The sequence below is a fragment of the Corynebacterium sp. ACRPE genome, from assembly GCF_022347435.1.
In the GTDB taxonomy this organism is placed as follows: domain Bacteria; phylum Actinomycetota; class Actinomycetes; order Mycobacteriales; family Mycobacteriaceae; genus Corynebacterium; species Corynebacterium tuberculostearicum_D.
Genome location: NZ_JAKRNA010000012.1, coordinates 1 through 56,593, shown reverse-complemented (window position 1 = coordinate 56,593; position 56,593 = coordinate 1). Strand labels below are relative to the sequence as shown.

Sequence of the window (56,593 nt, the reverse complement as noted above, 5' to 3'; positions counted from 1 at the left end):
GGCCGAGGGGGAGCTTTATTCCCAACTGCGCTCACACAACTCCGCCCCCTATGCCGCACACCTCGTCTTCGATGGTGTGGAGGTCTGCAGCGCCTCGCCCGAGCGCTTCCTCACCGTGCGCGGTCGTGAGGTAGAGGCCAAGCCGATTAAGGGCACTATCTCGGCCGACCAGGATCCCGCGCTACTGACCACGGACCCGAAAACACGGGCCGAAAATCTCATGATCGTCGACCTACTGCGCAATGATCTCTCCCGGGTATGCGAGCCCGGCAGCGTGCGCGTGCCCAAGTTGATGCAGGTAGAAAGCTATGTCACCGTCCATCAGTTGGTTTCCACTATTACTGGGCAGCTGCGCACCGGTGCCACCGCGGTCGATGCTCTCCGCGCCGCCTTCCCTCCCGGCTCTATGACGGGCGCACCGAAGCTGCGCACCTGCGAAATCATTGACCAGCTCGAAACAGGCCCACGTGGCGTCTACTCCGGCGTGGTGGGTTACCTGGGGTTTGATGGGCAATCCGATCTCAGCGTAGTCATCCGCACGGCCGTGCGCGCGGCCGGTGAGATCACCATCGGCGCCGGCGGGGCCATCGTCCTGGATTCAGATCCTGCGGCCGAGCTAGAAGAGCGCAATCTCAAGGCACAATCCGTGCTGGGGGCGTGGCAATGAGCACCTACCTCTGGCACGACGGCAGCTTTATTCCAAGCCAACCTCACCCCGGCCCCTTTGACGTTGCGGATTCTTGGCGGATGCTTGGCGACGCCCACTCAAACGCCCTCTTCCTACACCTCCAGCGCTTCGAGTCGATGGCCGGCCCACTTCCCGCCGGGTTCATCCCCGCGATGCTTCAACTTGTGGGCCCCGGCGATCTCTTTCCCCGTATCTCTCTCGCCGCCGGTCAGCTGCGCCTCGATATTCGCCCCGCGCCCCCTGCGCGCCGAACTACCCGGCTGACCTATGTGCAAGCCCCCGACCCGCGCACGCAACCTTTAGTCAAGGGCCCCGATTTCCCAGCGCTGGCACGCTACCGCACCGAATACCAAGCTGACGGCACCGATGACACCGCCATCGTGGATTCCTCCGGTGCCATGGTGGAGACCACCACCGGCGCGCTCGTCGCCTGGGACGAGGAAACGCTAATCCTTCCCACCGGTCAGGCGCTGCCCAGCATCACGCTGCGCCAAGTTGCCCGGCGCGCCTCGGACCTTGGAATTCACACCGAAACGCGCCCCATCACCCCAGAGCTCGCCGCCGAGTGCCCACTGTGGTTCCTCAACTCGCTCCACGGCATGAGCCCGGTTAGCGAACTACACGCCCCCACCGGCATCATCCATCCGCCGCACAGCCCGCATACCACCGCGTGGCAACAGTGGTGGTGGGATTCCTTCCACAAGGAAACGGGGCGCGACTAGCTCTCCTGCTTGGCTAGCTGGGCTGCCAACTGCGTTTGCACTGCATGTTGACCGTAACCAGTCATGGGTACTGACTCTCTAAGTCGACTGTCCTCTACAAACACCTAACCACCCAGTCAGTAAGGACGAGAGCGGCCCCGCCTACTATGTTCGATAGGTAGACGAGGCCGCCGGAGAAAAGACTCAAAATCTCAAGCTATTTGATTTGAATTAACTTTCAACTTTCGAGCTATCAAGGTGCAAAGGGTCGACATCACTAGTCCCGCACCAAATACCCAAACAAGGGCCGGCGAGAAGATCGCAGTTTGTCCATCATTCTTTAAACCGATTAACAGACCGACTGCAATGGCAATGATGCCGATGATCATTCCTGTCAACTGAACTTTCGCGGACTGTTTCGAGAGAATTAACGTGGTAATTGCGGAAACCGCAGATAGAATAATGACCACAGTGCCGATCCAACCGATTCTGACTGGGGCCATAAGAACGAGAGCCACCCCTAAGACGGCCGCCACCAATTCAGGCCAAAGCGGACGGAGTTTTCCACTTGCCATAGTTGCTCTCCTTTGCTTCTCTTATCCCGAAATCGTAGGGTTCCACTGGCTAGGATGAACTGCAGTCACAAAAGCAAAATAGGTTCCTGCAGTAGAAAGACAGCCTCCCCTACGCGGATCGGCAGCATTTGGATAAACGCTCTTGCAAATATGAACCATGTCCTTATTTAGTTGAATATTGCAGCCCACACGCTCACCGGGATCCTGATGGGCTCCGTAGCACATGTCGTGCTTTGCGCATGCGCCAGAGAAATCAGCATTGTCGCCAGGAGCGGGGAACTGATCAGGAGACTTCGTACAATAGTCATTCAGACTTCCCTTTGAAGGGTCATACACATAACCCGGTGGGGGTTCAACCCCTGCTCGGTTGAACATTACAATGTGCTTATCAGCAAGAGCCTTTTGAGTCTCGGTAGAGATAGTTACAGGTTCCTCTTGAAATTCGGCATCTAGATCAAGATTCTGAGATGCTGCCCACTCATCCAATTGCTTAGCAACCTCGGGAGGCAGTTCTTTTCCAACAGCATCATTAACCGCGTTCACCGTCTCATCAGTTTGTTCAGCCGCAACGGCGGACGGAACTGCAACAGAAATCGCACCTAGGGCAACGAGTGCAGCCGCGGCAACGCGCCCCCCCCTTCATCTTAAAATTGGGCATAAAATTAAACTCCTCAAGTCGAATGTGAAAGCCTTCGGCCCGCCTACCACCGATGCGTACAATCTTGCAGCGCAACGGTCAAAGCTGAACCTATAAAAATCAACATACTTGAAAGTACTTTGCATCAAGTAAAATGGCGGTAAAACCTTATTAACATTTTGGTTAATACTCAGCTCGCACTAAGACGAAGCAAAGCGTCTGATGAGCGCGGCTTTTGCGCTCTCACGCCTGTTTTGACAGTACCTAGCAATTCCTAATCAAGACTTGAATCTTGGTCGACGAATTTTGCTGCCACCTCGGCGCAATCCGGCCGGCCGCAGTGCTGGGTTTCTACGTGCTGGATGCAGTCATCACAGATGAGTACCTGCTGGCGGCAGGTATCTTCATTGATGCAATTGTGGAAGGTATTCGTGCCCTTGCCGCAGTGAACGCAGTGGCCCAGCTGGATGAAGCCGGGGTCTTGGAGTCCTTGGCCAAACTCGTGGTGCATGCGCTTGTCAAAGACATACATGGAGCCTTCCCACAGGCCATCATTGCCGTACTTTTCGCCGTAGCGCACGATGCCGCCATCGATCTGATAGACCTCTTTGAAGCCACGGTTCTTCATCAACGAGGACAGGATCTCGCAGCGAATGCCACCGGTGCAATAAGACACCACCGGCTTATCCTTCATCCAGTCATACTTGCCGGATTCGATTTCCTCGATGAAGTCATGCGTGGTTTTCACATCGGGCACGACGGCATTTTTAAACTTGCCAATCTCTGCTTCCATGGCATTGCGGCCGTCAAAGAAGACGACCTCCTCGCCACGCTCTTCTACCAGCTTATTTACCTCTTCGGGCTTGAGGTGCACGCCGCCGCCGACGACGCCGTTTTCATCCACCTTCAGCTCGCCCGGCGCGCCAAAGGCCACGATTTCATCGCGCACCTTGACCGAAAGGCGCGGGAAGTCATCCGCACCGCCCTCGGACCACTTGAACTGCATGCGCTTAAAGCCGGGGTATTCCTTGGTCTGGCGGACGTAGCGCTTGCAGGCTTCCATATCGCCGCCAACGGTGCCGTTGATGCCGTGCTCGGAAATGAGGATGCGCCCCTTGAGCCCCAGGGACTCGCACAGGGTGCGCTGCCACAGCATGATCGCGGTGGGATCTTCGATGGGGGTAAAGCAGTAATACAGGAGAACTTTGCCAATAGTCACGCCCCAATCTTAGGCCTGCAGCTGTGCAGTCCCCAATCTTTAGGTCTGACCTTGCGGTTACGGCCTGTAGTGACTAGTCGATTGCCATACTTCTACACTGCAATCCCTCACTATTAACAGTGAGGAGCTCACTTTTGTAAGTGAGGAGGATCAGTGTGAAAGTGAAAGAACGAACGATTGCAGTGAGAATTCTAGCGCTTCTGGTACAGCGCCTTCTTGCGGGCAAAGACGGGATCAGAGGTCACGAGCACGCCGAGGTTGCGGAAGATTCCCTCATCCACAGAACCCAGGATGGTGGTGGTGTGGACGTCGCAACCAGCAAGCTCCTTGATCTGCTCCAGCGCCTTGCGGGCGTTGTCATCCTTCGCCGCTGACACGGACAAGGCGATGAGCACCTCGTCGGTATGCAGGCGGGGATTCTTGGAACCCAAATGCTTGGTCTTGAGCGTTTGAATCGGCTCGATGGACTCTGGCGACAGCAGGTGGATATCGTCATCGATGCCCGCGAGGTGCTTCAGCGCGTTAAGCAGCATAGCTGCAGAACAACCCAGCAATGGCGAGGTGCGGCCGGTGATCATGGTGCCGTCGTGCAGCTGCATAGCAGAAGCGGGCTCACCGGTTTCTTCCGCACGCTGGCGCGCAGGCGCCACCACAGGGCGATCCTCAACCTTGATGCCAGCCTTAGCCATGATGACTGCGGCGCGCTCGGATTGCTCGGTGCCTAAGCCCGCACGCGCCTCTTCCACCTGTGCCTTGAAGTAACGGCGGATGATTTCTTGTTGGGCGGCGGCGCGGCACACGGCGTCATCAGTAATGCAGAAGCCGGCCATGTTCACGCCCATGTCCGTCGGAGACTGGTATGGGGTGGTGCCGGTGAGCTTTTCCAAAAGTGTGCGCAGCAGCGGGAATGCTTCCACATCGCGGTTGTAATTCACGGTAGATTCGCCGTGGGCGGACAGGTGGAAGTGGTCAATAATATTGGAATCGTTGAGGTCCACCGTGGCTGCCTCATAGGCCAAGTTCACGGGGTGTTCCAGGGGGAGATTCCAGATAGGGAAGGTTTCAAACTTGGCGTAGCCGGCATTATTGCCGCGCTGATGCTCGTGGTAGACCTGCGAGAGTGCGGTGGCCAGCTTGCCGGAGCCAGGGCCGGGCGCGGTGACCACGACGAGGTCGCGGGAGGTTTCCGCAAACTCATTGCGGCCAAAGCCCTCTTCGGACACGATAAGGTCCGTATTGGTGGGGTAGCCAGGGATAACGCGGTGGCGCGCCACCTTGAGGCCGAGGCGCTCGACCTTTTCGATGAAGGCCTCCGCTTGGGAATTGCCTTCCTCCAGCTGGGTCATGACGATGTTTTCCACCAAGAATCCGCGGCTGCGGAATACGTCCACCAGGCGCAGCAGGTCATCTTCGTATAGGATGCCCAGATCCGCGCGTACCTTCTGGCGGGAGATATCTTTCGCGTTGATGCAGATGAGGATCTCTACGTCCTCTTTGATGCGCTCCAGCATCGCGATTTTATTGTCTGGGGTGAAGCCGGGCAGCACGCGGGAGGCATGCATATCGTCAAAAAGCTTGCCGCCCATCTCTAGGTAGAGTTTGCCGCCAATTTCCTCGCGGCGGGCGTGAATGTGCTTCGACTGCAGCTCGATGTATTTCTCGCGGTCAAAGCCGATTTTTTGCGTCATGATTTGAAAGCCTTCCCCTGAGTTAAATCATTCCGCATTTCGAGTTTACGCTATTGTCACCTCCCAAATAAGTGGGCTGGTTAGCGGCAGGTTTGGCCGAAAGTTCTTCCCGGTTAGACTGAGTTCTATGCCTGAAGGTCACGTCATTCACCGCCTAGCTAATAAATTCAACGCCGATTTTCGCGGCATGCCGCTGCGCGTGACCAGTCCGCAGGGGCGCTTCGCGGCGGAGGCGGAGCTTCTCGATGGCGAGCGCATCGAGCTGGCAGAGACCTATGGCAAGCACCTTTTCGTGCACTTTAGCGCGCAGGATCCGCACCACATCCTCTATATTCACTTAGGCCTGATTGGCAAGCTGCGCTTCGAACCCCGCGAGGAAGTAGGCGGACAGATCCGGGTGCGCATTGATAATGGCGCCGAGGCCGCTAACCTGCGCGGACCGCAGTTTTGCCGCCTGCTCACGGAAGAAGAGTATCGCACCCAGCTGGCCAAGGTCGGCCAAGATCCGCTGCGCGCGGACGCCGATGTGGAGGCGCTCTGGGCCAAAGTGCATAAATCGCGCCGCAGCATCGGCTCCCTCATGATGGACCAGCACCTCTATGCCGGCGTGGGCAATATCTACCGCGCGGAAACCCTCTTTCGCCACGGCCTCTCCCCTTTCCTGCCTGGCCGTGAGGTTTCCCGTGAAACTTTTGACGCCACGTGGGCGGACCTGGTGGATTTGATGGAGTATGGGGTGGAGCACGGCCGCATCGATACCGTACGCCCCGAGCACTCGCCCGAGGCCATGGGCCGCGAACCTCGCAAGGATGACCACGGCGGGGAGGTCTACGTCTATCGCCGCGCCGGGTTGCCCTGCTATATCTGTGGCACTCCAGTAGCAGAAAAGGTCATGGAGGGGCGCAACCTATTTTGGTGCCCCACCTGCCAGCCGGCTCCTTAAAGGCCTATCCTGGCGGGCATGCGACATGCCTATAGCGTTGCTGCCGTCCGAGCAGCAGAGCACACTCTTCTAGCCCAGCAGAACCATGCCGATGAGCTCATGCGCCTAGCCGCACGCGGCGTGGCAGCCACGGCCACGGCCATGCTTGCCCCTGGGCAGCGCGTAACTATCCTCGCTGGTCCCGGAGGAAACGGGGGCGATGGCCTCTACGCTGGCGCTTTCCTGGCGGAAGAAGGCTATTCAGTAGCGGCTATCCTCGCGGCGGATGCCGCGCACGAGCCCGCGCTGCAGGCTTTTACCGGGGCCGGCGGCACCATAACTGAGCGTCTAGGAGAAGCCGACCTGCTTATCGACGCCGTCGCCGGCCTCGCCTCCACCCGCGGCCTATCCGGTGCCCCACTGCGGGCCTATACCGAGGCCAAGGAGCGTGGGGTGCCGGTATTAGCGGTGGACATTCCTTCAGGCATTAACGCCGATACCGGCGTGGCCGCAGCCGAAGCCGTAGAGGCAGACGTGACCATTAGCTTTGGCTGGGCTCGTGCCGGACATATTTTTGCCCCGGAATGCGGTGCGGTGGTGCTCTGCGATCTGCGCCTGCCCGGCGCCCCGCGCTCCTTTGCAGAAGAGCTTTCCGCTACCGCGGAGCCGGTGGGCTATATCGCCAATGAACCCACCATCCCGTTGCCCTACCAGTGGCCGACTGAGCCGGTGCTTTCGGGAGAACAAGGCCTGGTCACCGCCCCGAAGCCGGTCGGCTGCACTGGACCAATCCTGGATCCGACTCCGGGGGCGACAAGCACCAAGTACACCGGCGGGGTGACCGCGGTCTGTGCTGGCAGCAGCGCCTATCCCGGCGCGGGTATCCTCGCCGCCACGGGCGCGGTGCGCGCCACGCCGTCCATGGTTCGCGTCGTGGGCAATGACTCCGTGGTCACGAGCCTGCCGGAGGTAGTGCCTCATGCCAGTGCCCAAGAAAAAGTCCACGCCCAAGCCTGGGTCGTAGGCCCAGGGCGGGGCACCGGGCCGGAGGCGGCCGCAGAATTGCGTGCCGTGCTAAAACGCGGCCTGCCCACGATTATCGACGCCGATGCGCTGACCGTGCTTTCGACCTACGGGGATCTACGCGAGCTCGTACGCGATCACCCCTGCGCCGTCCTGACTCCACATGCCGGGGAATTTGAGCGGCTGTATAAGGCCACGCTCGGCCGCGAGCTCGATCTTTCGGAGGGGCTCGAAATACGCCTGCAGGAGCTTGCCTCTGCGCTCGACTGTTTTGTTCTGCACAAGGGCCGGATCACCACGGTCACGGGCCCCGGCCAGGACATTTACGGCATGAATGCTAGGCACTCCTACGCAGCCACCGCCGGATCCGGCGACGTGCTATCCGGCATCCTCGGCGCGACGCTCGCGCAATTGGATATCGTTGAAGTAAGTGCGGAGACGATCATTATGGAAATCCTGCACGCCGCGGCCATACACCAGCATGCTGCCGCCATTGCCGCCCATACCCCAGACGGCTTTGGGATTTGCTCCGCCTCCCAGATTGCCGCAGCCGTGCCGCAGGCAATCGCACGGCTGCTCGCCACGCAACGCTAGCTGAGCGCGGAAACCTTCTCCTGCTCGGCAACGTGGCCGTCCTTGACCTCTACCACGCGGTCAGCAAAGTTTAGCAAGGAACGATCATGGGTCACTAGCACGGTGGCGGTCTTCATCTCTTGGGTGACATCGCGCAAAAGGCGGATGATCTCCTGCGAGAGGTGGGAATCAAGCGCGGAGGTCGGCTCATCGGCCAAGAGCAGGTCTGGCTGCTCCATCAGCGCCCGGGCGATATTGACGCGTTGGCGCTGACCACCAGACATCTGGCCCATGCGGCGATTGCCCATGCCCGCTAGGCCCACAAACTCCAGCAGCTCATCGGCACGTTGCGGGCGCAACTTGCGGCCGGCGATGTGGTCCATAATAAGCAGCTGGTCGCGCACATTGAGCGAGGACAACAGGTTGGCCTGCTGGAAGATGATGGAGCGGGTGCCATCCACCTGCACGGAGCCGGAATCCGGGGTGATAAGCCCGGCGGCGACGGAAAGCAGCGTGGACTTTCCGGAACCGGATTCCCCCACGATGGCGGTCAGGGAATTGGATTCGGCGTTGAGGGAGGCATCGGCTAGCGCGGTAGTCGTTGTCTCGCCGTCCTGGTAGGTCACGGTAGCGTTGCGGATATCAAGAATGGTGGACATATTAAGCATTTCCTCCAAGAGCATCGAGTGGGTTGGCTTTAGCTACGCGGCGGGTAGCAATAAGGGCGCCGACCATGCCGAGGGCCCAGATGCCAACCGCGGGAACGGCGATGGTGCGCAGGGAAACATCGAACGGCACGGTGCCGGAAGCAAGCGCGCCAAGCACCCAACCAACGACGGCGCCCGCAATAGTGCCGGCGGCCAAGATGATGGCGGCTTGTGCCAGGGCATCGCGCAAGAGGTAACGCACGGTGGCGCCGAGCGCGCGCAGGATGGACAGGTCGCGGGTGCGCTGGATGGTCCATACGGTCAGGAAAGCGACGGTGACCAGCGCGGAGATGCCGTACAAGAAGCCCTGCATGGTAAGCAGCGAGCCGCGCTCAGACTGATAGGCCGCCAGGCCAGAGAAGGACTTGGAGACCTTCACGGAGCCTGGAACCTCGTATTTATACAGTGCTGCGGTGCCGATCACGCCTTCTGGCGCATGGCTAATCTGCTGCCAGGACTCGGTGGAGACCCACGCCACCTCGGAGTGGGAGTACATGGTCTCTGGGACGGTGCCCTCCACCGAAAAATCAGCGCCACCTAGGGTGACGGTATCGGCCGCGTCGATGGACTCTGGCAGGAGCACGCCCTGCTCCGGGATGGTCTTATCGCTACCCGGAACCTGGGTGCCGGCCGGCAGGCTGAGGACGGCAACGCCGCCGTGCCCCTCCAGCTTGGTCTGCGCTGCGCCGAGCGGAATGCCGTCGCTGGCGATATCGCCGGCGTGCATCTCGGATTCGCTGAAGGAGGGGTCCTCAGTGGAGAAGGAGATATATGGGTATTCCTTTTCCAGGGACTCCAACGCGGAAGTATTTTGCTTGGACAGGCCCTCCGTCAGGCCGGAAAGCATAACGAGTAGAAGGGTAATGAGCGCAACCGTGCCGCCGATAAGCGCGAAGCGGCCGCGCGCTGTGGTGATTTCTCTGATTGCTAGGAACATACTTCTATATTTGCTTTGCGCAGGTCAGAAGTAATCGGCCAGCTCGCTGAACCTCCAGTCAACCAAGTGGTTGATTCACTGTCCACCCCTGCGCGGATATCCTGGGTGGTTGTGTTTAAGGGACGAAAATTATGGGTTTATGGCCTGCACGCCATGTTCGCGTTTCTGCTGGTCTTCGGCGTGGCGCGCGCCTATGTGGATGGCCGGCTCGACGCCCGAGTGATCGGCTTAGCCATGGCCCTCGCCGTGGTCTACTCCGCACAACGTTGGCTGCCCACATGGTTATGGCTAGGTGGGCTATGCCTGTTGTGGCTGGGCCTGATGGTTCATGCGCAGGATTTCATGTGGTTGGAATTCCCGCTTATTTTTGTCTTTTTGCGCGCCTTGCCCACCGTGCCCGGGCTGGTCTCCATCGCCGTGCTGTGGGCAGCAGCGGCATTCATTCCCGCCTGGCTGCACCCCGAGGGCTGGTCCATCGCTGCAGCCGTGGGACCACTTATCGGTACCGCTTTCGCGGCTACGGTCTTTTTCATCCAGCGGCGCCTGCAGGCAGAGGCGGCGCACCACAGGGACATCGCCAAGCAGCTGCGCGAAACCCAAGCCGAGCTGGCCGCCAGCGAGCACCAAGCCGGCCGGCTAGAGGAGCGTGAGCGCCTCTCCCGGGAGATCCATGACACCGTCGCGCAAGGCCTCAGCTCTATCTTGCTGCTCTCCCGCGCGGCCCGCGGCACCGATGATCCAGCGACTAAAGAGGAGCAGCTGGCGGTTATCGAGGATGTCGCGAGCGAGAACCTGGCTGAGGCCCGACGCTTCGTCCGCGAGCTTGCCGGCCCGGATGAGCGGCTGGAAACCCAGCTCACTTCCCTGCTGTCCCAGATGCGCAGCCGTGTAAAAGCCTTGGGGAAAGAGACCACCTTTGAGCTGGTGGTTTCCGGCAGCGGCAAGGTGCCCGAATGCATCAAAGAGGTCATCGTGCGCGCCGCGCAAGAGGGCCTAAATAACGTCATCAAACACGCCCACGCCTCGCGCGCCGTGGTCACGCTCGGCCTTTTCGAGGATGCGGTGACCTTGGACGTCGTTGATAATGGATGCGGACTATCCGCCTCCCCTCGCCCCAGCGGCGGGGATCATGGTTTCGGGCTTACCGGCCTGCGCGACCGCGTGGAAGCTGTGGGCGGCACCATGAACCTGGAATCCGGCGAAGGCACTGCCCTAGCCGTCCGTATCCCGCTGAAGGAGAAAAGCAATGGTTAATGTCATGCTGATTGATGATCACCCAGTGGTCCGGGCCGGCCTGCGCGCCATCCTCAATACCTTCTCCGATGTCGAGGTAGTAATGGAAGGCGCCACCGGCGCGGATGTGGATAAGCTTTTTACTGATGATGCCCCGCAGGTAGACGCCGTGGTCTGCGATATTCAGATGCCCGGCATGGATGGCATCGCGGCCACCAAGCGGGTAGTGGAGGCCGGCGGCCCACCCGTGCTCATCCTGACCACCTATGACACGCAGGCCGATATCCTTGCCGCGGTGGAGGCCGGCGCGATGGGCTATCTGCTTAAAGATTCCCCCGAGCAGGCGCTGCACGAGGCCGTGCTCAATACCGCCGCGCACCGCCGCACCCTGGCACCGGAGGTAGTGGACCTCCTAGCCCAGCGCGTGGGCCGACCGCAGGAATCGCTGTCCACCCGCGAGCTAGAAATCCTCCGGGCGCTGTCCACCGGTTCCTCCAATAAGGAGCTGGCCAAGCAGCTTTTCATCTCTGAGGCCACGGTCAAAACCCACCTCATTCACATTTTTCAGAAGCTGGGCGTGGAAACTCGCACCGCCGCGGTGACCGTGGCGCGGGAGAGGAAGCTCATTTAATGCTGGACTGCATAGTCATTGGCGCCGGTCAGGCGGGTCTTGCGGTGGGCTATTACCTGCGCAAGAAGGGGCTGAATTTTGTCATTCTGGACGCCGAATCCGGCCCCGGCGCGGCCTGGCGCCACACCTGGCCTTCGCTTACGCTCTTTAGCAATTCCGCCTCCTCTAACCTGCCGGGATGGCCCATGCCCCACCACGAGGGCTTTCCGCCGGCCAGCCACGTTATTGATTATTTTGCGCGTTATGAGAAGCGCTATGAACTGCCCATCCGCCGGCCGGTCAGAGTGGATGCGGTAACCCATGATGGCGCGTGCTTCCACGTCTTTGCCGGTACAGAGCATCTGACCGCGCGCACGGTCGTGGCGGCCACGGGCACGTGGTCCGCGCCCTTTATCCCCTACTACCCCGGCGATTTTGGCGGACAGCAATGGCATTCGGCTTTCTACCCGGGCCCGGAGGACTTTGCAGGGTCCACCGTGGCGGTCGTGGGCGCGGCCAATTCCGGTGCCCAGATCGCGGCCGAGCTCCTGCTGTCCGGCGTGGAGACCACCTGGTATACCCGCAGCTCCCCGCGGTGGATGCCCGACGACGTTGACGGCCGCGTGCTCTTTCAGCGCAATCGCGCCCGCCTCAACGCCATGCTGCGCGGCGAACCAGACCCCGGCGCGGATTCCAACCTGGGCGATATTGTGATGGTTCCGCCGGTCCTACGCACACGGGATTCCGGACTTTTGCAGGCCACCCCCATGTTTTCTTCGCTTGAAGAAGTCACCGCAGACCACCTCATCTGGTGCACCGGTTTCCGGCCTGCCCTCCGGCCTATCCGCGGGCTCCTTGATGGCACCTCCCCCACCATCGACGGCCTCTTCCTCGTGGGTTACGGCACGTGGACCGGCCCCGGCTCCGCAACCATTACCGGGGTAAGCCCCTTTGCCAGGCAGACCGCGCACGACGTTGCGAATATATGTGACTAAAGCTATAGGTTAGTCTCAGCTAATTCGACTACACTGCCTTCACGCAGAGAGTGCGAAACGATTAGGGAAAGCTGGTTTATACATGTCTGCCTGGGATCTCTACGATGACCTCATCGATGCCATTCCCCGTGACATAATGGTCTCCCGCGCCGCCCAAGGCCCGCGGTGGACCCGGGTATACACCGAAAGCCCTAGCTGCGGCATGGCCATGACCATGTCAGCAACTTCTCGCCCGGCCCAGATGCGCGCCGAGTACTCCGGCGTTCCTTTACGCGCCATCGCCCAGCTGGCCAAGAGCTGGAATTTCTCGGAGGCTTCCTTCGGCATGGCCGCGCTAAATTCCTACTACGCCACACCTTCTGTGGCCGACGAGCATGGCTTTGCGCTTGCCGACGCCCCCTGGCCCCAAATCTTCGATCCCTTCCGCAACGCCGTCGCCGGGAAGAAGGTCGCGGTCATCGGCCACTTCCCTTTTGCGCCCAAGGCACTCAACCAGGCTGCGGATTTTTATATGCTAGAGCGCTCGCTCAATGAGGGCGACTATCCCGATTCCGCCGCCGAATACATCCTGCCCGAGTGCGATTATGTCTTTATTACCGGCTCTGCCTTTGTCAATAAAACCGCGCCCCGCCTGCTCGAGCTCTCCCGCGAGTCCTTCAATGTCGTATTGGGTCCGTCAACTCCCTTAGCCCCGGTACTGGTTGAAGACTACGGCGTATCGCAGGTCACCGGAATGGTCCCAACCTCTCCCCTGGCTATGTTCGAGGGCTTAAGTGGTACCGATGCCGGCACTACCATGTTTGACTGGGGCCACCGAGTGGAATTATCTGCCTAAGGCCGCGCCGCCAAAATCGCCTCGCATGCCGCTGCATAGATTTCTGCGAGCTCATCGATGGTTTTCTCCCGCACATAGGGAACGAGAATCACGTTGCGCGTAATCGCAACGCCAACCAGCATGGCGCCAATAAAGGGAATGCGTTCCCGCTTTTCTGGCGTATTGAAGACCGTCGCACTCAATTTAGATTGGGATACTAGCTCCAAGAATTGCTCGTCCATATAGTGCCGCAATACTCCGGAAGCATGGGAAGAGCCCACCCCGGCGCGCAATACCGCCTTCAACCTCGACCCCATGTCTTCTGCTTCCCAAAGCTGCAAGTACTGGGCGATGTAGCCTTTTAGGTCTGCTACATCTTCCAACCGCCCAGGGAGTTCTTGCAGGCTTGAGACAACTGCGTCAAAAAGGCCTTGCTTGTTTTTGAAGTAGTGCATCACCAGCGCAGGGTCTACCTCGGCCTCTGCTGCCACGCTGCGAATTGTGGTGGCCTCAAAGCCTACATCGCCAAAACGCGTACACGCTGCGGCCAGGATCTTTTCTCGAGTCTCCTCATTGCCGGGCCGTCGTCCTGCATGTTTGTTCTCCATGCTGGGTATTTTACCTTTACCCTCTCTAAGATTTTCAACACCTGTTGAATTTCAACGGTTGTTGAATTAGCATGTTCAACGTTCGTTGAATTGCGGTTGACGGACTACCCACACGAACCGAAAGCAGGTACCCCATGCGCAACGTAAAGAAGGCGCTAGTCGTCGGGGCTCTCGCCCCCTTAGCGCTAACACTCTTCCTTCTAGCCTTCCTGTGGCCGATGGCCACGATGGAACCCCGCGATATTTCCACCGCCGTGGTCGGTGAACCTCAGCAAGTTGCACAGATTCAAAAGGCTCTCGATGAAAAGAAGCCCGGCCTATTCAAGACGCAACCCGCCTCGGACCGGGCCGAAGCCGAACGGCTGGTTCAACAACGTGAGGTTTCAGGCGCAATCGTCCTTGGCCAAGAGCCCGAGGTTCTCTACTCCTCGGCAGCGGGATTGCCCCAGGCAAACATCATCAAAAACCTGTCACAGCCATTGAGCGAGATGGCAAATCACCAAGCCAAGGCCGCCGCTCAAGCTAGGGGTCTTCCTGAACACAAAGTTCCCTCCGTCGATGTCAAAGCAAGAGATTTAGCCCCCTTGGATAGCCGTGATCCACAAGGAGCGGGCATCAACTTCTCTATCCTGCCCGTAGCTTTCGGCGGCATGATCGGTGCGGCACTGATCTCCTTTGTATTGCAGAAAAACACTCAGCGTCTTCTCGCATTCGCTGTATACGCACCACTCGGAGGCCTCCTCGTTTCCTGGGTCTACAGCGGGGTATTCGATCTACTGCCGGCTGGCTTCTGGACTTCAGCGGGCGTGTTCACCCTTGGCATCGCCGCCTCCTCATCCTTCATTGTTGGACTCCGTGCCTTGTTCGGAACTCCAGGATTCGGGCTCGGCGCACTTGCCATAATGCTGATTGGCAACCCCCTAGCCGGAACGATGGCCCCCAAGGAGTTCATTGCCTCACCGTGGGGAGCCCTTGGCCAACTATTCCCCAATGCAGCCACCGCTTCCCTAACCCGCTCGGTAAATTACTTCCCGCTGGCTTCCATTAGCACTGAGGTGTGGACGCTCCTGGCTTGGATAGCGGTTGGTCTGTGCGCCCTGGCGGCGGGCATTGTTAAAGAACGCAAGCAATCACAGCACGAAAATCCCGCCGCAGAAGAGTCCACTCAGCCGCAACCAGCCTAAGGCCCACCGCTCGAGACCTAGTTTCTAGAGAACTACCCCGGCCATAACGGCAAGAAGTAATGCACCCAAGCTCAATGCCGCAAGCCATCCGATGACGCGTACGGTCCGCAGCTGTCCCTTGGCGCTGCTGCGGCTTACCAAGAACGCGCCCACAGACGCACCGAGGGTGTTGAAAACGAGGTCATCGACGTCGCTAAATCCCAACGAGAATACGTATTGGGTAATTTCGATACCCAGGCTGAGCGCCATCGCCAGAAGGATAGTTCCACCGCGGCCGAAGCGGACGCGCCGCGAATTCTGTCCCAGCACCACCAGACACGCCCCGAGCGGCATAAACAGCGCGATATTGCCAAAGGTATTGGTCCACGGACCCCACCACGGATGAGGGTTATTAAAGCCGTTGAACATTTGCAGATCGAGGCTGCGGCGAGCATGCGCACTGGCATCGATCACGCCGGGGATATCAATAAATGGCTTACCCACCGTAGCTACGGCGATTGCCATCAAAACGACCACGCAGGCGATACCGGCATTGCGCCACAGGGTGGGCCGAGCGGGCACGCCCGGCGCCCCAACCTGGCGCGAGATGCGGGTGGATGTCGTGGTCATCGTCATGTTGTTCAAGTTAACAAGCGAGCCTGAAAAATCGCCGTGAGATTCGCTGTTAAATCCCTGCATCACATTTAACGTACGATGGTGAGCATGAGCACGCTACTAGTAACTCGCAACGAAGATAAGTCCGTTACGACCTCCTTCGAAGAGGGAGAGTTCCTCGGCGAGGGCGACCTTACCGTTGATGTTTCTTATTCTTCCCTGAACTACAAGGACGCCATGGCTATCGCAGGTGACCGCGGCGTCATGCGCACCAGCCCGCTGGTTCCGGGCATCGACGTGGTCGGCACGGTTTCTGAATCTAGCGTCGAGCGCCTCCCAGTTGGCACCTTGGTAGCATCCTTCGGCGATGGCCTCGGTGAATTCCGCCACGGCGGCTACACCCCGAAGCAGCGCGTCAACTCCCAAGCAACCGTCGCCCTGCCCGCGGACTTCACCGCAGAGCAGGCGGCCGCCGTTGGCACCGCGGGCTACACTGCCGCACTGTGCGTTAATTCTCTGCGCGGGCTGCCCGATGGTCCGGTCCTGGTCACCGGCGCCACCGGTGGCGTGGGCTCCATCGCCGTGAACCTCCTTTCCAATGCCGGCTACGAGGTTCACGCGATGACCGGCCGCCCGGATGACTACTCCCAGTACCTCCACGAGCTAGGCGCCCACACCATTGTGGACCGCGCCGAGTTCGCCGAGGCCGGAAAGCCACTACAAAAGGCTAGCTATGCCGGTGCCGTCGACACCTCCGGCTCCCACGTCCTGGCCAATGTTTTGGCCCGTACCGTGTGGGGCGGCACCGTCGCTTCCACCGGTATGGCCGCCGGCCCAGACCTTCCCACCACCGTCTTGCCGTTCATTCTGCGCAACGTACACCTGGCCGGCGTTAACTCTGTCGACGCCCCGCTGCACTACCGCCAGAACGCATGGCAGCTGCTCGCGCGCAAGCTGGACTTGTCCATCCTCAAGTCCCTGACCAATACGATTCCACTGTCGGACGTTGTCGAGGAATCCAAGTCCCTCCTCGAGGGCACCCACCACGGACGCACCGTCCTCAAGATTTCCTAGGCCACTCCTGGATACTCTTGCTTGGCACCCGCCTTCTTGGCGGGTGCTTTTTGTATGCCCGTTCATAGGCACGGTCACCCCGCGACGCGCTAGCTTTCCGACGTCCTCTCTTGAACCACCCCGCGTAGCAACGTGCGGGAAATCCTGCCCAAGGTTTGTAGGTCTTCATCACTAAGGGTGCCCACCACGATTTCCTCGACTGCGGCGGTATGTCGCGCGATCGCTGCGTTGAAAGCGGCACTTCCCTTTTCCGTCACAGTGACTTCAACTGCACGGGTTCCTAGCTCCGGCGCCTCGCGCTTGGAAACCAATTTTCGGGACTCCATGCGCACTAACTGCCGATGCAGCCGCGACTTCTCCCACCGGAGCTCGGCCGCCAATTCATGTGGGCGTGTAGAAATTTGACGCCTGCGATTCAACACAGCCAAGACTGCGTAGTCCGCCTCGCTCAAACTCGAGCCACTCTGCAGCTCCCCAGCAAGCCGCGCGTGGAGCGCTTCCTGCATGGCAACAAAATCGCCCCACGCCGCACTCTGCTCCACACGCATCGCATTCCTCCTTTGGTTTTCCTTCTTTCACTAGTCTATACTGCAGAGTTGATCTAGCAACTTATTGGCCTGCGTTGAGTTGATACACCAACTCCCACTACTGCACGGCGATGTGCGTATAGGAAAACCACAGTTTCCCAAACCAATGCCTTTGGTCTCGAAAGCACTTATGTTTTGCTTTTGAATACCTATCTGCTGAAACCCACCATTGTTTGAGTAGATATGTTCTTGCCTTGAAAATTAAATGGTGAAGCAATTACCCGCGGCAAAGATGCGGCTGCGAACGCAATCACCGCTCCGGCGGAGAAGACCGCAGCGTTTAGAATGGCAAACATGGATAAGCTATTTAGCACGTGCGGTTTCGACTTCGCGGATATGGAAGAGCTCGTTGCGGAGCTACCTACCGACCACGACATGTGGGAGGCGCCCGGATTTGATCGAGTGCTGTTCCACGCCGACCCGTCCGGCATGGCGGTTACAGCCATGGAGTACGAAGGGGAGTGGGCCGCAGTTCCTTCGTACCGGGGTGGGGAAGAGGCGCCGGGCACGATTTATCGCGCAACGCCCTATATCGGCATTGTGGAAACGGGGGATTTACAGTTCGCGGCGTTGGCGGATGCGCCCTTCGCCCTGCCGGCAGGCAACCCAGTCGGCGGAGAAAAGCTCCGGGGACAGGTGCGGCCGGCGGCTGTGGCATTGAAATACGAGGTAGGGGAGCCGGAAGAGTTTACCTTGACTTCGCCTGCTACAGAGCGCTTCTACCGGAACTTCAAGCCCAGCATGCTTAACCCGCAGGTAGAGGTGTCGGGGACTATCGGGGGCGTCGCCAAGCACAGCAATGAGCTGGGCATGGGGGAGTTTTGGGTATGCGACCTCGACGGCCTCCCGCTCATTGTGAACGAGAAACTGGAGGTCGGCCAGGGGATCCGGGCGCACGGCATTGCACTGTGCGCCACGGAATTTTGGAACGAGTAACTACTTGACCACGAGGTTGACCATGCGGCCCGGAACGTAAATCTTCTTCACTACGTTCTTTCCGCTGGTCAGATCGGCGATCTTTGCGTCGGCGAGAGCAACGTCAAAGACCGCGTCCTGGTCCGCGTCCGCGGCAACGTTGATGCGGGCCTTGACCTTGCCATTGATCTGAACCGGCACCTCGATTTCATCGTCTACCAGGTACTTTTCCTCAAAAGTGGGGAAGGGCTGGTAGGTGATGGTCTCGTCATGGCCGAAGCGCTGCCACAGTTCCTCCGCGATATGCGGGGCAATGGGGGAGACCAACTGTGCGATCGGCTCCACGGCGGCGCGTGGGGCCTCGGTGCGGTAGGTCTTGGTCAGGTAGTTGACGTACTCGATGAGCTTCGCCACCACGGTATTAAGCCGCAGGTTCTCGTAATCATCGCGCACGCCTGCGATGGTGCGGTGGAGCTCCTTGAGGTCATCCTCGCTCAAGGCGGCGTCGGTAGTCGCCAGCTCGCCGGTGTTCTCGTTGACGGCCAGGCGCCACAGGCGCTGCAAGAAGCGCTGGGAGCCGACGACGTCCTTGGTAGCCCACGGGCGAGACGTATCCAGCGGACCCATGGACATCTCATAAACGCGCAGGGTATCGGCACCAAAGTCGCGGCAGATATCGTCCGGAGCAACGGCATTCTTAAGGGACTTACCCATCTTGCCGTACTCCTGATTGACCTCTTCGCCGTTGTAGTAGAACTTGCCGTCCTTTTCCTCTACTTCAGCGGCCGGCACGTACACGCCGCGGGAATCCGTGTAGGCATAGGCCTGGATATATCCCTGGTTGTACAGGCGGCGGTAGGGCTCTTGGGAGCTAACAAAGCCCAGGTCAAAGAGCACCTTATGCCAGAAGCGGGAGTAGAGCAGATGCAGCACGGCGTGCTCAACGCCGCCGACGTAGAGGTCCACGCCGCCCGGGTCCTGCGGGCCATGCTGTTCTGGACGCGGGCCGGTCCAATAGCGCTCGTTCTCGATATCGCAGAATGCCTCATCATTGCGGGGATCGATATAGCGCAGCTGGTACCAGGAAGAACCCGCCCACTGCGGCATAACGTTGGTATCGCGGAAATAGGTCTGTGGGCCGTCGCCCAAATCGAGTTCTACCTCGACCCAATCGCGCACCTTTGCCAGCGGTGGTTGTGGCTCGGAGTCCTTGTCCTCTGGATCAAAGGAAACGGGCTTATAATCTTCTACCTCTGGCAGCTCTACCGGCAACATGGATTCCGGCAGGGCGTGGGCAAAACCGTCCTTGTCGTAGACGATGGGGAAGGGCTCGCCCCAGTAACGCTGACGGGCGAAGAGCCAATCGCGCAGCTTGTACTGCACCTTTTCGCGGCCGGAGCCGTCCTTTTCCAGCCATTCGATGGCCGCAGCAATGGCCTCGGCCTTGTTCAGGCCGTTGAGATCTAGGCCCTTGTCATTGGAGGAATTGACCAGCGCGCCGTCCTCGGTCCAGGCTTCTTCCTCCACGTTTCCGCCGGAGACAACTTCCGTAATTGGTAGGCCGAAGGCCTGGGCAAACTCGTAGTCACGGGTGTCGTGCGCCGGAACTGCCATGATGGCGCCGGTGCCGTAGCCGGTCAGGACGTAGTCCGCGATGAAGATCGGGACCTTCTTGCCAGAGACCGGGTTGGTGGCATAAGTACCCAGGAAGACGCCGGTCTTTTCCTTGTTTTCCTGGCGCTCCAGGTCGGACTTGGCAGCAATATCGGTGCGGTAGGACTCCACGGCCTCCTTCGGATCATCGTGGCCATAGGTCCAACGCTCATCCACGTCATCGTCATAAGGGATGGGGGAGAGGAGGGCGTCGACAAGCTCATGCTCTGGGGCCAGCACCACGTACTCGGCACCGAAAAGGGTATCCGGGCGGGTGGTAAAGACCTCGATCTCGTAGCCCTCGGCAGGGAAGGAGACCTCTGCGCCGCGGGAACGGCCAATCCAATTGCGCTGCATGGACTTGACCTTGTCCGGCCAATCCAAAAGCTCCAGGTCATCCAGCAAGCGATCGGAGTAGGCGGTAATGCGCATCATCCACTGCGAGAGGTTCTTGCGGAAGACCGGGAAATTGCCGCGCTCGGACTTACCCTCAGCGGTGACCTCCTCGTTTGCCAGCACGGTACCCAGGCCCGGGCACCAATTCACCGTGGAATTAGACAGGTAGACCAAGCGGAATTCATCGATGGCCGCGGCCTTTTCCTCTTCGGTGAGGTCCTCGTAGTAGCGGCCGTCCTTAGTGGTGCGCTTATTGGCCTCTAGTTCCTTGATGAGCTCTGCAATCGGGCGCGCCTTCTGCTGCTCCTCATCGAACCAAGAGTTATAAATCTGCAGGAAGATCCACTGCGTCCACTTGAAGAACTCCGGATCGGTTGATTCCACGGAGCGGCGCGGATCATGGCCCAGGCCCAACATGCCCAGCTGGCGGCGCATGTTTTCAATATTCGCCTCGGTGGTGGTGCGCGGGTGGGTACCGGTCTGAATGGCGTACTGCTCGGCCGGCAGGCCGAAGGCGTCGTAGCCCAAGGTGTGCAGCACGTTCTTGCCCAGCATGCGGTTATAGCGGGCGTAAGTATCGGTGGCGATATATCCCAGTGGGTGTCCCACGTGCAGGCCCGCACCGGAAGGGTAGGGGAACATATCCTGCACGTTGAGCTTTTCCTTAGGCAGCTCGCCCGCATCGGTGGCGAGCTCGCCTACCGGGTTCGGGGCATTAAAGGTGCCATTGTCTTTCCAGTACTGCTGCCAGGTCTTCTCGATCTGGTTCGCCAGCTCCGGGGTATAGCGGTACGAAGTGGAATCGCTCTGGGTAGTCATAATCACACAGTGTAATAGCCGCATCCCGGAGCGGGGTAGTTCACTACGCTTTCCGCGTTCCGCAGGGCACGCACACCCAAAATCCCCGCCGTAATCGCCCCCGGTTTTCGCGTCATTTCCGCCGCTCGCAGCCAAAATGCAGATCTGCATGAAAATGTTCTAGGCTGGGGTAAATGAGCCAGGAGAAGTTTCGCAGCCAGCTATCATCTTTTGCAGACGCAGCGGTATTTCAGGGGATCCCGCACCTGCGCCTCTCCCCAGCTACCGACACTTTGGAGCTGTTCCTACCGGCCGTAACCGCAGGTTATGAGCCAGAAGATCCCCAGTGGACCGTGACCGCACAGCTGCTCGACGGCAGCGAGGACACCCGCAAGTTCTACTACGTGGAGGGCGAAGAGCCCGGCTTGTGGATCAGCATGCCGCGTGCCTTTAGCCACCTCAGCGTCTCCTTTGAGGAGCACACCGTGGAATTCGCCGGCGTGGCCAATGGCGGATTGCTGCTCGATTCCACCCATCGACCAGTGGATACCACCACGGCGGTGGCCAAGGGCTCTTATACCTTTATCGCCCCGGCCGGCACGGAGCTGGCCAAGGCCAAGGTCGGCGAGGCCCGTCCCCACGGCGCATGGGAGGGCTGGACCATCGCCCCGGTAGAGGTCAGCCAGTCTTTCACCGTGGAGGTTCCGCGCCAGGAACCCGCGACCATCAAGGTGTCCGGCAGCCCTGACTTTGCCTGGGACATGGCCGTCAAGACGCTACCCAATGCCCATGGCCTCGATGGCGAACTGGTCTATACCCAGTCCCCGCAGGTCATCGCCAATACGGAACTCAGCATGGAGCTGGCCTACGTCCCCATTGGTGGGGAAGAGGAGGCCGTGCTGGAGGACGAGCTACCGGAGGGTATTCACGAGGTGCTTCCCGCAGACGCCTTCGAGGATCCCTGGGTAGGCCGCTACCGCTTCACCCTATACAAGGACGAGGAACTGGTGGATATCCAGTACCTCAATTTTGCGGAGTCGCTGCACATGCGTGCCAAGAACGAGGGCCCGCGCGGCACCAACTTCCGCTTTATCGACGCCCTGGGCAACCTTTCGCCGTTTAGCTATGCGTTGGCTTCTGCGCCGGGCAAGGCTATCCAGATGGAAAAGGGCCAGCGCGTCTTTGGCGAGGACGAAAGCGTGCGCGAGGAGACCGTCGGCAGTGAGGCCGGCTATGAGCTGACCTTCCAGGTGGAACCGGCGACGATTCGTACTCGCGTGAAGCGCACCGCGGCCGAGCCCGTGGATTACCTGGATAAGCAGGTCATCCTGGCCGACCAGCTCGATGCGGATGCACTTTTTACCATCCACTCACCGGAGCCACTGCCGCTGGCAAAGTTCGTGGTTATTGATAAGAACCAGAAGATTAGGGACCTGGTCACCGCCAATGGCTCTACGGAGGCCGCCACCAGCCTGTCCGTACCAAACCGCGCGCTGAGGTCGGCGCTGACGAAGAAGACCTCGCTGGAGCTCTACCTCCTGTGGTCCACGTTGTCCTATGAGGAATACCTCGAAGGACTGCCGGAAAAGGAGCGCGCAGCGCACCAGAAGCGCAGCTTTGAGCGTCGCGTCATGGAATATGAGGCCACCGCGGCCAGCGACCTCATTTATGCCGCCATCGCCACCGTGCGCAAGGCACCGTTGGTTGCCCGCGCAACCATTGAGGACGGCATCCTCGTCCCCGAGCAGACGCATGAGGAGGAGGTAGAGCTGCTGGCTTGGGCGTGGCCACTGGGCAATCCTGCGGGCGAGCCGCAACCGCTGGAGCCCACTGAGGAAGGCTTTGAGCTGCCCGAAGAGCTGCTGGACGCCGGCCACCTCATCGTGGACTTCCGCGAGGATGAGCCGGCCAGCGACTTGGCCGCGCCGCAGTACCCGCCGGCTAGCGCACTCATCATCTTCCACGACGGTGAAACCGAAAACACCGAGGGCCTGTGGCCTACTTACGCGGCCATGCGCCGCCTCGCGCCCAAGGCCAAGGAAACCTTCGAGGGAATCATCAAGGAGATTGAGGCCGATCCGCGCGCCAGCATGGATGCCCTTATGGCCGCGGACTTTGAACCGGGACAGCGCATGCGCGCCTTCGTCCGCACCGGCTTGGTCTCCCGCACCTTCCGCCGCGAGGAGCGCGAGGAGTCGGCCGCCGAGCCTTCCTCGCTCTTGGCCGCGCTTGCCGACGCCGCCCATGACTACGTCGAAGCCCACGGCTCCGCCTCCCTCGCGCGCGTGCCATCCACCGGCGTCGACGATGTCACCCGCCCCATGCTGCTGATGAGCGCCATGGGCGAGGCACCTACGCCAGCAACGGACAGTGACCAGCTCTGCGATGATGCCCACCGCATCGCCGCACTGCGCGAGTGCTTTGCCAATGACCTTGCACTCACCCGCCTCGGCACCATTTCCAACCTGCGTAGCACCGCAATGCAGCTGCGGGTGACGCTGCAGCAGCTGGGCGTCGATAAGTCCGTCCTGCATACCCTGCTCGCGCTGGACGCCTTTGGCGATGGCAATTCGGAGCTCGGCGATTCCGCCTGGATGCCGTTTATTTCCTATGTCTTTGCCATCACGGCGCGCGGTGTGGCCAATGACAAGCTGGCGGACCCTGCTTTCGCCGCCACGCTTGACGACGCCCTCCCGCAGCTCGCCGAGGCCGTCTCCCTCGCCCCGCAGCTGTTCTACCGCGATATTCTCACCGCGGAGGCGCTCACGCTCAGCTAGGGTGGCAGGCATGCAGGTCATCTCTACCAATGTCGCCGTCCGCCGGCCGGACCCGAGCGGGCGGCATGAGTTCTCGGGCATCGACAAGCAGCCGCAGGACTTTATCGATCTGGCAGCGCCCGGACCCCATTACGGCGATGGGTCCGGCGTGCGCGGCGATATAATTGGTGACACCCAACATCACGGCGGCAACGATAAGGCCGTCTACGCTTACTCCCGCGAGGAACTGGATTACTGGCAATCTGAACTTTCCCGCCCGCTGGCCTCCGGCGGCTTTGGCGAAAATCTCACCACGCAGGGCATCGATCTGTCTGCTCTGCTCATCAATCAGCGCGTGCGCATCGGCACCGCCGTGCTTGAAGTATCCGTGCCTCGCCAACCGTGTGCCACCTTCGCCGGCTGGCTAGGGGAGCGCGGCTGGCTCAAGCGCTGGACCGCGCGTGGCGACTGCGGCACCTACTTGCGCATCATCTCCCCCGGCCGCATTCGCCCCGGCGACGCCATTGAGCTAGATAACCCACCCAGCCACGACATCACCATGCGCATCGCCTTTGCCGCCAAGATGGGCGACCGCGCCCTTGCCCGGCGCGTTATCGATGCTGGCTGCCTTCCCGCTCACCAACAGAACTCGCTTCGAACCTAGTTACACAAGCACTCATAGTCCGCCATGTCGAGCTCAGCAATGTCCCGTTGTTCCGCCCGTACTCGGTGAGCCGAAACATCCAGTAGGCAACGGGACCGCTAATTAGCACATCCATACTCAGCGGGTCTCGACGCATAATCTACTTCCGGAACCGCAGACTGTGTCTGGATCTTTAGCTTACCGGCGAGGCCAGCACACTCTTCTTGCCCGGAGTGCGCGCAAAACAAAAGCACGCCAGCGCTAAGCGCTGGCGTGCTTTTCATGCTGAGTGCGAAGGAGGGTGTTACTTGCCCGCTTCAAAGCTCAGATGGTGCCCCTTAGCCTTCGGGAAGCGGCCGTGCACGAAGAAGTAGTAGATAGCGGCGATGACCACGAGACCCGCGAGAATGAGATACATCGTGTCGAAGCCCGTTACCGCAACGATGGGGCCCAGGCCGAATGGAGCCAGGCCAATGCCGAGGTCCATGAGCAGGAACATGGTGGAGATGCCCGCGCCCATTTGCGCGGCAGGCACCGAGCGCACGGAGATGGCTTGGCAGGCGGGGCTGAGGGTGCCGAAGCCCAAACCGGTGCAGGCGCCCGCGACCACCAGCATGACGTCATTGGTGGGGAAGCCCATGAGCAGCAGCGCCACGACAAAGGCGGCCAAGCCGAGGTACATCACGGCATTATCACCCTTATGGTCCTGGATGCGCCCCAAGACGAAGCGCATGATGAGCATCGTGACCGCATAGCCAATGAAGAACAGCCCTGCGCCGGTGGCCAGGTCTTCCTTGCGGGCGTAGGCGTTGAGATAGGTAACCACGCCGGAGTAGGCGATGCCGACTAGGAGCATGAATAGACCGATGGGAACCACGTTGGGGTGTACGGCATTGCGCAGCCTAAAGGCCGGCTTTTCGGAGGAAACCTCGGCCGGATAGCGCAGCACCAAGGCCAGGATCAGGGAAACGATATTTGCGCCAAGGGCGACTGCAAATAGCGTAGTGTAGCCGATGTTATTGGCCAAGAACAGGCCGATAGCTGGACCGAACGCGGTTGCCAGGGTAGTGCCCAAGGCGAAGTATCCGGTGCCTTCCGCACGGCGCTCGTGCGGGATAACGGACTGCGCTACCGCCATGAGTGCGGTAGAGGTCAAGGCATAGCCCGCGCCGTGCACCATTCGCACGATAATCAAGACCGCAACATTATGCGCAAAAAAGTACGCCACAGCTACAACTGTGACGAAGGCCAGTGAAGTCAAGGCCGCCTTTTTGTGGCCCACGCGGTCCACGATCCAGCCGGAGAACACGCGCATGCACGTCGCGCCCAATACAAAGGCACTGGAGGCGAAACCGCCCACGGTATCCGATGCCCCGAAACTCTCTACCGCGTAGAGGGCCATGGTGGTTACGAACAGGTAAAAGACCAAGAACTGACAAAAATTAGCCACCCACGCGAGGACAAACGTAGGCGTAATCAGCTGCGGCTTAGCCGCTGCAGATTCTGTAGGCGTCATATACTCACTCCAAATAACAAAAAGAAAATTCCCTCTCCACGCGCTGGCCATAAGGCCCCGCCTCGCAGACGAAGGAAATAGAAATTAAATTATACGGAGAGGCACTATACGCCCCGCAGGCTGCAAAGGTTAATCAAAAGGCCTTCCAGGCCCTCATCGACGCCACCCTCGTGTAGGCGGCTGCCGGCAATCGCCGTAACTTGAGCCGGGTCGCGAAAAGGGGACCCGGCTGGTTCCCCCGCTTTGTTAAGCACTCAAACCTCTAGGCGCCGGTATAAGGATCACGGATACCCAAGTACTGCACCGCGGTATATTCTTCAATACCTTCGGCGCCGCCTTCGCGTCCTAAACCAGAGTGCTTGACGCCGCCGAATGGGGCAGCGGCATTGGAGATGACACCGGCATTGAATCCCATCAAGCCAAACTCGAGGCCGTCGGCAACGCGCCAGAGTCGATCGGAATCCTCCGTATATACATAGGAGGCAAGTCCGTACTCCGTATCGTTCGCAATCTCTAGCGCTTCCGATTCCTCCTTAAAGGTAAGGATGGGCGCGACCGGTCCAAAAATTTCTTCCTGAGCCACGCGAGTTTCACGTGAAACATTGCTCAGGATTGTGGGCGCATAGAAGTGACCCGCGCCCTCGCCGCGAGTGCCGCCGGTGACAACGGTCGCACCCTTGTCTACCGCATCCTCAACCAGGGCTGCGATATTGTCGAGGGCCTTAGCCTCAATCAGCGGACCACACGTCACGCCTTCGTCCATGCCATTGCCGACGACGAGCTTCTCAAACTCTGTTGCCAGTTTCTGCGTAAACTCCTCTGCCACGGACTCGTGCACCACGAAGCGATTGGCCGCGGTGCAGGCCTCACCAATATTGCGCATCTTCGCGCCCATGGCTCCCGCAACCGCTTGGTCGATATCCGCATCCTCGAAAACAATGAACGGTGCATTACCGCCTAGCTCCATAGAGGTGCGCAAGACATTATCCGCGGCACCCTTGAGAAGGGTTTTGCCCACTGGAGTAGAACCGGTGAAGGAGAGCTTGCGCAAGCGGGCGTCGGCAAGCAAGGGCTCCGAAATCGCCGAAGCGGAGCTGCCGGAGACAACATTGAGCACGCCCTGCGGCAGGCCGGCATCGAGCATGGTTTGCGCGAAGTACTGCGCGGTGAGCGGCGTCAGCTTGGCCGGCTTCAGAACCATGGTGCAGCCCGCTGCAACGGCTGGGGCAACCTTTCGGGTGGCCATGGCGAGGGGGAAGTTCCACGGAGTAATCAACAGGCACGGACCCACGGGCTTGCGGCGGGTAACCATGCGCAAGGTGCCTTCTGGGACAGGGGAGTAGCGGCCATAGTCGCGCGTGGCTTCCTCACTAAACCACCGCAAATATTCCGCGCCATAGGTGACCTCACCTTGCGACTCGGCAAAGGGCTTTCCCATTTCAAGGGTCATCAGGGTGGCGAACTCATCGGCGCGCTCGTGTACCAATTCAAAGGCGCGGCGGAGAATATCGGCGCGCTCGCGCGGGGTGGTGCGCGCCCACTCATCTTGGACCGCACAGGCAGCATCGAGGGCAGCCACCGCATCATCAGAATTCGCCGACGACAGCGTGGCGATGGTCGCGCCCGTCGCCGGATTTTCTACGTCAAAAGTCTCGCCGGAAGACGCCTCGCGCCACTGCCCGCCAATCAAAAGCTGAGTGGGGACCTTCGCTAGTAGTTCCTTCTGGTCGATGCTCATATTCATCACCTTTCTCCATTGCGTGAATGCACCCCACAGTACCGCGAATCGATAGCCGGTCTTCTTGGTTTTGCGCCAGGCACGGCAGCACAGGGGAGTGGGCGAATATTTTTAACGATTATCTTCCAAGCTATAGAAATGTAGGTTAGTATGACCGATATGAAGAAGATGACTACTGCTTGGTGGTGGCGCGCGTAACCCGCGGGCCTTATTCCACCTCCCATTTTTAGGCTCGCATTCTGCGGGCCTTTTGGCGTTTTAGTGCCTCTGCTCGCGGAAGCTTCCTATCCGTTTCCCGTTCCCCTCACCCACCGAAAGGGCACTGCAATGCCATACACCGCTACCCGCGATATACCCTACGACAGCGACGCGGCCGCAATCTTTGACGCCCTCGCACAACCGCACGACTCCCTACTTCTCGAAAGCGCGGACATTGAGACAAAGAAGAATCTCAATTGCCTCGCGGTCCTCAGGGCCGCCCTGAAAGTAACATGCCACGGCCAGAGGGTAGAGGTACGCGCCCTCACGGAGGCAGGGGAGACGCTCCTTCCTTCCCTCGAGGACCGGTTCCACCATCGCCTAGTTTCACGTGAAACTACCGCCGCGGTTTTCGAATTCTCGCTGTCCACACAGCCCGACGAGCGGGAGCGGCTTCTTGCCGAATCTACCGCCGCTATTCTGCGGTTCCTGCAATTAGAAGCCAACTATTCCTCTCCAATATTGCCGTTCCTTGGGGGCGGATTCGCTTATGACTACCTCGCTACTTTTGAGGAACTCCCCGAGGTTGAGCCTGGGGTCAACACCTACCCGGACTTTGAATTCTTGGTAGCCCAAACGGTCCTCGCAGTGGACCACCTGCAAGGGACTGCGCGCCTAGAAGGCTGGGACATCGACGACAAGCGCCTGCGGGAAGAGTTGGATTATCTTGCCTCACTGCCGGTGGCTGCTCGTTTCACGGCGCCGCAAAAGGAAAGGATCCGGGCGGTGGCCGATGTGGATGATGCGGGGTTTCGGGCGGGCGTCGACAAGCTTAAAGGCAATATTCACGCCGGCGATATCTACCAAGTAGTGCCCTCGCGCGCCTTCTCTGTGGACTGTCCCAACGCCCTGGCTGCCTACCGGGCGCTTCGCAAGACTAACCCCTCGCCCTATATGTTTTACGTCCGCGGTGCCACCTATCAGCTCTTCGGCGCCTCGCCAGAATCAAACCTCAAATTCACGTCAGAAGATAGGCAGGTCCAGCTCTATCCCATCGCCGGAACTCGGCCGCGCGGGCTCAACCCGGATGGCAGCATCAACCATGAACTAGATATTCGCAACGAGTTGGACATGCGTACAGACCAGAAAGAGATTGCGGAACACACGATGCTGGTTGACCTTGCACGCAATGACCTCGCTCGCGTGGCCGTGCCCCGCAGCCGCCAGGTGGCAGAACTCCTGCACGTTGACCGCTACTCGCGGGTCATGCACTTGGTCTCCCGCGTCACAGCGACGCTCCACCCAGACTTCGATGCGCTCGATGCCTACCGGGCGTGCATGAACATGGGAACGCTCACCGGAGCTCCCAAACTGCGCGCCACCGAACTGGTGCGCCGCACGGAGGGAAAGCGCCGCGGCTCCTATGGCGGGGCGGTGGGGTACCTGCGCGGCGATGGAGCCATGGATAACTGCATCGTCATCCGCTCGGCCTACGTCCAGGACGGAACCGCAGTGGTGCAAGCAGGCGCCGGTGTGGTCAAGGATTCCGTGCCGCAAGCCGAGGCCGATGAAACAGTGCATAAGGCCTACGCCGTACTCCATGCCATCGCCATTGCACACGGAGCCGAGTTGGAGGTACAGCGATGAGCTCGCCGCATATTGTCCTGCTAGATAACCACGATTCTTTTGTCTACAACCTCCTCGATGCCCTCGCTGGCTTCGATACCACCGTGTTTCGCAATACCGTAGCGGTGCACGACGTGCTGCGCACACAACCCGACATTATTGTGCTTTCCCCGGGCCCCGGTCATCCACGGGACGCCGGCTGCATGATGGAACTTATCGACGCCACCCTAGGCACCACCCCGATCCTTGGCGTATGCCTCGGCTTCCAAGCACTACTCGAGCACCACGGCGGTTCGGTCGAACCGTGCGGCCCCGTGCACGGGAAGTCCCTCCCGATGACTCTTACCGAGGCCGGCGTTATGCACCCCGTCTTTCAGGGCCTTGCCACCGATACTGAGCCGGACCAACCGGGTCACCTCGGTACGCAAGTTCCGGTGGCGCGCTATCACTCGCTTGGATGTACGGACCTCCCTCGGGGGATGCGTTGTCTCGCGCGTACGTCCACGGACATCGGAGAGGTAGCCATGGCGGCCGAAACGGACGACGGTAGGGCCCTCGGCGTGCAGTTCCACCCTGAGTCCATCCTCACTCCCCGCGGCCCCCTCATGCTTGAGCGTTGCGTTAATCAACTATTTTTGCACACCACTATGGACACGGAGTACTAAAAATGAACCACGCACCCCTACGTACCTTGCAGGCCTTCCTGAATAACCCGCAGCCCACCATCGAAGAAGCCATGGAGGTATTTACCCCCTTGGCCGTGGGCGACTACGACGATATTCATATCGCGGCGCTGCTTACCCATATCCGTACCCGCGGCGAGACCTTCGCAGACATTGCCGGCGCGGCCAAAGCTTTCTTGAAAGTGGGCTATCCATTCCCCATCACTGGAAACGGACTCATGGATTCGGCCGGCACTGGTGGCGATGGCCCGAATACTATCAATATCACTACGGGTGCCTCCCTCGTTGCCGCCGCCGGGGGAGTGAAGATGATCAAGCATGGCAACCGCTCGGTCTCTTCCAAGTCCGGATCGGCCGATGTTCTCGAAGCCCTGAATATCCCACTGGACCTAGAAGCCGCCCGAGCAGTGCGCCAATTTGAAGCTTCCAACTTCACGTTCCTATTCGCCCCAGCCTACAACCCAGCGGTCGCCCGCGTGCAACCGGTGCGCAAGGCGCTAGGTATCCCCACCATCTTCAATACGCTAGGACCGCTCCTGTCCCCAGGACGCCCGTCACTGCAAATCATGGGCATCGCCAACCCGGCCCAAGGCCAACTTATCGCGGAAGTGTTCCGGGAGCTCGGCCGGGAGCGCGCCCTAGTCGTCCATGGCGCTGGCACGGATGAGATCGCTAGCCACGGCACGACACAGGTCTGGGAGCTCAACGACGGCGAGATTGTCTCTTATGAGCTCACCCCAGAAGACCTCGGCATCAAACGCCACGAGCTGACGGACCTAGCCGGCGGCGACGGCGCCGCCAATGCCCAAGCCCTCCGTGCGGTCTTTGCCGGGCGCGGCGAGCCCGCCCATTGCGACGCCATCGCCGCCACCGCTGGCGCCATGTTTTACCTCAACGGGACCACGGAGACTATCGCGGCAGGAGTCACTCACGCAAAGGAACTGATTAGCACCGGCACTGTTGAAGATTGGCTCGCGCTCCACGAGAACACCAACTATGCCGTAGGGGAGGAGAGCTAATGTCGGGAAATGCATTACCCACGGTGCTCGAGGAGATCGTCGCTCAGCGCCGCACTCACCTGCCCGCACTCCGGGAGCGGCTATCCCACGTGGACTTAGCTAGCGTGCCACGTTCGGAGCGTTCGCTTGCCGACGCCCTCCGTGGCACCAACCGCTTCATCATGGAGTGCAAGTCCGCCTCGCCGTCCCTCGGCATGATCCGTGAAGACTATCGCCCGGGCGATATTGCCCGGATCTACTCCCGTTACGCCTCCGCCATCTCAGTGTTGTGCGAGCCCGATCGGTTTGGCGGCGACTACGACCACTTGCAGACCGTCGCACTATCAACGCATGTGCCGGTACTGTGCAAGGACTTTATTGTCGATCCCATCCAGGTCTATGCCGCCCGTTATTACGGCGCCGATGCCATCTTGCTCATGATGTCTATCGTGGACGATGACACCTACGGTGAGCTCAAGGCACTGGCGGACGAACTCGGCCTAGACGTCTTGACTGAAGCCATCACCGAGGACGAAGTGGATCGCGCGGTGAATTTCGGCGTCGATATCATCGGCATCAACAACCGCAACCTCCACGATCTCAGCATCGATCTAGGGCGCACTGAACGCCTAGCCCGCCATGTTCCAGACGGAAAGGCGATAGTTTCCGAATCTGGAATCTGCGATAATGCCACCGTCCGCCGGTTAGGGGCCCACGCACGTGCTTTCCTTGTAGGCTCCCAGCTCACCTCCCAGGAGGACATCGATCGGGCGGCGCGCGACCTCGTCTATGGTGCCAACAAAGTATGCGGCCTTACCACCGCCTCCTCCGCACAATCAGCGCGCGCTGCTGGAGCCCGTTACGGGGGACTCATCTTCGCGCCGGATTCACCTCGCAGTGTTTCACGTGAAACCGCACAAAGCATCATTTCCGCGGAACCAGAGCTGGAGTACGTAGCCGTGACGCGCTCTACGGATGTGGAAATGCTGCGGAGCATAGCCCAGATCCCCGGCCTCAAAGTTCTCCAGCTTCACGCCCCATTCCAAGGGAGTAGGGAAGCAGAGCTGCAATTCCTTCACGATGTTCGGGGCGTCGCTGACGGCCTTAACCTTTGGCGAGCCATCGACATGAATAACTCTGAATTCGCTGCCTTAACGCCGGACCTAGTACCAGAAGTAGAGGCCCTCGTCCTCGACTCCGGCAGTGGAGGGACGGGAACCACTTTTGAATGGCGGACGATCCCCGATGAAGTGAAGCAGAAATCCCTCCTCGCCGGAGGGCTCCGGCTTGACAACCTCGAAGAGGCACTGTCAATCGGCACGGCAGGACTCGACCTCAACTCAGGCTTGGAGTATGCACCCGGCCGCAAGGACTCCTCATTGATCGCCCAAGCCTTTAGCACTATCCGAAACTACACACACCCATAGAAAGAAGAGAACGATGACAGTTTCACGTGAAACGCTACTACCGGCATACTTTGGCGAATTCGGCGGCCAGTTTGTCCCCGAATCCCTCATCCCGGCGCTCGACCAACTTGAGAAGGCCTTTGTCGACGCACAAAACGACCCCGCATTCCGCAAAGAGCTAAGCGCGCTATTGCGTGATTATCTTGGCCGTCCCACACCAATTACAGAGGCGAAGAACCTCGGGGGTAAAGCGCGCATTTTCCTCAAGCGTGAGGACCTCGTACACGGTGGGGCGCACAAGACGAACCAGGTCCTTGGTCAGGCACTGCTAGCAAAGCGGATGGGGAAGACACGCATTATTGCGGAGACCGGAGCGGGACAGCACGGCACCGCTACTGCACTTGCTTGCGCATTGCTGGATCTCGAGTGCGTGGTCTATATGGGCGCGAAAGATGTGGCTCGACAGCAGCCAAACGTATTCCGTATGGAGCTCATGGGCGCGAAGGTCGTCGCCGTCGACACCGGATCCGGAACTCTTAAGGACGCGGTGAATGAAGCCCTCCGTGATTGGACCGCCACCTTCCATGAATCCCACTATCTCCTTGGTACCGCGGCCGGGCCGCATCCATTCCCAACCATCGTCCGAGAGTTCCACAAGGTCATCTCCGAAGAGGCTAAGACCCAGATGCTTGAGCGCACCGGTGGGCTACCGGATGTAGTCGTAGCGTGTGTCGGAGGCGGCTCCAATGCAATCGGCATGTTCGCAGACTTCATTGAGGAAGAGGAAGTGGAACTCGTCGGCGCCGAACCTGGCGGCGAAGGTCTAGACTCCGGCAAGCACGGTGCCACCATCAACAACGGTACGGTTGGCATCCTCCACGGCGCGCGCAGCTACCTCATGCGCAACGCGGACGGCCAAGTGGAAGAATCCTATTCTATTTCCGCCGGACTCGACTACCCAGGTGTAGGACCACAGCACGCGCACTTACACGCCAGTGGCCGCGCGCAATATGTCGGCATTACTGACGTCGAAGCACTCGAAGCATTCCAGCTTCTTTCCACTAAGGAAGGCATCATTCCCGCTCTCGAATCCTCTCACGCGTTGGCCTACGCCTTGAAGCGGAAGGATGAGGACATCAACATCTTGGTCTCCCTTTCCGGCCGCGGCGATAAGGATATCGACCACGTTCGCCACACCCTTGAGAACCACCCAGAATTTAAGCTCCAGGAGAAGAACTAATGAGCACCCGATACGAAGACCTATTCCGCTCACTACGCAACAGGGGAGAGGGTGCTTTCGTCCCATTCCTCATGTTGGGCGATCCCACGCCAGAGCACACGCTGGCCGTCGTGCGAACCGTCGTCGCGGCCGGAGCCGATGCATTGGAGCTAGGTGTTCCATTTTCTGACCCAGTGGCCGACGGCCCCACCATACAGGCCTCCCACCTTCGCGCACTCGACGGCGGCGCCACCGTAGATTCCGCCTTAGAACAGGTGCGAACAATCCGCGCGGAATTTCCCGAGCTTCCCATCGGCATGCTCATCTACGGCAATGTGGCGTTCACTCGCGGTTTCGACCGGTTCTACGCCGAGTTTGCAGAAGCGGGTGCGGACAGCATCTTGCTTCCCGACGTCCCCGTGCGCGAAGGCGCTCCATTTATCACCGCAGCAGAGAAAGCCGGTATTGACCCAATCTTTATCGCCCCGGCCCGCGCGACTGCGCACACCCTCGAGGGCGTCGCTCAATGTTCGCGCGGCTATATCTACGCAGTTTCACGCGATGGAGTTACCGGTGCCGAAAAGCAATCAGAAACAATTGGCCTCGAAGAAGTCGTCGCTAACATCAAGAAGTGTGGCGGACCTCCGGTACTGCTCGGGTTCGGCATTTCCGAGCCTGAGCACGTGCGCGATGCCGTAGCCGCTGGGGCAGCGGGGGCCATTACAGGATCCGCAATCACCAAGATTATTGATCACCACGTTTCACGTGAAACAGACGCGGAAGGCAGGCCAGTGGAGGGAACTCCAGGCCGCATTTCCGACGAGAAAGCATTGCATAAGGAACTCGCCGAGTATGTGGCTCGCATGAAGGCAGCGACTCAAGAGTAATCCTGAAAACGCGAAGAACCCTCCTCAGCTCTCGGCAGCTGAGGAGGGTTCGCTATAAAAAGCCTCTACGCGGTTGCTTCTGCAGATTCCTCTTCGGTGTGGTCCTTCTTGGAGCCCGCGAACTTGTCCACGATCATCGCGATAGCGCCGTCGCCAGTAACGTTGGCGGCAGTGCCAACCGAGTCGATAGCAATATAGGCGGCGATCATCAGTGCCACCATGCCATCGTCAAAGCCCATCATGTCCGCTAATAGTCCAGCTGCGACCATAACCGCGCCGCCAGGCACACCTGGTGCCGCAATCATCATGATTCCCAATAGGAAGATGAAACCAAGGCCGGTGCTCGTACTAATATCCAGGTTCGCCATGTACACAATCGCAAAGGCATAGAGCGTCAGCTTAATCATGGAACCGGAGAGGTGAATGGTCGCACACAACGGGATAACGAAGCTTGCCACTGGCTTCGAAATGCCGTTCTTCAAGGTGGACTCCATAGACACCGGGATGGTGGCGGCAGAAGAAGAAGTTCCGAGTGCGGTGAAATAAGCCGGCACCATATTGCGCAATGCCTTGAAAGGATTCTTACCGGTGATGGCACCAGCGATGATGTACTGCAGCACCAGGTAAACCAGAGTCATGACAACCGCCAGGATCAGGACCTTCGCGAAGGCCGAGAGTACTGAGCCCAAATTGCCATTCATGCCCAAGCCTAGGAACATGCCAAAGATATAGAAGGGCAGAATTGGCACTACAAAGCCCCAAATAACCTTGACTACTACGCTCTCCAATTCCTTTGTAACCGCATACAAGGTATCGGACTTCACTGTAGTCATCGCTACGCCGATGCAGAATGACAACAAGAGAGCCGTCATAACCTCAAAAGGCGGAGCCATTTCCACCTCGAAGTACGGAGTGAGTGCCCCCTCATCAATATCGGAGACATTTGTAATCAGATCCTGACCACTGAGCATGGTGGGGTAGAGCCAGTGCGCAAGTACGTAGGCAAGAAGACCCGCAACAATCGTTGAGCCGTAGGCAATACCTGCAGTAACACCCAGCCATTTTCCGGCCCCTCGTCCCAGACCAGCAATCGACGGGGCGATAAGCGCGAAGATGAGGACCGGAATAAAGAAATTGAGGAAGTTACTAAAGAGTCCATTGAAGGTGGCGAATACGCGGCCAAACCATTCGGGCGCGAATTGGCTCACCACCACGCCAAGGATGATGGCGACGATGATGCGGAACAACAGAGATTCCGAGAGTTTCTTGAAATTCATGTACTTACTATCAAATCGGGTGTTTTGCCCCTTGGTAAACAATTCCAGGGGAAACAGCGCGGTACAGAGCAACGGTCAATTCAATATCTATCGATCGACCTTAAAGGCATACTACCCGACCGGAGGCATAGCCAGAACACTCACCCCAGCCACGGTTTTTATCTTGGCGCTACAAGGTTAAACTAAGTACATGATCGCTGTGGGAATCATCTTTTTAATCCTCGCCGTCTTCCTCATCATCGTGGGAGCCTTGGCCTCGACCAAGCGCCTGCCTGGAAATAGTTATATCGGTTTACGCCTACAGGAAATTCGCAAATCCCGTGAAGCATGGGACAATGCCCATCGCGTGGCCGGGCCATTCTGGATGCTGAGCGGCGTCTGCTTAGTCTTCGGCGGCATCGTCGCGCTCCGCGCTGAAGGCTGGATGTGGCTCATCCCAGTTCTTACTTTTGTGGCCGCTGTACTAGCCCTCTCCATCGGTTCCAACCTCGGCTCACGTGCCGCGTTCCTCTACGAACAAGCACACGCAGACGAGGAGGGTTGCGGAGACTCCTGTAATTGTGGTTCCGACGGTTGCGGTGGGGAAGAGGCCGCCGCAGCACCCACCCCTCAGGTTGATGTCGACGCGCTCCGTCACGCCGCTCGCGAATCCGATAGGTGACCAAGCACTGCTGCGCAATCTTCCCCTTCTGGAAAAGAATCACATTTCATCCAGAAGGGGAATTTTTGTAGCTATGCCTTTCGTATTGAATTATCGCTACACGCTTTGCTCTAGTCACAGTGACGTTAATTTTCGGAGCAGTTGCTTATTCGATTTTAGTAACAGCCGATATTATAACTCTGGATATCTTCTGGCCTAACCCATACTTGACCGCACCTACAGTAGGTCCATTGTCCCATTCTGGTTCCTGCGAGGGAGGGTAGAGGTTGCGTAAAACTGCCATGGAACCCCGGCGGCTAAGGACGTAATCAGTACCCTAAAGGGCAGAATATAGTCCATGAAGAAAAGTACCGCCCTGGCGGCCGTCGCCGCTTCAACTTTTGTTATCGGCACTTACGCTGAGCAAGACCACAAGCTAACGACGTCCGTAGCGGAAGCACGCGAACAGCAATCTGCACAGAGCATCGTAGATGAATTAGGTATCAAGTCTGGCACCTATGAACTTGTCGCAACCTCCGGTGACTCTCCGGAGACTTGGGAAGGACTCCTAGCTAACTAACTACAGTGTTTCACGTGAAACTCTGATTGCAACCGGCCAAACGGGTATGACACATTACGCAAGACCAACGGGCTAGAGTAGAGACATGATTAAGTGCTCCCGTCGAATGTTCTTGCTTGGAACCGCCACCACATTTGCAGGCGCCTACGCCGCAGCCTGTGGCTCCTCTCCGTCCGCAGAAATTGCGGCTACCGAGATACCAATTGGCTCCGCGAAGATTGTTGATGGCGTGATCTTCACCCAACCCAAGGAAGGCGAGTTTAAAGCCTACTCCCAAACCTGTCCCCACCAGCACAATCCAATCACCGAGATTGATGGCATGACGGCCACCTGCACGGCACACAACACCTCCTACAACCTCAGCGATGGAAGCGTAATCTCCGGCCCGGGGCGCGATCCATTGGAAGAATACGAAGTTAAACAAGACGGCTCTAACGTCACCACGGCCTAAAGAGCATTTCCCGTGTGGTTTCACGTGAAACTACACGGGTTGTGTTTTCTCGGCTCGAGTATCTGCAGCATGTGAATACGAACCGGGTTTAAACTCTTAGCATGCTGCAGCGTTTGAAAAAGCCCGACCCGCTTATTGTCCTCATTATCCTGGCGGTCATCATTGCGATAATCGCACCAGCCCGCGGGAACTTTGCCGACATTGTCGGCCAATTAACAAACGTGGCCATCGCGCTACTCTTCTTCTTGTATGGCGCGAGGCTTTCCACTCAAGAAGCCCTCAACGGGCTCAAGCACTGGCGGCTACACCTCACAATTCTCGCTTTCACCTTTGTGGTTTACCCGCTTATAGGCATAGCTCTGCGCCCACTCACCGCTGTCATATCGCACGACATGTACCTGGGCATCTTATTCCTCACGCTGGTTCCATCCACGGTGCAGTCGTCGGTTGCCTTCACCTCAATCGCGAAGGGAAACGTGGCGGGCGCAATCGTATCGGCTTCTGCCTCAAACTTAGTGGGAGTGATCATCACTCCATTGCTCGTCATGTTCCTCATGGGAACTGGGGGAGGAGTTCACATCGATACGTCAGTATTCGGCGAAATCGCCCTTCTATTGTTAGCGCCATTTGTTTTAGGTCAGCTTACTCGGCGCTGGGTAGGCAAGGTTGCACAAAGCAAGGCCACTAAAGTCGTGGACCGCGGCTCAATCGCGATGGTGGTGTATTCCGCTTTTTCTAAGGGTGTGGTGGACGGAATTTGGTCCTCTATTTCTCTGTGGGACCTGGCGTTCCTGGTCGTCTTCGCCGCAATCTTCGTTGCCTTCATGCTGTGGCTCACCAGAAAGGCGAGCCAAAAGATGGGATTCAACCGCGCCGATACCATCGCTATCGAGTTCTGTGGATCGAAAAAATCATTGGCCACGGGACTCCCCATGGCCTCGGTTATCTTTGCTTCTGGCGGCGCGTCTCTTGGTCTACTGATCCTCCCGTTGATGATTTACCACCAGGTTCAGTTGATGATGTGTTCGTGGCTAGCGGCTCGTTACGCGCAGCACCCCAGCACGTAACTACACTTAAGTGCCATGACGAATTACCTTTACGTACGAACCGAACTGAATGTGCCCGGCGTCGGCTCAGCAATTCACATGGCGGAAATGGAAGAGCGCGATGCCCGCAGCTGCCGCATGGTGCGCATGATTGCGCTTGATCCCTCGGATGCCATCGTCGGGGTAGCAACACCGAGTAGTTCCACGGGCAACGTGGATCAGCCGCAAGAGGTTGTCCCTCACCCGGACACCTACGACGATTTTCCGGACATTAGCGCGCAGTACGTGGACCAGTCTCGGTTCGACGCCCTGTGGTCCGAAGCCACCGCCAAGTTCGGCCTATAAGAATCGCAAGGGCTAAAAGACTACGTTGACGAGGAGCATATAGAAGGCGGTTCCTCCGAAGATGGACATCGCTGAGTCCCGCTTCCACAGGTGAAGCAGGAAGGTGACCACCACTCCGAGGAGAGCCGCCCAGATGCCACCGGGGGCGCTGGACTGCCCGTGGACGGTATAGACGACCAAGATGGTCATCACGCCCACAGGCATCATCATGCCGAGCAAGGAAAAGAACTGACTATCCTTCATCCATTTCACAAAGGAGAAAGGAAGTTGGCGTAGTACAACGGTAATGAGGCCGACGGGAACTAGGACGGCCGCGATGGAAGCAAGGGTGACTCCAGCCGGCATTTAGCACCCCTCCCGGAGTCGCTTAAGGTCGCCTCGCCTACGCAAGGTAAAAGCCGCATCGACGCGTGGAGATAGGTACCGAATAATCAGCAGGATGAAGTAGGCGCTCAGGGCCACCATGAGGAGTTGACCAGGGGCGAAGGCGGCCGCGAGAATCCCCACCAGAGCCGCGCTTAGGGGTAAAGAGAAGTCCTGGTTATTGCGGAAGGAATCCATCGCCAGTACGACGAAGAGCGCCACTAGGGCGAATTCCATGCCCTGCACGGTAGAGGGAATCACCTGACCGGCGAGAGCACCGACAATGCCACCGCCTACCCACAGAGCTTGACAAAAAATTTGGATGGTGAGGATCCGGGCCCCGGTCGGGCGGTCATCGGTGGGTAGGGAGGAGACGATGGCATAGGTTTCGTCGGTAAGCGCGTAGGTGGAATAAGCCCTGCCCAGGCGCGAGTTAATGCGGTGGCGAGGAAAGGTGAGACCATAGAAAATATGGCGGAAGTTCACCATGAATCCGGTAACCAGGGAAGCCACGGCTGTGGCGCCGCCGGTGACCATGGAAATGGCCAGGAACTCCATCGAGCCGGCGTAGATGACGATGGAAAAAATCGGCGTCCACCACCAACTGAAGCCGGGTTGGACCATGAGCAGGCCGAAGGCTAGGCCGAGGGGAATGAGGCCGATGGCGGCGGCCCAGGTATCCCCCAAACCTTGTGAAATATCCTCACGCATGCGGGCTAGTGTAGCCCACTGCCTGCAGCGCGATAGGAATTAATTGTCTTCCACGTTGACAGGGTAGGTGGAGTACAGCGGCAACGGCATGGGTTGGCGCTTCATAACATCGGACCAGAGGTCGGCCGGGCCCGGCGTAATAACGTCTTGGGCCAGGGCAGGGGAGACGAACCATTCGCCGGCCTCGATTTCCTCCTCCAACTGGCCCGGGCCCCACTCGGCATAGCCGGCAAACATGCGCATGCCTGAGACCAAGGGCTCAATCTCTTCTGGGTCGGCACGTAGATCCACATGCGCGAGGCGCGGGGCGAGGCGGGTGAGTCGGTCGTGCTTGTCCGGATCGACGCCCTGGTTGGTCTGCGCGAGTCCTACGACGGATTGCTGATTGAGCGGGCCGCCGATGTACAGCGCCTGCGGCTTGGCCACAACGGGAAGCCATTCTGGCAGCACATTGAAAATCGCCACCTCGGAGCGCTTGGTCAGATCCACGCCGAAGGTCATCATGTCATTGTGCTCAATGACGAGGATGACGGAACGGGCGAATTCCGGCGAAAGCATGCCCGGAGCGGCGATGAGCAGCTGGCCGGGGGCGGGGTCATTGCGCTCGAGGGCGTTGAATAATCTATCGGCAAACATCACTGTTTAGAATCCCACCACTCGCGCAACTTCGCAATCGCTTCCTCGCGCTCGAGGGGGCCATGCTCGAGGCGCAGCTCCTTGAGATAGGACCACGCCTGGCCCACCTCAGGGCCGGGCTGGAGGCCTAAGATCTCCATGATCTCGTTGCCGTCGAGGTCTGGACGCACGCGCGCCAGGTCTTCCTTGCGGCCAATCTCTTCGATGCGCTCTTCCAGCTGATCGTAGGTGCGCTGGAGGCGACGGGCCTTCTTGGCATTTCGGGTGGTGCAATCGGCGCGCACCAGCTTGTGCAGGCGGGGGAGGAGATCGCCGGCGTCGGTGACATAGCGGCGCACGGCGGAATCGGTCCACTGATTTTCCCCAAACCCGTGGAAGCGCATGTGTAGGTACACCAACTGGCCGATGGACTCCGTGGTGGCCTTGGGATACTTCAACTTGCGCAGGCGCTTACGGGCGAGCTTGGCGCCCACCACCTCGTGGTGGTGGAAGGAGACCTTGCCATCGGTGTTATCAAAGGTGTCCGGCTTGCCAATATCGTGCAGCAGCGCCGCCCAGCGCAGGACGAGGTCTGGACCATCTTCTTCCTGGTCCATGGCCTGGCTCAGCACCTTGAGCGAGTGCGCATAGACGTCCTTGTGCTGCGCGTGTTCGTCCGCGGTCATGCGGAGCGCGGGGATCTCGGGGAAAATATAGTCCGCGATTCCCGTAGATACCAGTAGATCAATGCCATCCCACGGGGCCGTGCCGCAGATGAGCTTATCCAGCTCCACCTGCACGCGCTCCACGGTGATGCGCTGGATCTCGCCAGCCATATCCCGCATAGCCTCCACGACGCGATCGGCCACGCGGAATTCCAACTGAGAGGCAAAGCGAGCCGCACGCAGCATGCGGAGCGGATCATCGTGGAAGGAGATCTCCGGCTTATCCGGGGTATCGAGCACCCGGTCAGCTATGTCTTGGAGGCCATGGAGGGGATCGTGGAACTTAAAGGAGGCGTCGGCAAGCAGCTCAATGGCCATCGCATTGGCCTTGAAGTCGCGCCGGACAAGATCGCCTTCCAAGGTGTCGCCGTAAACCACCTCTGGATTGCGGGACTGGCCGTCATAAGAATCGGAGCGGAAGGTAGTGATCTCAATCTGCTGGCCCTTGTAGGCCGCGGAGACGGTACCGAAGTCTATGCCGGTATCCCACACGGTTTCGGCCCACTCATCGAGAATCTCCTTGACCACCTCAGGTCGGGCCGGGGTAGTAAAGTCCAGGTCATTTCCCAAGCGGCCCAAAAGCGCATCGCGCACAGAGCCGCCCACGAGGTAGAGCGAGTAGCCGCGCGCGGCAAATTTCTCCACCAGCCCACCCAGCAGGCTGCTGAGGGAAGAAACGGTGGATTCCGCGCGGGCAAGAACGCCGATTAGCTGAGTGTCCTGAAAATTCACGGGTGAGAGTCTACTACGATTGGCAGGGATGACTAACCAAGAACAGGGCCCCTCCAAGGGAGGCGGCCGCAACCGCAACCGGTCTCGGCGCAGGCGGCGCCGCCGGCCGGATAATCGCGCGCGCCGCACCACCCAGCAGCGCAAGCCCTACCGCGGTGGCAATGGCCAATCCACGGCCATGGAAACCCGCGATGAAACCTCCGCGGGCGGCCTCGTTGTCTCCGGCTTGGCGGAGTGCGTCGATGCCAATGGCAATGTCGACCTTTCCCGGCTCTATGTGGCGCTCATCGGCCGCCTCGACCGCCGCGGGCGCCTGCTGTGGTCCATGCCTAAGGGCCACGTGGAAAATGGCGAGGCCAAGGAGGTCACCGCTGAACGCGAGGTATGGGAAGAAACCGGCATTTCTGGTGAGGTTTTTGCGGACCTCGGCATGATTGATTACTGGTTCGTCTCTGATGGGGTACGCATTCATAAAACCGTGCACCACCACTTGCTGCGTTTTGTGGACGGCATTATGAACGATGAGGATCCAGAGGTCACCGAGGTCTCGTGGATCCCCGTCTCCGAACTCATCGAGCACTTGGCCTACGCCGATGAGCGCAAGCTGGCGCGCATCGCGCATGATCTCCTTCCCGATCTCGCACGAAAGGAAGCCGCGGCGGGGAAAGTGACGCCACGGTAATGCGCCAGCGCCTGAAGTCTTGGGCCGCCGTGGGCGGCTGCATGGCGGTAGCGGGGTGGGGATTGTGCCTGCCGCTACCAGAAGCCGCCGCGCAGATGGACTCGGCCGCCGAAAAGCAGCAGGATATCCAGGCATGGTTGGGCGCGCGCGGGCCGGAGCGGGCCAACCTTGATCTCCTTGCGGCCGAGCCCTTTTCCGTGGGCAAAGACCTCAAACTGACCTTCCGGCTGCACAATCCTACCGATGAAACCATGGAGGATCTCCAGCTCACGAGCCGCCGCGGCGATGCCGTGGAGGATACCGCGCAGGCCCGCACGCAGTTGGCCACCGGCGAGTTCCCGTATTACGGTCCCAGCACCACCACCGCGCCCCTGCAGCCGGGCGAATCCCGGGAGGTCACCTTCCAGGTTCCTACCTCCCTGCACGGCGAGCAGACCCTGGCCATCGAAGAGCCTGGCTCCTATCCGCTGCTGTTTACCCTCACCGGCACCGTAGGCGGCGAGGCGGTCAGCTTTGCGGAGGAGCGCCTCGTAGGCCAAATAAAGGGGAAGAAGCAGGCGCTTGGCGATGCCCCCTCGGATCCCACACCCCACGATCTCACCGTGATCTATCCCATCAGCGCCGATATTGACTCGGTACCAGGCGGCGCTGGGGGAGAGGACCTTATCCTCTCCTCTGATGAGCTGGCCGATGAGCTGGCGGAGGGCGGCCGGCTCGATCGATTGGTCAGCACGTATGCCAGCCACGATCTGCGCGGGGCAGGCTGCGTAGCCATCGATCCCGCCCTCTTGGATACGGTCAACCGCATGGCGGAGGGCTATAAGGTAGGTTCGGCCCGCCCACCTCAAGCCGAGCGCCCTAAGCGCCTGCGCGATTCGTGGTTTACTAACGAGGACGATGTGCACCTCGAACCCGGCACGGGGAAAGAGGATGCTGCCCGCTGGCTCAAGCGCCTGCGCGAGCTCGATTGCTTTATGTCTATGCCGTGGGCGAATGCCAATGCTTCCTCCGTGGCCAAGGCGAATAATCCCTTCCTTACCTACGAGGGACTGCAACGCGGCAATCACACCATCGAGCGAATTCTCGGTGCCAAGCCGGCCACCACCGTGCTCGCGGTCGGCTCCGGCTATGTGGACCAGCAGCTTCCCCTGCCCGCATTGGTGGCGGATAATACTTCGTGGCCTGGCCGCGCCGTGACTTTCGACGCCTCCCTGGGCGCCCTCCTCGCCCAAACCGGTTCCAAACCACAGACGGTGGGCTATTCCAACCCAGAGCTGCGCTACGATTACTCGCTCGATTCCGATCTTTCTCGTGCCATCACCGGCGGCGCCGCACTGAGCTTGGCCGCGAGCGATGACACCGTGGCACGCTTGCCCAATTACTTGGATCCCAGCGCGGCCGAGTACGCACTCGACTCTGCCGAGGCGCTCATCGCTTCCGGTAAGTCCCATCCGCGCACCGTCGGCAGCCTAAAGCAGGAGACCGCGGAGCCCGGTTCACTGCCCGGCAGCCCCTTTAGCGATCCCGCCGCCTTTGCCGAATCCGATATCGTCCGCGTGGAGCAGCAGGCCCGCTATACCGATGAGCTGATGAATATCATGGTCGATGATCCAGATATCGCGCTCACTCGCTATGAATTCGTCCTGCCTTTGCGCCGGGATCTGCTCGCCGCCCTCTCGCTGACCAACCGCGATAGCTTGGGAAGCAATGCTGAGGCGCAGCGCCGGTTCACTGACACGATGGACGTGCATTCGGATACGCTGCGGGACCTGCGTTCTTCTGTGGCGCTTATCCCACCGGGCAATGTCTATACCCGCGTATCTGAGTCATCGCCGCTGCTCATCGTGGCAGAAAATGGCCTGCCACTACCGGTGGAGGCCAAGCTGCAATACGATGCCCCCGATGGCGCGCGCCTCAACACACCCAAGAGCGTCCGTATTCCGGCCAAGGGCTCTATTACTGTATCCATGACCGCCGATATGCCTAAGGACGCCGATCGCACGGACATTGGCCTATGGCTTGCTACCCCAGAAAAGCAAACCATCTCCGAGCCCATCAATATCGCTGTGCAAACGCGTGCCGGTATCGTAGGCGTGTATGGCGTCGGCATAGCCGGCGCCCTTGCGCTGGTCTTAGCCACGCTCTTCCGGCTAGGCCGCCATCGGCGCAAAAAATCACAAAGGCTTAAAAAGTAAGTTGAAGTTGTATCCTCTATGACTGATAAGACTGGCCGCGAGGCCGAACACGTGGAGAAGTCACCTGCGGGTGTAGTTGACCCGAAGGATGCCGCCGTGCCGGCAGAGCACCCCGCCCCGGCGGGTGCCCGCGGCCGCATCGTCCAGGCCTCTCCTCCCGCTCCGGTACCAGAAAAGCGCCCCACCCCAGCGGTGAAGGACACCACCGTTCCTCCTGAGGAGGATAAGTCCGCGCTCACTGGACGCAACGCGGACAATGAATCATCCAATCAGGATGTCATCCGCGCAACAGGCACGATGGCCATCGCGACGCTGCTGTCCCGCATCACTGGCTTCTTGCGCCAGATGCTCATCGGCGCCACGCTCGGCGCCACGGTGGGAACTGCGTTTAGTAGCGCCAACCAGATCCCCAACCTCGTCACCGAGATCGTTCTGGGTGCGGTGCTGACCTCTCTGGTTGTGCCCGTTCTCGTGCGCGCCGAAAAAGAAGACACGGACCGCGGCGAGACCTTTGTCCGACGGCTATTTACCCTGGCCTTTTCCATCCTGGGCATAGTCACCATCGCCTCCGTGGTGCTCGCGCCCTTCTTAACCAGGATGATGCTGCCGGAAGATTCCAAGGCCAATGCCGTGCAGGCAACTTCCTTGGCCTTCTTGCTGCTGCCGCAGATTCTTTTCTACGGCCTCTTCGCCCTCTTCCAGGCCGTCCTTAATACCAAGAATGTCTTTGGTCCGGGCGCCTGGGCGCCGGTGATCAATAACTTCATCTCCATTAGCGTGCTGCTGGCTTATCGCTTCCTGCCAGGCGAGCTCGACCCGCATGAACCCACGCCGGTGGCCGATCCACACGTCATGCTCTTGGGCTTGGGCACCACCACAGCGGTCATGGTGCAGTGCCTCATCCTATTGCCGTATCTCAAGAAGGCCGGAATTAATCTGCGCCCTAAGTGGGGCTTGGATGCCCGCATCAAGCAATTCGGCGGCATGGCTTTGGCCATTATTACTTATGTGGCCATCTCCCAGCTGGGCTACGTGGTCACCTCTCGCGTGGCCGCCTATGCGGATGCCGGCGCCCCGCTGGTCTATCAGAATGCCTGGCTCATGCTGCAGGTGCCTTATGGCGTTATCGGCGTGACGCTCCTGACGGCGATTATGCCGCGCCTGTCCCGCAACGCCGCCGACGGCGATGTAGATGCCGTGGTCCGCGATCTCACCTTGGGCTCCAAGCTGACCTTCATCGCGCTTATCCCCATCGTCATCTTCATGACCGGCTTCGGCGTTCCTATCGCCCGCGCCCTCTTCCAGTACGGTGCCTACGGCGCCGAAAGCGCCGAGCAGCTCGGCCTGACCATCAGCTTCTCCGCCTTCACGCTCATCCCGTATGCCTTGGTGCTGCTGCACCTGCGCGTATTCTATGCCCGCGAGGAAGCCTGGACGCCTACCTTCATCATCGCCGGCATCACGCTGACCAAGATCGTCCTCACGCTCTTGGCACCATTGATGACGTCCAACCCGGACCGCGTGGTGATTCTGCTTGGTACGGCCAATGGCTTTGGCTTCGTCTCCGGTGCGGTCATTGGCGGCTTCCTGCTCAAGCGCAAGCTCGGTAGCCTCGGCGGCAAGGCCGTCACCCAAACCGTGCTGTGGGCTTCCGGTGCCGGCCTAGTGGGCTTGGTCGTCTCCTGGGTGCTGTACTGGGGCGTGAATTGGCTCCTCCCGGAGAATCTGCCGTCCATCGTCTCGCTGATCAAGGTCGCGGTGCTTGGCATCATCTTCCTCATCGCCACCGGCCTGGTGCTGTCCAAGTCCTCCTTGCCGGAGGTCCAGAACCTGGCCCGTGCCCTACAGCGCATCCCGGGCATGTCCCGCTTCATCAAGGTCGATTCTTCCAAGGCCATCGAGCTGGAGGAGCCCGACGTACCGGAAATTCAACCGGTATTCTCCCAGGACGCCTTCAACGCCACCCTGGTACCGCCGCCGATGTCCGCTGGCATCGTCCGCGGACCACGCCTCGTGCCGGGTGCCCCGGTATCGGATGGTCGCTTCCGCCTGCTCCAAGATCACGGTGCGGTCACTGGTGCGCAGTTCTGGCAGGCACGCGAACAGTCCACCGGTCGCCTGGTCGCCTTGACGTTCGTCGATACCAATAGCCTGGCGCCAATTGCGCCGGCGACGCCGGGAGTTGCAGCCCGTCGCTCCGCAGAGATTTCGCGCAATACCCGCCGCCTTGCCGAGCTGGAGCTCGATACCGTGGCGGATAATATCCAAGTTCTGTCTTATCGCACTGGCTGCCTGGTAGTGGCGGATTGGTTTGAGGGCACCTCCCTTAAGCAGGTGGCTGAGGCCGATAACCTCGATCCCCATTCCGTGGCTCGTGCTACTGCACCGCTATTTGCTGACGCCGCCGCTGCCCACGATGCCGGCCTCATCCTCGGCGTGGAACACCGCGATCGTTTCCGCGTTTCTACCGATGGCGTGGTCAAGGTTGCCTTCCCCGCCGTGCTGGATGGCACCTCCGCGGCCACCGACCGCGAGGCTTTGAGCTCCGCCCTCGAGCTGCTGGTGGAGTCCACCGAACCTTCGCCGAAGAAGCTGCGCGATATTTCTGAGGACGCCAACCTTCCCGCAGACGAGGCCGCCCAGCGCGTCGAAGATGCGCACTACGCGCTCGATAGTGCCGACGAAGACAGCCGTGAGGAAAAGATGGAGGAGCTGCAAGAGGCACAGGCGCTAACCTTGGCCGGCATCGCCCAGCGCCTGCGCGACTTCGCACCGGATGAACCAGAAGAAGCACCTGAAGCCCTGCCGGTGAAGGCACAGGTAGAACCGGACCAAGAGGATGACCCGGCGCAAGAACCCGGCTTTGGCGGCCGTGGTTATTCCGGTTCCGGCGTCATCATCATCGGCATCTTCGCCACCATCTTCGTCGTGGCAATGGCTGCGCTCACCACCTGGATCATGTCCTTGCTCAGCGATGTGGAGGCATCCAACCCGGTCAGCGAGACCATCCACGGCAGCACGGACATTCCGGATACCCCGCCGGTGCGTCTCCAGCCTTCCTCAGCGGTTACCGTCCCTGATAACAAGGACTATGCAGCGCTTATCGACGGCAAAACGGCCACCACTTGGTCCACCGAAGAGGAGGATACCGGCGTCCTCGTCACCTTGGATACGCCAACGCACCTTGCGGTCCTGCCGGTGGTGCAGTCCAACTCCACTGGGGCGAGGTACGCCGTCTATGGCGTAAATCAGGACAGATTCAATCCGGAGAACCCACAAGCTGGCTCCCTACACCAACTGGCCAGGGGCAAGTTCGAAGGCGGCAAGGAAGATATCGAGCTGGAGGAAACCACCGAGCAATTCGACGGCCTCCTCCTCATGATCACCGAGCTGCCCAAGTCCGATAAGGCAACCATCGCAGACATTGGTCTCGTCGGGCAGCCCTAGGCACAACCCACACCGCTATCGGATTCGTCGCCAAGCATGCAATGGTCACCAAGGTTCGCGGTAACTTCGCAGACTTCGAAGGCACCATTACCGTGGCCGAGAACATCGCTGAGTCCGCTGCTAAGGCCACTATCCGTACCGCATCCATCTCCACTGGCAACGACGACCGCGATGCGCACGTAAAGAACGAGGACTTCTTCGCAGTAGAGCAGTACCCGGAAATCACCTTCAAGGCCACCAACCTCAACGTTGATGAGAATGGCAACGGCACCGTCACCGGTGACCTCACGGTGCTGTTGCAAAGTTGGGCGGAGAGCCGAGACGACCCAGTTTCTCATTTCCTGATGGCCGCTGCGTGCCGGCGTTCTCAGGCCGTCTCGAAGACCCGGTTGACGATCACCGCGTCCGGATTGGGGTGCCCATAAGCAAACATCGTGCCCTGACCTTTCCGTAATGAATGCATCGCTTCCATCCCTTTCAACGTCCGGTAGGCGGAAATTCGGTTTTTGAACGCCCCCTTCGGTCCCAGGATTCTTTTAAGTCGGCCATGATCTCCCTCGAGAACGTTGTTCAGGTATTTCACCTTCCAGTGCTCCACCGTCTGAGGGCAGATTCCCTCCGCCTTCAGCTCGGATATTGCCTTGGCCAGAGCTGGTGCCTTGTCGGTGTTGATGACCCGCGGGGACCCGGCTGTCGTATTCGATCGCAGCGTCTTGGCCAGGAAACGCTTGGCCGCAGCCACATTCCGTTTTGGTGAGAGGTAGAAGTCTAAGGTCTGCCCACCGGCGGTAATAGCCCGGTAGAGATAGCACCACGTGCCGCCGACCCGGATATAGGTCTCATCCACCCGCCAGGACCGGGCCTGCCAGTCGGGTACCTGCCGGTACCAGCGAGTGTGCTTATCCAGCTCAGGGGCGTATTTCTGCACCCAGCGGTAGATCGTGGTGTGATCGACTGGCGCACCCCGCTCGGTCATCATTTCTTCGAGGTCGCGGTAGCTCACGCCGTAGCGGCAGTACCACCGCACCGCCCACAGGATGATGTCACGGGGGAAATGCCGACCGGAGAAGATGCCCATGGCTCTGATTATTTCACGCCGGTCTTTCTACTGCCCCAACTTTGCAACAGCACCAAAATATATCATCATGAACAATAAAACTGTCTGCTTACATAAACAGTAATACAAGGGGTGTTATGAGCCATATTCAACGGGAAACGTCTTGCTCGAGGCCGCGATTAAATTCCAACCTGGATGCTGATTTATATGGGTATAGATGGGCTCGCGATAATGTCGGGCAATCAGGTGCGACAATCTATCGATTGTATGGGAAGCCCAATGCGCCAGAGTTGTTTCTGAAACATGGCAAAGGTAGCGTTGCCAATGATGTTACAGATGAGATGGTCAGACTAAACTGGCTGACGGCATTTATGCCTCTTCCGACCATCAAGCATTTTATCCGTACTCCTGATGATGCATGGTTACTCACCACTGCGATCCCCGGGAAAACAGCATTCCAGGTATTAGAAGAATATCCTGATTCAGGTGAAAATATTGTTGATGCGCTGGCAGTGTTCCTGCGCCGGTTGCATTCGATTCCTGTTTGTAATTGTCCTTTTAACAGCGATCGCGTATTTCGTCTCGCTCAGGCGCAATCACGAATGAATAACGGTTTGGTTGATGCTAGTGATTTTGATGACGAGCGTAATGGCTGGCCTGTTGAACAAGTCTGGAAAGAAATGCATAAGCTTTTGCCATTCTCACCGGATTCAGTCGTCACTCATGGTGATTTCTCACTTGATAACCTTATTTTTGACGAGGGGAAATTAATAGGTTGTATTGATGTTGGACGAGTCGGAATCGCAGACCGATACCAGGATCTTGCCATCCTATGGAACTGCCTCGGTGAGTTTTCTCCTTCATTACAGAAACGGCTTTTTCAAAAATATGGTATTGATAATCCTGATATGAATAAATTGCAGTTTCATTTGATGCTCGATGAGTTTTTCTGATAGTTAGTCTTTGTAGAGACACAAACCTGAAATTCCGGACACCGCGCTTCAGGACATCTCCCTGGACGCCGATATCTGGCAGTATCCGGACGGGGCACTGTTGCAAATAGTCGGTGGTGATAAACTTATCATCCCCTTTTGCTGATGGAGCTGCACATGAACCCATTCAAAGGCCGGCATTTTCAGCGTGACATCATTCTGTGGGCCGTACGCTGGTACTGCAAATACGGCATCAGTTACCGTGAGCTGCAGGAGATGCTGGCTGAACGCGGAGTGAATGTCGATCACTCCACGATTTACCGCTGGGTTCAGCGTTATGCGCCTGAAATGGAAAAACGGCTGCGCTGGTACTGGCGTAACCCTTCCGATCTTTGCCCGTGGCACATGGATGAAACCTACGTGAAGGTCAATGGCCGCTGGGCGTATCTGTACCGGGCCGTCGACAGCCGGGGCCGCACTGTCGATTTTTATCTCTCCTCCCGTCGTAACAGCAAAGCTGCATACCGGTTTCTGGGTAAAATCCTCAACAACGTGAAGAAGTGGCAGATCCCACGATTCATCAACACGGATAAAGCGCCCGCCTATGGTCGCGCGCTTGCTCTGCTCAAACGCGAAGGCCGGTGCCCGTCTGACGTTGAACACCGACAGATTAAGTACCGGAACAACGTGATTGAATGCGATCATGGCAAACTGAAACGGATAATCAACGCCACGCTGGGATTTAAATCCATGAAGACGGCTTACGCCACCATCAAAGGTATTGAGGTGATGCGTGCACTACGCAAAGGCCAGGCCTCAGCATTTTATTATGGTGATCCCCTGGGCGAAATGCGCCTGGTAAGCAGAGTTTTTGAAATGTAAGGCCTTTGAATAAGACAAAAGGCTGCCTCATCGCTAACTTTGCAACAGTGCCCGCTCAGATCGACACCACGACTGCGTCCGGTCGCATGGTGTTCGGAATCTTCGCCACCTTGGCCGAGTTCGAGCGGGATCTGATCCGAGAGCGCACCATGGCGGGTCTCGCCTCCGCGAGAGCGCGCGGTCGCAAGGGCGGACGAAAATTCGCGCTCACCAAAGCTCAGGTGCGTCTCGCGCAAGCCGCCATGGCCCAGCGCGATACTTCAGTTTCCGATCTCTGCAAGGAACTCGGCATCGAGCGCGTCACTCTCTACCGATATGTCGGTCCCAAAGGCGAGCTCAGAGACCATGGAAAGCATGTTCTCGGACTTACGTAGCAACTCGTTTCTTTTCGCAGGTTGAGCCACCTCCGCGCTTCATCAGAAAACTGAAGGAACCTCCATTGAATCGAACTAATATTTTTTTTGGTGAATCGCATTCTGACTGGTTGCCTGTCAGAGGCGGAGAATCTGGTGATTTTGTTTTTCGACGTGGTGACGGGCATGCCTTCGCGAAAATCGCACCTGCTTCCCGCCGCGGTGAGCTCGCTGGAGAGCGTGACCGCCTCATTTGGCTCAAAGGTCGAGGTGTGGCTTGCCCCGAGGTGATCAACTGGCAGGAGGAACAGGAGGGTGCATGCTTGGTGATAACGGCAATTCCGGGAGTACCGGCGGCTGATCTGTCTGGAGCGGATTTGCTCAAAGCGTGGCCGTCAATGGGGCAGCAACTTGGCGCTGTTCACAGCCTATCGGTTGATCAATGTCCGTTTGAGCGCAGGCTGTCGCGAATGTTCGGACGCGCCGTTGATGTGGTGTCCCGCAATGCCGTCAATCCCGACTTCTTACCGGACGAGGACAAGAGTACGCCGCAGCTCGATCTTTTGGCTCGTGTCGAACGAGAGCTACCGGTGCGGCTCGACCAAGAGCGCACCGATATGGTTGTTTGCCATGGTGATCCCTGCATGCCGAACTTCATGGTGGACCCTAAAACTCTTCAATGCACGGGTCTGATCGACCTTGGGCGGCTCGGAACAGCAGATCGCTATGCCGATTTGGCACTCATGATTGCTAACGCCGAAGAGAACTGGGCAGCGCCAGATGAAGCAGAGCGCGCCTTCGCTGTCCTATTCAATGTATTGGGGATCGAAGCCCCCGACCGCGAACGCCTTGCCTTCTATCTGCGATTGGACCCTCTGACTTGGGGTTGATGTTCATGCCGCCTGTTTTTCCTGCTCATTGGCACGTTTCGCAACCTATTCTCATTGCGGACACCTTTTCCAGCCTCGTTTGGAAAGTTTCATTGCCAGACGGGACTCCTGCAATCGTCAAGGGATTGAAACCTATAGAAGACATTGCTGATGAACTGCGCGGGGCCGACTATCTGGTATGGCGCAATGGGAGGGGAGCAGTCCGGTTGCTCGGTCGTGAGAACAATCTGATGTTGCTCGAATATGCCGGGGAGCGAATGCTCTCTCACATCGTTGCCGAGCACGGCGACTACCAGGCGACCGAAATTGCAGCGGAACTAATGGCGAAGCTGTATGCCGCATCTGAGGAACCCCTGCCTTCTGCCCTTCTCCCGATCCGGGATCGCTTTGCAGCTTTGTTTCAGCGGGCGCGCGATGATCAAAACGCAGGTTGTCAAACTGACTACGTCCACGCGGCGATTATAGCCGATCAAATGATGAGCAATGCCTCGGAACTGCGTGGGCTACATGGCGATCTGCATCATGAAAACATCATGTTCTCCAGTCGCGGCTGGCTGGTGATAGATCCCGTCGGTCTGGTCGGTGAAGTGGGCTTTGGCGCCGCCAATATGTTCTACGATCCGGCTGACAGAGACGACCTTTGTCTCGATCCTAGACGCATTGCACAGATGGCGGACGCATTCTCTCGTGCGCTGGACGTCGATCCGCGTCGCCTGCTCGACCAGGCGTACGCTTATGGGTGCCTTTCCGCAGCTTGGAACGCGGATGGAGAAGAGGAGCAACGCGATCTAGCTATCGCGGCCGCGATCAAGCAGGTGCGACAGACGTCATACTAGATATCAAGCGACTTCTCCTATCCCCTGGGAACACATCAATCTTACCGGAGAATATCGTTGGCCAAAGCCTTAGCGTAGGATTTCGCCCTCTCCCGCAAACGACCCCATCTTTGCGGCGATCGTGGCCGGATAGCCGTCTTCGACAATCAGCCGAGCTAACCGGAGACGGGCACGAGGAGTGAGAAGAGCGTTCGGATGGGTCATCAATTGGCCTCCGCCGCGGTCTTCGTAAGCGCGCGTCTGGTGAGAAGCATGATGACGAGAGCGATCGCTGTCAGCACCGAAGCGACCCAAACCGGCGCGAGCAGCCCCAGCCCGGTCGCGAGCCCGAGCGCACCAAGCACGGGCCCCGCTGCAGCTCCGATATTCAATGCTGCGGTTGCGTACGAACCGCCCATCGTTGGCGCACCCGATGCTGCATACAGCACACGCGTGATCAGAGTACTGCCGACGCCGAACGACAGGAATCCCTGAACGAGGACGAGGACGATAAGCGCAACGGGATGAGATGCGACCACTGCCAACACGATCCAGCCTGTCAGCAATAGCGGTCCGCCGACTGCGAGCACGAGGCCAGGTCGTTGATCTGATAGTCGTCCTGCGATCGTGACGCCAAGGAACGATCCGATGCCGAACATCACCAGCGCGACGGACACCCACGCTTCGGCCAAGCCCGCGGTCTCGGTCACGATGGGTGCCAGGAAGGTGAATGCCGCAAAGGTCCCTCCGTTGATCAGCGCTCCGAGTGCCATGGCCAGGATGAGCCGCGGCGTCGCCAACTGGCTGAGCTCGACACGGAGCCTTGGTGAGGTCGCGCTAGTCTCGCTCCGACCAACATTGTTCGTGACGCCACGAATGACTCCAACGGCCGCGGGAATACAGAGGATGGCGATCGCCCAGAACGTCGTTCGCCAGCCCAGCGCTGTGCCGAGCAGTGCCCCGGCGGGGACGCCCACGACGGTTGCGATCGTCGTGCCGGAGAGCAGGATCGACAGTGCACGCCCCTTCTGGTTCGCTGGCACGAGGGTAGTGGCCGTGCTCAGTGCTACGGCGAGGAATCCTGTGTTTGCGAGAGCGCTGAGCACCCGGGTGATGAGCAGGAGAGAGAACACTGGTGTCATCGCTCCGATGACGTGGCTTCCCGCGAACACGAGAAGGCAAACGATCAATGTGAGCCGCGGTGGCCAACGGCGAGCGAATGCCGCCATCACTGGCGCGCCGACGACCATACCGACTGCGAATGCGGAGGTCAGCAGGCCCGCAGTGCCGACCGAGACGTCAAGTTCGGTCGCGATCGCGGGGAGCAATCCCGCGAGCATGAATTCTGAAGTGCCCATGACGAAGACCGCCAGGGCAAGCATGTAGAGGGCAAAAGGCATCGAGTACTCCGAGGTGTGAGATCAAGAAATGGTTCTTCTTGTCACCACGGCCAGCGCCCCGGGTACGCCAGACATACGCCCACACAGATCGTGGGCGTCGTAACCAGTGGTTCAAGGGGCTGGCGGTGTGACCGACAACCCCTGACCTGTCTGATTCGGGACTCGACATGCCCCAAACTCTAACATGCCTTGGGGTTGCTCGCAGGTAGGGCATTCATTGATCGGCTCGACGGGTTCGGCTTCAATAACAGTGACGTCACCGTTTTCTGTGGCACCGGTGATAGTAGTTCCTAGTTTTGCGGTGCGGCAGATGGTATCGACGATGACATTTCCGTTAGGCTGCACAGTAGGTCCTTAGTTTTGTACGGATGGATTAGATACCTTTTTCCTACAAAGCCAAGGACCCCAATATCTTGTGCCACGCCCGAACCCCCGGCGAACTAATCAATGCACTCTAAAACCGGAAGAGCCCTTTTAGTACTACTGGTGGATTTCGGTTTTGGTGGGGATTAACGCCGCCGGCTTCGGTTTTTCCGTTGAGGAGGTCGTTGACTACTTCCCGATGGTGAAATGGGTCGATGGTGAGGTAGAGAGGAACCAGTCACCTGGAAGAGATCGATCCAGTCGTTGGTGTGCAATCTGGGAGGTAGGGTCGCGGGGTCGATTCCTCGCGAGCGCAACCATGATTGTGTTTCTGAACGTGATGAAAACAACCCTGCCCTTCGGAGAATTTCCCCTATCCCGCGTCCCCGGGCAGTGAAAACGGTGTGCACCATCGCCTGAAAGGCTTTGCGCTGCTCTATCGGAATCTTCGGGTCACCCACCCGGCGGATCACTAAGATCCCCCCGTCAACGTTTGGCTGTGGCCGGAAAGCAGACCTTGGTACCCGAGAACCCAGGTGAAATGTGAACCATGGGGACCACTGAGCCGTCATCATCGTGCTTGCGCCTACCCCGGCCCGGCGGCGAGCGACTTCCCACTGCATGAGGAGTACAGCGTCAGTCCATGCTGGCGCATGCAGCAACTTTCGAAGAATGGCAGTGGTGAGGTGAAAGGGAATGTTTCCCACAATGACGCAGGGAGTGGCGGGTAACCGGAAGTTAAGGAAATCATCATGGACCACTTCGACCGCCGCCGAGGAGGTTTCTTGTGTGATTTTGGCAGCTAGTTTTGCGTCCACTTCAACTGCCGTTATCGCCCTCCCCAAGTGGGCCATCGGGTGAGTGAGGGCACCGCTTCCTGGTCCGATCTCAATGATGGGGCCGGAGGTTTGTTTCACAAGGTCGATGATGGAGTTGATGATCTTGTGGTTGGTGAGAAAATTTTGGCCATGCTCGTGACGGCCGTGTCCGTATGCAGACATCAGGTGTGCTCCTTGGATTTGAAAGGGAGCCGGGCATGAGAAATAGCCGCCCGGCTAAAGGACCGGAGCGGTTTTTAACCTACGGGGTAGGAAACCGCCTTAGCGGTTGGTGCGCAACCGCAAGAAAGCGGTACCTGAAATCAACATGGGTCTAATTATATCCATTTAAAGGGTTAAGGGTCAAAATGTGTGTCTGGCTCGGCGTGTCGCGGGGGTTAGATTTGGCCTTTTTGAATGCCGATTGAGTGGGTGTAGTCGGTGTCGATAGCGTTGTCGTAGAGGGCTGGGCG

Annotated in this window: 53 protein-coding genes and 3 pseudogenes (1 of these 56 cut by a window edge); 33 read left to right on the top strand and 23 right to left on the bottom strand. The window is 59.0% G+C overall.

The genetic code is table 11. The features are described 5' to 3' along the window. Positions 1-667, top strand: the 3' end of a protein-coding gene (locus tag MHY13_RS07395) for a chorismate-binding protein (protein WP_239282643.1). Its footprint begins 1,193 nt before the window's first position; the window shows 667 of its 1,860 coding nt (coding positions 1,194-1,860); the start codon falls outside the window, past its left edge; the stop codon is at positions 665-667. Next, positions 664-1,410, top strand: coding sequence for an aminotransferase class IV (locus MHY13_RS07390; protein ID WP_239282627.1), 747 nt, complete (start codon positions 664-666; stop codon positions 1,408-1,410). The genes MHY13_RS07395 and MHY13_RS07390 overlap by 4 nt, the downstream gene beginning before the upstream one ends. A 191-nt stretch (positions 1,411-1,601) precedes the next feature. Here MHY13_RS07390 and MHY13_RS07385 read toward each other — a convergent pair whose 3' ends face one another. The 4 genes from MHY13_RS07385 to MHY13_RS07370 form a co-directional block, all read right to left on the bottom strand. Beyond that, positions 1,602-1,964 carry a hypothetical protein gene (locus tag MHY13_RS07385; RefSeq protein WP_239282625.1) on the bottom strand — a complete coding sequence of 121 codons (363 nt, stop codon included), beginning with the start codon at positions 1,962-1,964 and terminating at the stop codon, positions 1,602-1,604. Positions 1,965-1,985: 21 nt separating this feature from the next. Further along, positions 1,986-2,507 carry a phospholipase gene (locus MHY13_RS07380; protein ID WP_239282624.1) on the bottom strand — a complete coding sequence of 174 codons (522 nt, stop codon included), beginning with the start codon at positions 2,505-2,507 and terminating at the stop codon, positions 1,986-1,988. Positions 2,508-2,875: 368 nt separating this feature from the next. Continuing rightward, on the bottom strand, positions 2,876-3,820 hold the full coding sequence (locus tag MHY13_RS07375; RefSeq protein ID WP_239282622.1) for a rhodanese-related sulfurtransferase: 945 nt from the start codon (positions 3,818-3,820) through the stop codon (positions 2,876-2,878). A gap of 191 nt (positions 3,821-4,011) precedes the next feature. Then, complete coding sequence (locus tag MHY13_RS07370; RefSeq protein WP_239282620.1) at positions 4,012-5,508, bottom strand: DUF1846 domain-containing protein; 1,497 nt, start codon at positions 5,506-5,508, stop codon at positions 4,012-4,014. 127 nt (positions 5,509-5,635) lie between these two features. On the opposite strand from MHY13_RS07370, the gene MHY13_RS07365 reads away from it, so the two are divergent. Together MHY13_RS07365 and MHY13_RS07360 are read left to right on the top strand one after the other, a co-directional pair. After that, entirely contained in the window at positions 5,636-6,451 is an 816-nt protein-coding gene (locus tag MHY13_RS07365) for an Fpg/Nei family DNA glycosylase (RefSeq protein WP_239282618.1), read from the top strand. 18 nt (positions 6,452-6,469) lie between these two features. Beyond that, positions 6,470-8,047 carry a bifunctional ADP-dependent NAD(P)H-hydrate dehydratase/NAD(P)H-hydrate epimerase gene (locus MHY13_RS07360; protein ID WP_239282616.1) on the top strand — a complete coding sequence of 526 codons (1,578 nt, stop codon included), beginning with the start codon at positions 6,470-6,472 and terminating at the stop codon, positions 8,045-8,047. Here MHY13_RS07360 and MHY13_RS07355 read toward each other — a convergent pair. Together MHY13_RS07355 and MHY13_RS07350 are read right to left on the bottom strand one after the other, a co-directional pair. Then, entirely contained in the window at positions 8,044-8,685 is a 642-nt protein-coding gene (locus MHY13_RS07355) for an ABC transporter ATP-binding protein (protein ID WP_239282614.1), read from the bottom strand. The genes MHY13_RS07360 and MHY13_RS07355 overlap by 4 nt on opposite strands. A gap of 1 nt (position 8,686) precedes the next feature. Next, on the bottom strand, positions 8,687-9,670 hold the full coding sequence (locus tag MHY13_RS07350) for an ABC transporter permease (protein ID WP_239282612.1): 984 nt from the start codon (positions 9,668-9,670) through the stop codon (positions 8,687-8,689). Positions 9,671-9,823: 153 nt separating this feature from the next. On the opposite strand from MHY13_RS07350, the gene MHY13_RS07345 reads away from it, so the two are divergent. The 4 genes from MHY13_RS07345 to MHY13_RS07330 all read left to right on the top strand — a co-directional run bounded on the left by MHY13_RS07345 (position 9,824) and on the right by MHY13_RS07330 (position 13,343). Beyond that, positions 9,824-10,924, top strand: coding sequence for a sensor histidine kinase (locus MHY13_RS07345; protein WP_239282610.1), 1,101 nt, complete (start codon positions 9,824-9,826; stop codon positions 10,922-10,924). Next, positions 10,917-11,534 carry a response regulator transcription factor gene (locus MHY13_RS07340; RefSeq protein WP_239282608.1) on the top strand — a complete coding sequence of 206 codons (618 nt, stop codon included), beginning with the start codon at positions 10,917-10,919 and terminating at the stop codon, positions 11,532-11,534. The genes MHY13_RS07345 and MHY13_RS07340 overlap by 8 nt, the downstream gene beginning before the upstream one ends. Next, positions 11,534-12,508, top strand: coding sequence for an NAD(P)-binding domain-containing protein (locus MHY13_RS07335; RefSeq protein ID WP_239282607.1), 975 nt, complete (start codon positions 11,534-11,536; stop codon positions 12,506-12,508). Before MHY13_RS07340 ends, MHY13_RS07335 begins: the two co-directional genes overlap by 1 nt. 82 nt (positions 12,509-12,590) lie before the next feature. Next, positions 12,591-13,343 (top strand): DUF364 domain-containing protein, encoded by a 753-nt coding sequence (locus MHY13_RS07330; RefSeq protein ID WP_239282605.1) that lies wholly within the window; start codon positions 12,591-12,593, stop codon positions 13,341-13,343. Here MHY13_RS07330 and MHY13_RS07325 read toward each other — a convergent pair. Continuing rightward, positions 13,340-13,930, bottom strand: coding sequence for a TetR/AcrR family transcriptional regulator (locus MHY13_RS07325; protein ID WP_239282603.1), 591 nt, complete (start codon positions 13,928-13,930; stop codon positions 13,340-13,342). The two genes, MHY13_RS07330 and MHY13_RS07325, sit on opposite strands and share 4 nt — an antisense overlap. 134 nt (positions 13,931-14,064) lie before the next feature. Between MHY13_RS07325 and MHY13_RS07320 the strand changes: the two genes are divergently transcribed. After that, positions 14,065-15,114 (top strand): ABC transporter permease, encoded by a 1,050-nt coding sequence (locus tag MHY13_RS07320; RefSeq protein ID WP_005325914.1) that lies wholly within the window; start codon positions 14,065-14,067, stop codon positions 15,112-15,114. 24 nt (positions 15,115-15,138) lie between these two features. Here MHY13_RS07320 and MHY13_RS07315 read toward each other — a convergent pair whose 3' ends face one another. Next, a complete protein-coding gene (locus tag MHY13_RS07315; protein ID WP_239282601.1) occupies positions 15,139-15,729 on the bottom strand; it encodes a VanZ family protein in 591 nt (196 codons plus the stop codon). A gap of 78 nt (positions 15,730-15,807) precedes the next feature. On the opposite strand from MHY13_RS07315, the gene MHY13_RS07310 reads away from it, so the two are divergent. Next, positions 15,808-16,782 carry an MDR family oxidoreductase gene (locus MHY13_RS07310; protein ID WP_179387129.1) on the top strand — a complete coding sequence of 325 codons (975 nt, stop codon included), beginning with the start codon at positions 15,808-15,810 and terminating at the stop codon, positions 16,780-16,782. Between the two features lie 89 nt (positions 16,783-16,871). On the opposite strand, the gene MHY13_RS07305 is transcribed toward MHY13_RS07310, so the two are convergent. After that, on the bottom strand, positions 16,872-17,330 hold the full coding sequence (locus tag MHY13_RS07305; RefSeq protein WP_239282599.1) for a MarR family winged helix-turn-helix transcriptional regulator: 459 nt from the start codon (positions 17,328-17,330) through the stop codon (positions 16,872-16,874). 333 nt (positions 17,331-17,663) lie between these two features. On the opposite strand from MHY13_RS07305, the gene MHY13_RS07300 reads away from it, so the two are divergent. Then, complete coding sequence (locus MHY13_RS07300; RefSeq protein ID WP_239282597.1) at positions 17,664-18,305, top strand: hypothetical protein; 642 nt, start codon at positions 17,664-17,666, stop codon at positions 18,303-18,305. Here the strand turns inward: MHY13_RS07300 and leuS are convergent, their stop codons facing one another. Next, positions 18,306-21,152, bottom strand: a complete 2,847-nt coding sequence (gene leuS / locus MHY13_RS07295; RefSeq protein WP_239282595.1) for a leucine--tRNA ligase — start codon at positions 21,150-21,152, stop codon at positions 18,306-18,308. It abuts the gene before it with no gap. 173 nt (positions 21,153-21,325) lie between these two features. Here leuS and MHY13_RS07290 point away from each other — a divergent pair, with 173 nt between their 5' ends. Beyond that, positions 21,326-23,908, top strand: coding sequence for a hypothetical protein (locus MHY13_RS07290; RefSeq protein WP_239282593.1), 2,583 nt, complete (start codon positions 21,326-21,328; stop codon positions 23,906-23,908). Between the two features lie 10 nt (positions 23,909-23,918). Further along, on the top strand, positions 23,919-24,551 hold the full coding sequence (locus MHY13_RS07285; RefSeq protein WP_239282591.1) for an MOSC domain-containing protein: 633 nt from the start codon (positions 23,919-23,921) through the stop codon (positions 24,549-24,551). 283 nt (positions 24,552-24,834) lie between these two features. On the opposite strand, the gene MHY13_RS07280 is transcribed toward MHY13_RS07285, so the two are convergent. Next, positions 24,835-26,046 (bottom strand): MFS transporter, encoded by a 1,212-nt coding sequence (locus tag MHY13_RS07280; RefSeq protein WP_239282589.1) that lies wholly within the window; start codon positions 26,044-26,046, stop codon positions 24,835-24,837. Between the two features lie 262 nt (positions 26,047-26,308). Beyond that, positions 26,309-27,784, bottom strand: a complete 1,476-nt coding sequence (locus MHY13_RS07275; RefSeq protein ID WP_239282587.1) for an NAD-dependent succinate-semialdehyde dehydrogenase — start codon at positions 27,782-27,784, stop codon at positions 26,309-26,311. A gap of 327 nt (positions 27,785-28,111) precedes the next feature. On the opposite strand from MHY13_RS07275, the gene MHY13_RS07270 reads away from it, so the two are divergent. Genes MHY13_RS07270 through trpA form a run of 6 tightly spaced genes read left to right on the top strand, consistent with a single transcriptional unit; the run spans position 28,112 to position 34,801 of the window. Then, the gene (locus MHY13_RS07270; protein ID WP_239282585.1) at positions 28,112-29,629 is read left to right on the top strand and encodes an anthranilate synthase component 1; all 1,518 of its coding nucleotides are present in this window, start codon (positions 28,112-28,114) and stop codon (positions 29,627-29,629) included. Next, on the top strand, positions 29,626-30,273 hold the full coding sequence (locus tag MHY13_RS07265) for an anthranilate synthase component II (protein ID WP_239282583.1): 648 nt from the start codon (positions 29,626-29,628) through the stop codon (positions 30,271-30,273). The genes MHY13_RS07270 and MHY13_RS07265 overlap by 4 nt, the downstream gene beginning before the upstream one ends. A 2-nt stretch (positions 30,274-30,275) precedes the next feature. Beyond that, positions 30,276-31,310, top strand: coding sequence for an anthranilate phosphoribosyltransferase (gene trpD / locus MHY13_RS07260; protein WP_239282581.1), 1,035 nt, complete (start codon positions 30,276-30,278; stop codon positions 31,308-31,310). Then, positions 31,310-32,716 (top strand): bifunctional indole-3-glycerol-phosphate synthase TrpC/phosphoribosylanthranilate isomerase TrpF, encoded by a 1,407-nt coding sequence (trpCF, locus tag MHY13_RS07255; protein WP_239282579.1) that lies wholly within the window; start codon positions 31,310-31,312, stop codon positions 32,714-32,716. Before trpD ends, trpCF begins: the two co-directional genes overlap by 1 nt. 13 nt (positions 32,717-32,729) lie before the next feature. Beyond that, positions 32,730-33,935 (top strand): tryptophan synthase subunit beta, encoded by a 1,206-nt coding sequence (trpB, locus tag MHY13_RS07250; RefSeq protein ID WP_239282577.1) that lies wholly within the window; start codon positions 32,730-32,732, stop codon positions 33,933-33,935. After that, positions 33,935-34,801, top strand: a complete 867-nt coding sequence (gene trpA, locus MHY13_RS07245; protein WP_239282576.1) for a tryptophan synthase subunit alpha — start codon at positions 33,935-33,937, stop codon at positions 34,799-34,801. The genes trpB and trpA overlap by 1 nt, the downstream gene beginning before the upstream one ends. A gap of 65 nt (positions 34,802-34,866) precedes the next feature. Here trpA and MHY13_RS07240 read toward each other — a convergent pair whose 3' ends face one another. Next, on the bottom strand, positions 34,867-36,078 hold the full coding sequence (locus MHY13_RS07240) for a dicarboxylate/amino acid:cation symporter (RefSeq protein ID WP_239193686.1): 1,212 nt from the start codon (positions 36,076-36,078) through the stop codon (positions 34,867-34,869). 190 nt (positions 36,079-36,268) lie between these two features. Between MHY13_RS07240 and MHY13_RS07235 the strand changes: the two genes are divergently transcribed. The 5 genes from MHY13_RS07235 (at position 36,269) to MHY13_RS07215 (ending at position 39,140) form a co-directional block, all read left to right on the top strand. After that, positions 36,269-36,739: an SdpI family protein gene (locus MHY13_RS07235; RefSeq protein WP_239282574.1), complete on the top strand. Its 471-nt coding sequence runs from the start codon at positions 36,269-36,271 to the stop codon at positions 36,737-36,739. A 337-nt stretch (positions 36,740-37,076) separates the two neighbouring features. Further along, positions 37,077-37,298: a hypothetical protein gene (locus MHY13_RS07230; protein ID WP_239282572.1), complete on the top strand. Its 222-nt coding sequence runs from the start codon at positions 37,077-37,079 to the stop codon at positions 37,296-37,298. Positions 37,299-37,383: 85 nt separating this feature from the next. Then, the gene (locus MHY13_RS07225) at positions 37,384-37,749 is read left to right on the top strand and encodes a Rieske 2Fe-2S domain-containing protein (protein ID WP_005326925.1); all 366 of its coding nucleotides are present in this window, start codon (positions 37,384-37,386) and stop codon (positions 37,747-37,749) included. A 101-nt stretch (positions 37,750-37,850) separates the two neighbouring features. Beyond that, positions 37,851-38,816, top strand: a complete 966-nt coding sequence (locus MHY13_RS07220; RefSeq protein ID WP_179387114.1) for a bile acid:sodium symporter family protein — start codon at positions 37,851-37,853, stop codon at positions 38,814-38,816. Positions 38,817-38,831: 15 nt separating this feature from the next. Further along, a complete protein-coding gene (locus tag MHY13_RS07215; protein ID WP_239282570.1) occupies positions 38,832-39,140 on the top strand; it encodes a hypothetical protein in 309 nt (102 codons plus the stop codon). Between the two features lie 12 nt (positions 39,141-39,152). On the opposite strand, the gene MHY13_RS07210 is transcribed toward MHY13_RS07215, so the two are convergent. From MHY13_RS07210 to MHY13_RS07195, 4 genes are read right to left on the bottom strand one after another with little or no spacing between them, the layout of a single operon-like run. Next, positions 39,153-39,485, bottom strand: a complete 333-nt coding sequence (locus tag MHY13_RS07210; protein WP_200435898.1) for a branched-chain amino acid transporter permease — start codon at positions 39,483-39,485, stop codon at positions 39,153-39,155. Next, complete coding sequence (locus tag MHY13_RS07205; RefSeq protein WP_200435899.1) at positions 39,486-40,214, bottom strand: AzlC family ABC transporter permease; 729 nt, start codon at positions 40,212-40,214, stop codon at positions 39,486-39,488. A gap of 39 nt (positions 40,215-40,253) precedes the next feature. Continuing rightward, entirely contained in the window at positions 40,254-40,850 is a 597-nt protein-coding gene (locus MHY13_RS07200; protein ID WP_150850467.1) for a YqgE/AlgH family protein, read from the bottom strand. Next, positions 40,850-42,286 (bottom strand): CCA tRNA nucleotidyltransferase, encoded by a 1,437-nt coding sequence (locus MHY13_RS07195; protein WP_239282568.1) that lies wholly within the window; start codon positions 42,284-42,286, stop codon positions 40,850-40,852. Before MHY13_RS07195 ends, MHY13_RS07200 begins: the two co-directional genes overlap by 1 nt. 166 nt (positions 42,287-42,452) lie before the next feature. Between MHY13_RS07195 and MHY13_RS07190 the strand changes: the two are divergent. The 4 genes and pseudogenes from MHY13_RS07190 to MHY13_RS07175 form a co-directional block, all read left to right on the top strand. Beyond that, a pseudogene (locus MHY13_RS07190) lies at positions 42,453-42,968 on the top strand (NUDIX hydrolase); the annotation flags it as partial. Continuing rightward, positions 42,968-45,163, top strand: coding sequence for a DUF6049 family protein (locus MHY13_RS07185; protein ID WP_239282566.1), 2,196 nt, complete (start codon positions 42,968-42,970; stop codon positions 45,161-45,163). The pseudogene MHY13_RS07190 and the gene MHY13_RS07185, both read left to right, overlap by 1 nt. A gap of 18 nt (positions 45,164-45,181) precedes the next feature. Further along, a complete protein-coding gene (murJ, locus tag MHY13_RS07180; protein WP_239282564.1) occupies positions 45,182-48,610 on the top strand; it encodes a murein biosynthesis integral membrane protein MurJ in 3,429 nt (1,142 codons plus the stop codon). Between the two features lie 8 nt (positions 48,611-48,618). Further along, positions 48,619-48,903 (top strand): annotated as a pseudogene (locus MHY13_RS07175) (YceI family protein); the annotation flags it as partial. 74 nt (positions 48,904-48,977) lie between these two features. Here the strand turns inward: MHY13_RS07175 and MHY13_RS07170 are convergent. Beyond that, a complete protein-coding gene (locus tag MHY13_RS07170; protein ID WP_239282560.1) occupies positions 48,978-49,688 on the bottom strand; it encodes an IS6 family transposase in 711 nt (236 codons plus the stop codon). A gap of 116 nt (positions 49,689-49,804) precedes the next feature. Here MHY13_RS07170 and MHY13_RS07165 point away from each other — a divergent pair, with 116 nt between their 5' ends. From MHY13_RS07165 to MHY13_RS07145, 5 genes are all read left to right on the top strand, one after another. Then, the gene (locus MHY13_RS07165) at positions 49,805-50,620 is read left to right on the top strand and encodes an aminoglycoside O-phosphotransferase APH(3')-Ia (RefSeq protein ID WP_000018326.1); all 816 of its coding nucleotides are present in this window, start codon (positions 49,805-49,807) and stop codon (positions 50,618-50,620) included. A gap of 156 nt (positions 50,621-50,776) precedes the next feature. After that, a complete protein-coding gene (locus tag MHY13_RS07160; RefSeq protein ID WP_001067858.1) occupies positions 50,777-51,481 on the top strand; it encodes an IS6-like element IS26 family transposase in 705 nt (234 codons plus the stop codon). Positions 51,482-51,486: 5 nt separating this feature from the next. Beyond that, positions 51,487-51,855, top strand: a complete 369-nt coding sequence (locus MHY13_RS07155; protein ID WP_012360778.1) for a recombinase family protein — start codon at positions 51,487-51,489, stop codon at positions 51,853-51,855. A gap of 65 nt (positions 51,856-51,920) precedes the next feature. Further along, positions 51,921-52,724, top strand: coding sequence for an aminoglycoside O-phosphotransferase APH(3'')-Ib (gene aph(3'')-Ib, locus MHY13_RS07150; protein ID WP_001082319.1), 804 nt, complete (start codon positions 51,921-51,923; stop codon positions 52,722-52,724). Next, complete coding sequence (locus MHY13_RS07145) at positions 52,724-53,560, top strand: APH(6)-I family aminoglycoside O-phosphotransferase (protein WP_049361039.1); 837 nt, start codon at positions 52,724-52,726, stop codon at positions 53,558-53,560. The genes aph(3'')-Ib and MHY13_RS07145 overlap by 1 nt, the downstream gene beginning before the upstream one ends. Before the next feature lie 105 nt (positions 53,561-53,665). Here the strand turns inward: MHY13_RS07145 and MHY13_RS07140 are convergent. From MHY13_RS07140 to MHY13_RS12260, 5 genes and pseudogenes are all read right to left on the bottom strand, one after another. Beyond that, positions 53,666-53,764, bottom strand: a pseudogene (locus tag MHY13_RS07140) (IS481 family transposase); the annotation flags it as partial. Beyond that, positions 53,764-54,939, bottom strand: coding sequence for a chloramphenicol efflux MFS transporter Cmx (gene cmx / locus MHY13_RS07135; protein WP_011113071.1), 1,176 nt, complete (start codon positions 54,937-54,939; stop codon positions 53,764-53,766). The pseudogene MHY13_RS07140 and the gene cmx, both read right to left, overlap by 1 nt. Positions 54,940-54,960: 21 nt before the next feature. Next, entirely contained in the window at positions 54,961-55,014 is a 54-nt protein-coding gene (locus tag MHY13_RS12265; RefSeq protein WP_011113070.1) for a chloramphenicol resistance leader peptide, read from the bottom strand. Between the two features lie 434 nt (positions 55,015-55,448). Then, on the bottom strand, positions 55,449-56,303 hold the full coding sequence (locus tag MHY13_RS07130) for a 23S rRNA (adenine(2058)-N(6))-methyltransferase Erm(X) (RefSeq protein WP_011117480.1): 855 nt from the start codon (positions 56,301-56,303) through the stop codon (positions 55,449-55,451). Between the two features lie 99 nt (positions 56,304-56,402). After that, on the bottom strand, positions 56,403-56,450 hold the full coding sequence (locus tag MHY13_RS12260) for an erythromycin resistance leader peptide (protein ID WP_011116968.1): 48 nt from the start codon (positions 56,448-56,450) through the stop codon (positions 56,403-56,405). Positions 56,451-56,593 lie beyond the last annotated feature (143 nt).

Excerpts from the sequence above, each read along its gene's own strand:
- MHY13_RS07390 (WP_239282627.1), top strand. The coding sequence starts at position 664 with ATGAGCACCTACCTCTGGCACGACGGCAGCTTTATTCCAAGCCAACCT.
- MHY13_RS07385 (WP_239282625.1), bottom strand. The coding sequence starts at position 1,964 with ATGGCAAGTGGAAAACTCCGTCCGCTTTGGCCTGAATTGGTGGCGGCC.
- MHY13_RS07370 (WP_239282620.1), bottom strand. The coding sequence starts at position 5,508 with ATGACGCAAAAAATCGGCTTTGACCGCGAGAAATACATCGAGCTGCAG.
- MHY13_RS07365 (WP_239282618.1), top strand. The coding sequence starts at position 5,636 with ATGCCTGAAGGTCACGTCATTCACCGCCTAGCTAATAAATTCAACGCC.
- MHY13_RS07360 (WP_239282616.1), top strand. The coding sequence starts at position 6,470 with ATGCGACATGCCTATAGCGTTGCTGCCGTCCGAGCAGCAGAGCACACT.
- MHY13_RS07355 (WP_239282614.1), bottom strand. The coding sequence starts at position 8,685 with ATGTCCACCATTCTTGATATCCGCAACGCTACCGTGACCTACCAGGAC.
- MHY13_RS07350 (WP_239282612.1), bottom strand. The coding sequence starts at position 9,670 with ATGTTCCTAGCAATCAGAGAAATCACCACAGCGCGCGGCCGCTTCGCG.
- MHY13_RS07345 (WP_239282610.1), top strand. The coding sequence starts at position 9,824 with ATGTTCGCGTTTCTGCTGGTCTTCGGCGTGGCGCGCGCCTATGTGGAT.
- MHY13_RS07340 (WP_239282608.1), top strand. The coding sequence starts at position 10,917 with ATGGTTAATGTCATGCTGATTGATGATCACCCAGTGGTCCGGGCCGGC.
- MHY13_RS07335 (WP_239282607.1), top strand. The coding sequence starts at position 11,534 with ATGCTGGACTGCATAGTCATTGGCGCCGGTCAGGCGGGTCTTGCGGTG.
- MHY13_RS07330 (WP_239282605.1), top strand. The coding sequence starts at position 12,591 with ATGTCTGCCTGGGATCTCTACGATGACCTCATCGATGCCATTCCCCGT.
- MHY13_RS07325 (WP_239282603.1), bottom strand. The coding sequence starts at position 13,930 with ATGGAGAACAAACATGCAGGACGACGGCCCGGCAATGAGGAGACTCGA.
- MHY13_RS07320 (WP_005325914.1), top strand. The coding sequence starts at position 14,065 with ATGCGCAACGTAAAGAAGGCGCTAGTCGTCGGGGCTCTCGCCCCCTTA.
- MHY13_RS07315 (WP_239282601.1), bottom strand. The coding sequence starts at position 15,729 with ATGACGATGACCACGACATCCACCCGCATCTCGCGCCAGGTTGGGGCG.
- MHY13_RS07310 (WP_179387129.1), top strand. The coding sequence starts at position 15,808 with ATGGTGAGCATGAGCACGCTACTAGTAACTCGCAACGAAGATAAGTCC.
- MHY13_RS07305 (WP_239282599.1), bottom strand. The coding sequence starts at position 17,330 with ATGCGTGTGGAGCAGAGTGCGGCGTGGGGCGATTTTGTTGCCATGCAG.
- MHY13_RS07300 (WP_239282597.1), top strand. The coding sequence starts at position 17,664 with ATGGATAAGCTATTTAGCACGTGCGGTTTCGACTTCGCGGATATGGAA.
- leuS (WP_239282595.1), bottom strand. The coding sequence starts at position 21,152 with ATGACTACCCAGAGCGATTCCACTTCGTACCGCTATACCCCGGAGCTG.
- MHY13_RS07290 (WP_239282593.1), top strand. The coding sequence starts at position 21,326 with ATGAGCCAGGAGAAGTTTCGCAGCCAGCTATCATCTTTTGCAGACGCA.
- MHY13_RS07285 (WP_239282591.1), top strand. The coding sequence starts at position 23,919 with ATGCAGGTCATCTCTACCAATGTCGCCGTCCGCCGGCCGGACCCGAGC.
- MHY13_RS07280 (WP_239282589.1), bottom strand. The coding sequence starts at position 26,046 with ATGACGCCTACAGAATCTGCAGCGGCTAAGCCGCAGCTGATTACGCCT.
- MHY13_RS07275 (WP_239282587.1), bottom strand. The coding sequence starts at position 27,784 with ATGAGCATCGACCAGAAGGAACTACTAGCGAAGGTCCCCACTCAGCTT.
- MHY13_RS07270 (WP_239282585.1), top strand. The coding sequence starts at position 28,112 with ATGCCATACACCGCTACCCGCGATATACCCTACGACAGCGACGCGGCC.
- MHY13_RS07265 (WP_239282583.1), top strand. The coding sequence starts at position 29,626 with ATGAGCTCGCCGCATATTGTCCTGCTAGATAACCACGATTCTTTTGTC.
- trpD (WP_239282581.1), top strand. The coding sequence starts at position 30,276 with ATGAACCACGCACCCCTACGTACCTTGCAGGCCTTCCTGAATAACCCG.
- trpCF (WP_239282579.1), top strand. The coding sequence starts at position 31,310 with ATGTCGGGAAATGCATTACCCACGGTGCTCGAGGAGATCGTCGCTCAG.
- trpB (WP_239282577.1), top strand. The coding sequence starts at position 32,730 with ATGACAGTTTCACGTGAAACGCTACTACCGGCATACTTTGGCGAATTC.
- trpA (WP_239282576.1), top strand. The coding sequence starts at position 33,935 with ATGAGCACCCGATACGAAGACCTATTCCGCTCACTACGCAACAGGGGA.
- MHY13_RS07240 (WP_239193686.1), bottom strand. The coding sequence starts at position 36,078 with ATGAATTTCAAGAAACTCTCGGAATCTCTGTTGTTCCGCATCATCGTC.
- MHY13_RS07235 (WP_239282574.1), top strand. The coding sequence starts at position 36,269 with ATGATCGCTGTGGGAATCATCTTTTTAATCCTCGCCGTCTTCCTCATC.
- MHY13_RS07230 (WP_239282572.1), top strand. The coding sequence starts at position 37,077 with ATGAAGAAAAGTACCGCCCTGGCGGCCGTCGCCGCTTCAACTTTTGTT.
- MHY13_RS07225 (WP_005326925.1), top strand. The coding sequence starts at position 37,384 with ATGATTAAGTGCTCCCGTCGAATGTTCTTGCTTGGAACCGCCACCACA.
- MHY13_RS07220 (WP_179387114.1), top strand. The coding sequence starts at position 37,851 with ATGCTGCAGCGTTTGAAAAAGCCCGACCCGCTTATTGTCCTCATTATC.
- MHY13_RS07215 (WP_239282570.1), top strand. The coding sequence starts at position 38,832 with ATGACGAATTACCTTTACGTACGAACCGAACTGAATGTGCCCGGCGTC.
- MHY13_RS07210 (WP_200435898.1), bottom strand. The coding sequence starts at position 39,485 with ATGCCGGCTGGAGTCACCCTTGCTTCCATCGCGGCCGTCCTAGTTCCC.
- MHY13_RS07205 (WP_200435899.1), bottom strand. The coding sequence starts at position 40,214 with ATGCGTGAGGATATTTCACAAGGTTTGGGGGATACCTGGGCCGCCGCC.
- MHY13_RS07200 (WP_150850467.1), bottom strand. The coding sequence starts at position 40,850 with ATGTTTGCCGATAGATTATTCAACGCCCTCGAGCGCAATGACCCCGCC.
- MHY13_RS07185 (WP_239282566.1), top strand. The coding sequence starts at position 42,968 with ATGCGCCAGCGCCTGAAGTCTTGGGCCGCCGTGGGCGGCTGCATGGCG.
- murJ (WP_239282564.1), top strand. The coding sequence starts at position 45,182 with ATGACTGATAAGACTGGCCGCGAGGCCGAACACGTGGAGAAGTCACCT.
- MHY13_RS07170 (WP_239282560.1), bottom strand. The coding sequence starts at position 49,688 with ATGGGCATCTTCTCCGGTCGGCATTTCCCCCGTGACATCATCCTGTGG.
- MHY13_RS07165 (WP_000018326.1), top strand. The coding sequence starts at position 49,805 with ATGAGCCATATTCAACGGGAAACGTCTTGCTCGAGGCCGCGATTAAAT.
- MHY13_RS07160 (WP_001067858.1), top strand. The coding sequence starts at position 50,777 with ATGAACCCATTCAAAGGCCGGCATTTTCAGCGTGACATCATTCTGTGG.
- MHY13_RS07145 (WP_049361039.1), top strand. The coding sequence starts at position 52,724 with ATGTTCATGCCGCCTGTTTTTCCTGCTCATTGGCACGTTTCGCAACCT.
- cmx (WP_011113071.1), bottom strand. The coding sequence starts at position 54,939 with ATGCCTTTTGCCCTCTACATGCTTGCCCTGGCGGTCTTCGTCATGGGC.
- MHY13_RS07130 (WP_011117480.1), bottom strand. The coding sequence starts at position 56,303 with ATGTCTGCATACGGACACGGCCGTCACGAGCATGGCCAAAATTTTCTC.